The 57,471-nt window shown below is 67.2% G+C and carries 47 protein-coding genes (1 of these 47 only partly in view); 19 read left to right on the top strand and 28 right to left on the bottom strand.

What is annotated here, in order from left to right:
- Positions 1-108: 108 nt before the first annotated feature.
- From uidB to ACFVVK_RS17680, 13 genes are all read right to left on the bottom strand, one after another.
- Entirely contained in the window at positions 109-1,521 is a 1,413-nt protein-coding gene (gene uidB, locus ACFVVK_RS17620) for a glucuronide transporter (protein WP_390269807.1), read from the bottom strand.
- A 61-nt stretch (positions 1,522-1,582) separates the two neighbouring features.
- Positions 1,583-3,394: a beta-glucuronidase gene (gene uidA, locus ACFVVK_RS17625; RefSeq protein ID WP_390269810.1), complete on the bottom strand. Its 1,812-nt coding sequence runs from the start codon at positions 3,392-3,394 to the stop codon at positions 1,583-1,585.
- A gap of 233 nt (positions 3,395-3,627) precedes the next feature.
- Positions 3,628-5,058, bottom strand: a complete 1,431-nt coding sequence (locus ACFVVK_RS17630) for a mannitol dehydrogenase family protein (RefSeq protein WP_390269813.1) — start codon at positions 5,056-5,058, stop codon at positions 3,628-3,630.
- A complete protein-coding gene (gene uxaC / locus ACFVVK_RS17635; RefSeq protein ID WP_390269816.1) occupies positions 5,055-6,482 on the bottom strand; it encodes a glucuronate isomerase in 1,428 nt (475 codons plus the stop codon). The genes ACFVVK_RS17630 and uxaC overlap by 4 nt, the downstream gene beginning before the upstream one ends.
- A 60-nt stretch (positions 6,483-6,542) precedes the next feature.
- A complete protein-coding gene (locus ACFVVK_RS17640; RefSeq protein ID WP_390269819.1) occupies positions 6,543-7,607 on the bottom strand; it encodes a LacI family DNA-binding transcriptional regulator in 1,065 nt (354 codons plus the stop codon).
- Between the two features lie 129 nt (positions 7,608-7,736).
- Entirely contained in the window at positions 7,737-8,903 is a 1,167-nt protein-coding gene (locus ACFVVK_RS17645; protein ID WP_390269821.1) for a Gfo/Idh/MocA family protein, read from the bottom strand.
- Between the two features lie 17 nt (positions 8,904-8,920).
- Positions 8,921-9,790, bottom strand: a complete 870-nt coding sequence (locus tag ACFVVK_RS17650) for a sugar phosphate isomerase/epimerase family protein (RefSeq protein ID WP_390269824.1) — start codon at positions 9,788-9,790, stop codon at positions 8,921-8,923.
- 81 nt (positions 9,791-9,871) lie between these two features.
- On the bottom strand, positions 9,872-10,747 hold the full coding sequence (locus ACFVVK_RS17655; protein ID WP_390269827.1) for an ATP-binding cassette domain-containing protein: 876 nt from the start codon (positions 10,745-10,747) through the stop codon (positions 9,872-9,874).
- Positions 10,744-12,603, bottom strand: coding sequence for a dipeptide/oligopeptide/nickel ABC transporter permease/ATP-binding protein (locus ACFVVK_RS17660; protein ID WP_390269830.1), 1,860 nt, complete (start codon positions 12,601-12,603; stop codon positions 10,744-10,746). The genes ACFVVK_RS17655 and ACFVVK_RS17660 overlap by 4 nt, the downstream gene beginning before the upstream one ends.
- Positions 12,600-13,541 carry an ABC transporter permease gene (locus tag ACFVVK_RS17665; protein ID WP_390269833.1) on the bottom strand — a complete coding sequence of 314 codons (942 nt, stop codon included), beginning with the start codon at positions 13,539-13,541 and terminating at the stop codon, positions 12,600-12,602. Before ACFVVK_RS17665 ends, ACFVVK_RS17660 begins: the two co-directional genes overlap by 4 nt.
- Before the next feature lie 6 nt (positions 13,542-13,547).
- Complete coding sequence (locus tag ACFVVK_RS17670; RefSeq protein ID WP_390269836.1) at positions 13,548-15,077, bottom strand: ABC transporter substrate-binding protein; 1,530 nt, start codon at positions 15,075-15,077, stop codon at positions 13,548-13,550.
- 260 nt (positions 15,078-15,337) lie between these two features.
- Complete coding sequence (locus tag ACFVVK_RS17675) at positions 15,338-16,345, bottom strand: Gfo/Idh/MocA family protein (RefSeq protein WP_390269839.1); 1,008 nt, start codon at positions 16,343-16,345, stop codon at positions 15,338-15,340.
- 39 nt (positions 16,346-16,384) lie between these two features.
- Positions 16,385-17,236 carry a sugar phosphate isomerase/epimerase family protein gene (locus ACFVVK_RS17680; protein ID WP_390269842.1) on the bottom strand — a complete coding sequence of 284 codons (852 nt, stop codon included), beginning with the start codon at positions 17,234-17,236 and terminating at the stop codon, positions 16,385-16,387.
- Positions 17,237-17,511: 275 nt separating this feature from the next.
- Between ACFVVK_RS17680 and ACFVVK_RS17685 the strand changes: the two genes are divergently transcribed.
- On the top strand, positions 17,512-18,528 hold the full coding sequence (locus tag ACFVVK_RS17685; protein ID WP_390269845.1) for a LacI family DNA-binding transcriptional regulator: 1,017 nt from the start codon (positions 17,512-17,514) through the stop codon (positions 18,526-18,528).
- 129 nt (positions 18,529-18,657) lie between these two features.
- Positions 18,658-19,512: an ammonia-dependent NAD(+) synthetase gene (gene nadE / locus ACFVVK_RS17690; RefSeq protein ID WP_390269848.1), complete on the top strand. Its 855-nt coding sequence runs from the start codon at positions 18,658-18,660 to the stop codon at positions 19,510-19,512.
- 123 nt (positions 19,513-19,635) lie between these two features.
- Here nadE and ACFVVK_RS17695 read toward each other — a convergent pair whose 3' ends face one another.
- Positions 19,636-20,406, bottom strand: a complete 771-nt coding sequence (locus tag ACFVVK_RS17695) for an IclR family transcriptional regulator (protein WP_390269851.1) — start codon at positions 20,404-20,406, stop codon at positions 19,636-19,638.
- A gap of 236 nt (positions 20,407-20,642) precedes the next feature.
- On the opposite strand from ACFVVK_RS17695, the gene ACFVVK_RS17700 reads away from it, so the two are divergent.
- The 7 genes from ACFVVK_RS17700 (at position 20,643) to ACFVVK_RS17730 (ending at position 28,216) form a co-directional block, all read left to right on the top strand.
- Positions 20,643-21,368 (top strand): CoA transferase subunit A, encoded by a 726-nt coding sequence (locus ACFVVK_RS17700; RefSeq protein ID WP_390269854.1) that lies wholly within the window; start codon positions 20,643-20,645, stop codon positions 21,366-21,368.
- A 72-nt stretch (positions 21,369-21,440) separates the two neighbouring features.
- On the top strand, positions 21,441-22,139 hold the full coding sequence (locus ACFVVK_RS17705; RefSeq protein WP_390269857.1) for a CoA transferase subunit B: 699 nt from the start codon (positions 21,441-21,443) through the stop codon (positions 22,137-22,139).
- Positions 22,136-23,326, top strand: a complete 1,191-nt coding sequence (locus tag ACFVVK_RS17710; RefSeq protein ID WP_390269860.1) for an acetyl-CoA acetyltransferase — start codon at positions 22,136-22,138, stop codon at positions 23,324-23,326. Before ACFVVK_RS17705 ends, ACFVVK_RS17710 begins: the two co-directional genes overlap by 4 nt.
- Before the next feature lie 127 nt (positions 23,327-23,453).
- Positions 23,454-24,509 (top strand): zinc-dependent alcohol dehydrogenase family protein, encoded by a 1,056-nt coding sequence (locus ACFVVK_RS17715; protein WP_390269863.1) that lies wholly within the window; start codon positions 23,454-23,456, stop codon positions 24,507-24,509.
- 82 nt (positions 24,510-24,591) lie between these two features.
- Positions 24,592-24,948, top strand: a complete 357-nt coding sequence (locus tag ACFVVK_RS17720; protein WP_390269866.1) for a hypothetical protein — start codon at positions 24,592-24,594, stop codon at positions 24,946-24,948.
- A gap of 126 nt (positions 24,949-25,074) precedes the next feature.
- Positions 25,075-27,849, top strand: a complete 2,775-nt coding sequence (locus ACFVVK_RS17725; RefSeq protein WP_390269869.1) for a PEP/pyruvate-binding domain-containing protein — start codon at positions 25,075-25,077, stop codon at positions 27,847-27,849.
- A 163-nt stretch (positions 27,850-28,012) separates the two neighbouring features.
- On the top strand, positions 28,013-28,216 hold the full coding sequence (locus tag ACFVVK_RS17730; protein ID WP_013599688.1) for a cold-shock protein: 204 nt from the start codon (positions 28,013-28,015) through the stop codon (positions 28,214-28,216).
- A gap of 120 nt (positions 28,217-28,336) precedes the next feature.
- Here the strand turns inward: ACFVVK_RS17730 and ACFVVK_RS17735 are convergent, their stop codons facing one another.
- A complete protein-coding gene (locus ACFVVK_RS17735) occupies positions 28,337-30,313 on the bottom strand; it encodes an amino acid transporter (RefSeq protein WP_390269873.1) in 1,977 nt (658 codons plus the stop codon).
- Between the two features lie 187 nt (positions 30,314-30,500).
- Between ACFVVK_RS17735 and ACFVVK_RS17740 the strand changes: the two genes are divergently transcribed.
- Genes ACFVVK_RS17740 through ACFVVK_RS17750 form a run of 3 tightly spaced genes read left to right on the top strand, consistent with a single transcriptional unit; the run spans position 30,501 to position 35,740 of the window.
- Positions 30,501-33,206 carry a DUF4118 domain-containing protein gene (locus ACFVVK_RS17740; protein ID WP_390269876.1) on the top strand — a complete coding sequence of 902 codons (2,706 nt, stop codon included), beginning with the start codon at positions 30,501-30,503 and terminating at the stop codon, positions 33,204-33,206.
- On the top strand, positions 33,203-33,880 hold the full coding sequence (locus ACFVVK_RS17745) for a response regulator (protein ID WP_390269879.1): 678 nt from the start codon (positions 33,203-33,205) through the stop codon (positions 33,878-33,880). Before ACFVVK_RS17740 ends, ACFVVK_RS17745 begins: the two co-directional genes overlap by 4 nt.
- Positions 33,881-33,919: 39 nt before the next feature.
- Positions 33,920-35,740, top strand: coding sequence for a diguanylate cyclase (locus tag ACFVVK_RS17750; RefSeq protein WP_390269882.1), 1,821 nt, complete (start codon positions 33,920-33,922; stop codon positions 35,738-35,740).
- Here the strand turns inward: ACFVVK_RS17750 and ACFVVK_RS17755 are convergent.
- Complete coding sequence (locus ACFVVK_RS17755; RefSeq protein ID WP_390269885.1) at positions 35,737-36,945, bottom strand: acyl-CoA dehydrogenase family protein; 1,209 nt, start codon at positions 36,943-36,945, stop codon at positions 35,737-35,739. The two genes, ACFVVK_RS17750 and ACFVVK_RS17755, sit on opposite strands and share 4 nt — an antisense overlap.
- Before the next feature lie 278 nt (positions 36,946-37,223).
- On the opposite strand from ACFVVK_RS17755, the gene ACFVVK_RS17760 reads away from it, so the two are divergent.
- From ACFVVK_RS17760 to ACFVVK_RS17775, 4 genes are all read left to right on the top strand, one after another.
- A complete protein-coding gene (locus tag ACFVVK_RS17760; protein WP_390269888.1) occupies positions 37,224-38,960 on the top strand; it encodes an AMP-binding protein in 1,737 nt (578 codons plus the stop codon).
- A 2-nt stretch (positions 38,961-38,962) separates the two neighbouring features.
- Positions 38,963-39,469: a MarR family winged helix-turn-helix transcriptional regulator gene (locus tag ACFVVK_RS17765; protein WP_390269891.1), complete on the top strand. Its 507-nt coding sequence runs from the start codon at positions 38,963-38,965 to the stop codon at positions 39,467-39,469.
- 265 nt (positions 39,470-39,734) lie between these two features.
- Complete coding sequence (locus tag ACFVVK_RS17770; RefSeq protein WP_390269894.1) at positions 39,735-40,112, top strand: hypothetical protein; 378 nt, start codon at positions 39,735-39,737, stop codon at positions 40,110-40,112.
- 92 nt (positions 40,113-40,204) lie between these two features.
- Complete coding sequence (locus ACFVVK_RS17775; RefSeq protein WP_390269897.1) at positions 40,205-40,879, top strand: DUF6766 family protein; 675 nt, start codon at positions 40,205-40,207, stop codon at positions 40,877-40,879.
- Positions 40,880-40,919: 40 nt separating this feature from the next.
- Here ACFVVK_RS17775 and ACFVVK_RS17780 read toward each other — a convergent pair whose 3' ends face one another.
- Together ACFVVK_RS17780 and ACFVVK_RS17785 are read right to left on the bottom strand one after the other, a co-directional pair.
- Positions 40,920-41,144: a hypothetical protein gene (locus tag ACFVVK_RS17780; RefSeq protein ID WP_390269900.1), complete on the bottom strand. Its 225-nt coding sequence runs from the start codon at positions 41,142-41,144 to the stop codon at positions 40,920-40,922.
- Entirely contained in the window at positions 41,141-42,580 is a 1,440-nt protein-coding gene (locus ACFVVK_RS17785) for a glycosyltransferase (RefSeq protein ID WP_390269903.1), read from the bottom strand. Before ACFVVK_RS17785 ends, ACFVVK_RS17780 begins: the two co-directional genes overlap by 4 nt.
- A 177-nt stretch (positions 42,581-42,757) precedes the next feature.
- On the opposite strand from ACFVVK_RS17785, the gene ACFVVK_RS17790 reads away from it, so the two are divergent.
- A complete protein-coding gene (locus ACFVVK_RS17790) occupies positions 42,758-45,934 on the top strand; it encodes a bifunctional cytochrome P450/NADPH--P450 reductase (RefSeq protein ID WP_390269906.1) in 3,177 nt (1,058 codons plus the stop codon).
- A gap of 36 nt (positions 45,935-45,970) precedes the next feature.
- Here the strand turns inward: ACFVVK_RS17790 and ACFVVK_RS17795 are convergent, their stop codons facing one another.
- Genes ACFVVK_RS17795 through ACFVVK_RS17810 form a run of 4 tightly spaced genes read right to left on the bottom strand, consistent with a single transcriptional unit; the run spans position 45,971 to position 50,434 of the window.
- Positions 45,971-46,750: an enoyl-CoA hydratase gene (locus ACFVVK_RS17795; RefSeq protein ID WP_390269909.1), complete on the bottom strand. Its 780-nt coding sequence runs from the start codon at positions 46,748-46,750 to the stop codon at positions 45,971-45,973.
- Between the two features lie 51 nt (positions 46,751-46,801).
- Positions 46,802-47,803 carry a 3-hydroxyisobutyrate dehydrogenase gene (gene mmsB / locus ACFVVK_RS17800; RefSeq protein WP_390269912.1) on the bottom strand — a complete coding sequence of 334 codons (1,002 nt, stop codon included), beginning with the start codon at positions 47,801-47,803 and terminating at the stop codon, positions 46,802-46,804.
- Complete coding sequence (locus ACFVVK_RS17805) at positions 47,796-48,935, bottom strand: enoyl-CoA hydratase/isomerase family protein (protein WP_390269915.1); 1,140 nt, start codon at positions 48,933-48,935, stop codon at positions 47,796-47,798. The genes mmsB and ACFVVK_RS17805 overlap by 8 nt, the downstream gene beginning before the upstream one ends.
- Complete coding sequence (locus ACFVVK_RS17810; RefSeq protein WP_390269918.1) at positions 48,935-50,434, bottom strand: CoA-acylating methylmalonate-semialdehyde dehydrogenase; 1,500 nt, start codon at positions 50,432-50,434, stop codon at positions 48,935-48,937. The genes ACFVVK_RS17805 and ACFVVK_RS17810 overlap by 1 nt, the downstream gene beginning before the upstream one ends.
- A 131-nt stretch (positions 50,435-50,565) precedes the next feature.
- Between ACFVVK_RS17810 and ACFVVK_RS17815 the strand changes: the two genes are divergently transcribed.
- Together ACFVVK_RS17815 and ACFVVK_RS17820 are read left to right on the top strand one after the other, a co-directional pair.
- Complete coding sequence (locus ACFVVK_RS17815) at positions 50,566-51,372, top strand: exodeoxyribonuclease III (protein ID WP_390269921.1); 807 nt, start codon at positions 50,566-50,568, stop codon at positions 51,370-51,372.
- Positions 51,373-51,403: 31 nt separating this feature from the next.
- Positions 51,404-52,360, top strand: a complete 957-nt coding sequence (locus ACFVVK_RS17820; protein WP_390269924.1) for a hypothetical protein — start codon at positions 51,404-51,406, stop codon at positions 52,358-52,360.
- 56 nt (positions 52,361-52,416) lie between these two features.
- Here ACFVVK_RS17820 and ACFVVK_RS17825 read toward each other — a convergent pair whose 3' ends face one another.
- The 6 genes from ACFVVK_RS17825 to ACFVVK_RS17850 all read right to left on the bottom strand — a co-directional run.
- Complete coding sequence (locus ACFVVK_RS17825) at positions 52,417-53,484, bottom strand: LacI family DNA-binding transcriptional regulator (RefSeq protein WP_390269927.1); 1,068 nt, start codon at positions 53,482-53,484, stop codon at positions 52,417-52,419.
- 122 nt (positions 53,485-53,606) lie between these two features.
- Entirely contained in the window at positions 53,607-53,864 is a 258-nt protein-coding gene (locus ACFVVK_RS17830; protein ID WP_390269930.1) for a hypothetical protein, read from the bottom strand.
- Between the two features lie 10 nt (positions 53,865-53,874).
- Positions 53,875-54,774: a carbohydrate ABC transporter permease gene (locus ACFVVK_RS17835; protein WP_390269933.1), complete on the bottom strand. Its 900-nt coding sequence runs from the start codon at positions 54,772-54,774 to the stop codon at positions 53,875-53,877.
- A complete protein-coding gene (locus ACFVVK_RS17840; RefSeq protein ID WP_390269936.1) occupies positions 54,771-55,805 on the bottom strand; it encodes a carbohydrate ABC transporter permease in 1,035 nt (344 codons plus the stop codon). Before ACFVVK_RS17840 ends, ACFVVK_RS17835 begins: the two co-directional genes overlap by 4 nt.
- Positions 55,806-55,812: 7 nt before the next feature.
- Positions 55,813-57,096, bottom strand: coding sequence for an ABC transporter substrate-binding protein (locus ACFVVK_RS17845; protein WP_390269939.1), 1,284 nt, complete (start codon positions 57,094-57,096; stop codon positions 55,813-55,815).
- A gap of 143 nt (positions 57,097-57,239) precedes the next feature.
- Positions 57,240-57,471, bottom strand: partial view of a hypothetical protein gene (locus ACFVVK_RS17850; RefSeq protein WP_390269942.1) — the final stretch only. Its footprint extends 380 nt past the window's final position; the window shows 232 of its 612 coding nt (coding positions 381-612); the start codon falls outside the window, past its right edge; the stop codon is at positions 57,240-57,242.

Genomic DNA, 57,471 nt, shown 5'->3' on the forward strand with positions numbered 1-57,471 from the left:
GTGATCCGCAGGGTCACGAAGTTCCGCGAGGGGCTGGTCACGAAGACTTCAGCGGCAATGATTTTCACAACAGGTCCTTCTCTTAGGTTTCGGGGGTTAGTTGGGGGGTCAGTTTCGCTGCGCCAGCGGTGCGGGTACCTCGGAAACCGCGGCAGCTTCGCCGTCGGCGGTGTCTCTGGTACCTGCGGTTTCGCTGTGGCGGCGGGCGCGGATCTCAGTGAGGATCCGGGCGTGCATGGCGTCGGTGAGCGTGTACTTGGCCATCACGAGCACGGCGAGGATGGTCATGACGGCGGGCAGTGCGCCGGCGGCCACCTGGATGCCGAAGACAGCCTCCTGGGTCTGGACCGCGCCGGACTTGTAGCCGCCCAGGGCCAGGGCATAGGCGGCGAGCGCACCGCCCACTGCCTGCCCGGTCTTGCGGGTGAAGGAGAAGAGCGCGTAGGTGATGCCCTCGGTGCGGACGCCGGTCTTCCATTCGCCGTACTCCACGGTGTCGGCTTCCAGGGCCCACACCACGACGCTGACCGCGAGGACGCCCACCAGGCTGATGACCAGGCCGCTGAAACCGACCCAGACCTGGCTCGCCGGGGTGAAGAAGATAATGGCGCCGCCAACCACCGTGAGCAGCGATGAGACGATGTAGACGCGTTTCTTGCCGATGTTCCGGACCAGCTTCGGCATGAACCCGGCCAGCACGAAGGTGAGGACGAGCTGGGTGATGGACAGCACGGGGTACAGGTCCAGCCGGCCCAGGACGTCGCGGAGGTAGTACAGCTGGACCGAGCTCAGGGCCAGGGAACCGGTCAGGAAGAAGAAGGAGCTCAGGCACAGCATCAGCAGCGGCCGGTTGCCCTTGAGGGTGTCCATGCTCTGCTTGAACGTGACGTTGGGGACGGCGCGGTGGACGCGCTCCTTGGCGGTCAGGAAGGTGAAGAGGTACAGGGCCGCCCCGATGACGACAAAGACCAGGGTGATGGTGGTGAACGTCGCCTGCAGGTTGGCACCCGGCTTGATCAGCGGGGCCACGAAGATGCCCAGGGCGGAGCCGACCAGCAGCGCGCCGATCATCCGGGCGGAACCGAGTTTGGCGCGCTCGCCCGGGTCCTGGGTCATGGCGCCGGCCAGAGAGCCGTAGGGGATGTTGACCAGGCTGTAGGCCAGGCCCAGGGCTGCGTACGTGACGTAGGCATAGAGCAGGGTGCCGGATTCGCCGAGCTGCGGGACGGAGAAGGTAGCCACGCTCAGCAGCAGCAGCGGGATGGAGCCGAACATGATGAACGGGCGGAACTTGCCGAACCGCTTGCTGAAGGTCCGGTCCACCACGCGGCCGGCGAAGACGTCGGCGAAGGCGTCGAAGACCCGCACAACCAGCAGCAGGGTGCCGGCGGCCGCGGCCGAGATCCCGGCCACGTCCGTGTAGTAGACGAGCAGGAACATGGTGGCCGTGGTGAAAGCCAGGTTGTTTGCGGCATCGCCGGCGCCATAGCCGATGATGCTGAGCTTGTTCAGCTTTTTCATGTGATTGGGCTCCTTTACCCGTTGCCGGACCTGGGTCCGGCGAAAAAATCTGCGTTAAGGCCTACGCCCCGGAAGTGATGTTTTTGGTGCCGGCCAGTGCGGTCCACCGTTGGCGCAGGGCATAGGCGGCGGGTTTGGGCCGCCTGTCCCGGGTGAAGACGCCCTTCTTGTTGCCGTCCACGCGCATGATGCCGTTGGACGTCTGGAAGTCCGCAAAGTTCCAGACCTGTTCGCCCACCATCGCGTCCACGCGGTCGAAGACCCGGTGGTACATGGCCAGGAACGCGGCCTGGTATTCCTCGCTCCAGGGCTGTTCATAGATGGAGTGGAAGCCGGGCATGGTGTCCGGCCCGTACTCGGTCATGATCATGGGCTTGCCGTACTTGGCTTCCCACTCGCGCAGTTCCTTCTCGAGGGTCTGCTCGGCCGTTTCGAGGTCGCCGTTGTTGAGGTACCAGCCGTAGTAGCGGTTGAGCATGATCACGTCGAACAGGTCCCCGAGCAGTTCCTTGTCCGGGGTGTCGAACATGACGTTGACGTAGCCGACGGGCCGGGTGGGGTCCAGCTGGCGGGTCAGCTCCGCGAGGGGTGCGAAGTATTCGCGGGCGCCCTCTTCCGAGCCGTTGGGTTCGTTGGCGATCGACCAGATCACCACGGAGGGGTGGTTCTTGTCCCGGGCGACGAGTTCGGTGATCGCTTGCCGGTGGCTGGCCGCGGTGTTGGCGTCCACTCCCCCGTCCTCATACGTCTTCTTGGCGATGCCGCCGAACACGGCGCCGAAGCCCAGGTGCAGCCCGACGGCGGCGGTCTCGTCGATCACCACGATCCCGTGCCGGTCGGCGAACTCCATGACTTCCTCGGCGTAGGGGTAGTGCGAGGTCCGGAAGGAGTTGGCGCCCACCCAGTCCAGGAGCTGGAAGTCGTTGACCATCTGGGCGTCGCTGTGGCCCTTGCCGATGGCCACATGGTCCTCGTGCATGCCGAAGCCGGTGAAGTAGAAGGGCTCGCCGTTGATGAGGAATTCCTTGCCGCGGACTTCCACCGTGCGGACACCGACGGGCAGCGTGTAGCTGTCCAGCAGCCGGCCGCCGTCGCGGATTTCAGCGGTGAGGCTGTACAGGTAGGCGGCACCGGGCTGCCACAGCACGACGTCGGCGATCGCCAGGGTGCCGCTGGCACCGTCGGCGCGGGCAACCTCTACGCCGTCGGCATCCCGGAGGGAAACGGTGACCGTTTCGCTGCCGGTGCCGCCCGCCGTGGCGATCGTGTAATCGACACTGCCGGCGGTTCCTTCGAAGCCGGTGACGACGGTGATGTCATCGACCGTGACTGCCGGGGTGCTGAAGAGCCAGACGCTCCGGTGCAGGCCGGCGTAGTTGTAGAAGTCGTGGAGGTAGCTTTGCTGCCGCCGGCCGTCCCCGGTGACGGTGATGGTACCTGGCGGAATGGTGGCCTGGGTGAGCTCGTTGTTGACGGAGATCGTAAGGCGGAAGACCTGCCCGGGCGTCACGTGCTCGGTGATGTCCGCGCTGAACGGCATGTAGCCGCCCGCGTGCTGGGCCACCAGGGTGTCGTCGACCCACACCATGCCCTCGTGCGTTGCCGAGTCGAGGCGGACGTGGATGCGCTCGCCGGCCCAGCCGCGCGGGACACGGACCTCGCGCTGGTACCAGACGTAGCCCACGTGGTCCCTGATGGCCTTGTCCGGGAAGACGTCGTTGTAGCTGGCCGGAACACCCATTTCCAGGGACGAGTCCAACGGTGCCGTGAACCATTCCTCCCGGTGGCCGGAGCGGTCAAAGTCCACCTTAAAGCGGTACAGGCCGTCGAGGTTGACCAGTTCACGGGTTTCGCTGGCTTGCGGCTTGAGCATTGGAGTCCTATCGCGTCTTTGCGGGCGGTGCGGGTGGAGAAGTTCGGGCGGAAGCTTTCGAGTCCGGGATGCGGCCGGGTTTTGCTCCTGTTGTAATGCTAGTCACGTGGCAATCGATTGGCAAGCGGTTGCCAAATATTCCTTGAAAGTTTTACAAACAGCAATGCCTGACAAACAGCACTGCCCGGCCCCTATGGTCCGGGGCCCGGGCAGTGCCGCATGTGCCGAGGACGCTACGGGGAGACAGCCGGCTCCCCGAAGGTCCCGCACAGGCCTTCAATCAGCTGCACGACGCCGCCGTCCGCTGCGAGGTCCGGGGACACCAGCGTGAGCAGGCCACGCGTGCGCTCCGCGCCGTCAAGGGCATTGGCCGCGGCCACCTCCGCGGCAAGCGGGTCATGGAAGTTGGCCGCCGAAGCGCTGAAGTCCATCCAGGCGGCGATCATGAGGGCCGCCGCCGCGCCAGACCTGCCCTGGGCGCGCTCGGCCCGCAGCACGGGCACCGCGCGCATCCGCAGCTTGGTGCTGCCGTCCATGGCGATCTGGGCCAGGTGGTGCGCGATCCGGGCATTGCCAAAGCGCTCCAGCAGCGCGGCGCGGTAGGCCGGAATCTGCAGGTCCGCGCCGGGCAGGTTGGTTTCCGCCTCATCCCAGAAGCGTTCCACGGCCTGCCGGCAGGACTGGTCCTGCAGGGCTTCGGCCACGGTGGTGTGCCCGCGCAGCTGCCCGGCGTAGGCCAGCAGCGAGTGCGCGCCGTTCAGGAGCCAGAGCTTGCGGTTTTCATAGGGTTCAATGTCATCCACGAAGACGGCCCCGGCGTCCTGCCAGTGCGGGCGACCGGCGGGGAAATCGCCGCTGAGGACCCAGTTCTTGAAGGGTTCGGCCACTACGGGGGACGAATCGCGGTAGCCGCAGCCGGCCTCGACGGCGGCGACGTCGGCCTCCGTGGTCCGGGGTGTGATCCGGTCCACCGATGTGCTCACGAAACTGACGTTGGCCTCGATCCAGGCGGCGAGCCCGGCGTCCCAGGCCGCGGCCAGGCCGGTGACGGCCCGGCGGGCGACGGTGCCGTTGCTGGCGAGGTTGTCGCAGCAGACCACGGCCAGGGGCCCGGCCCCTGCGGTGCGGCGGCGGGCGAGGGCAAAGACCAGCCGGCCCAGCGGCGTCGCCGGGTTGCCGGCACCCCGCGCCAGCACCGCCAGGTCCGCCTCGACGTCGGGAGCCCGGAGGTCCAGCTGCCCGTCGGCGCCCAGGCCGTAGGCGGCCTCGGTGATGGTCAGCGTGATGATCGCGGTGGCGGGCGCGGACACCAGTTCGGCAAGCCGGGCGACGTCAGCCCCGTCCACGGCGGTGACGATGCTGCCGATGACCTCGAAGGAGTCCGCCGTGTCGCCGCGCTCTACGAGCGTGAACAGTCCGTCCTGCTCCGCCAGCGCCAGTGCCGCGTCCGGGCGCCGGCCGGTGAAGGAGGCAATGCCCCATTCCGCGGCGTCGCCGGCGCGGTGGGTGTACCAGGCCTGGTGCGACCGGTGGAAGGCGCCAAGGCCCAGGTGGACAATCCGCACCGGTGCCTTGGCCGAGGGGCGGAGGCTGCGGTTCAGACGCGGCAGGTCCGTCCCCGCGTCCGCCGGTCCGCTGGGACGTGCGTGCCTTGTGGTGGTCATAGCTTGAAAACCCTTCGGGGGGAGCCGTCGACGAGGTCGACGATGATGTCGTGGGCCCGGTCCTCGCTGATCCGGTGTTCCGCCACGAGGCGGGCCAGGAAAGAGGCCTCGATCCGGCGGGAGGCATCGTGCCGGGCGGGAATGGAGCAGAAGGCACGGGTATCGTCGATGAACCCCGAGGACCGGGAGAATCCTGCCGTTTCGGTCACGGCAGACCGGAACCGCAGCATGGCGTCCGGCGCGTCCAGGAACCACCACGGGGCGCCGAGGTAGACCGACGGGTAGAAGCCGGCCAGCGGGGCGAGTTCGCGCGAATAGACGGTCTCGTCCATGGTGAAGAGCACCAGGTGGAAGTCCTTGGCCGTGCCGAAGTCCTGCAGCAGCGGACGGATCGCCTCCGTGTAGTCGATTGCGAAGGGGATGTCGTGCCCGGTGTCCGCGCCGTACTGGTTGAAGGTCTCCGAGTGGTGGTTGCGGAAGGAACCTGGATGGATGGTCATGACCAGGCCGTCCTCCACGGACATCCGCGCCATCTGGTACATCATGTGGGCTTCGAAATCTTCGCGTTCGGCGGCGGTGGCTTTCCCGGAGCGGGCCCGGTCGAAGAGCCGCTCCGCGTCTGCAGCGTCCAGCTTCAGGGTCCGCGGGGTGCGGACGCCGTGGTCGGCCGAAACGGCGCCACGCTCCACAAAGTAACGACGCCGGTTCTCCAGTGCGGTGAGGTAGCCGGCAAAGCCGCTGCCGCCGTCGCCCGCTGCCGCGAGGAGGCGCTCAACGTTTCCGCCCCAGGCAGGGTTGGCCGGATTCAGGTAGGCATCCGGCCGGAAAGTCGGGAGGACGCGGCCGTGGAAAGTGGCGTCTCCGGCCAGGGCCTTGTGGCTGGCGAGATCGTCCAGGGGATCGTCCGTGGTGGCCAGGACCTCGATGTTGAAGTCCTTGAAAAGCTGGCGGGGGCGGAAATCCGGTTCCTGGAGCCGGGCGGAGATGGCGCCGTAGGAGGCATCGGCGGTGGCGCCGCTGATCTCCTCATCGAGGCCGAAGACGCTGCGGAACTGGTCGCGGAGCCAGTAGCCCGAGGCTGTGCCCTCGAACAGCGGCCACGCCTGGCAGAACTCGCGCCAGACAGTCCGGGAGTCCGGAGCAGCGGCAGTCGGGTCTGCCTGCGCGCCGGCCTGCGCGCGCAGCTGGTCCAGCGGAACGCCGCTGGCGTGGATCAGGCGCGTGACGTAATGGTCCGGGCTGACCAGCAACGCTGCCGGATCAGGGAAGGGAGTGTTGTGCTCGAGCACGGCGGCGTCGACGTGGCCGTGCGGGGAGATGATCGGAAGGTCCTGGACCCGGCCCAGGAGGTCCCGCGCGATCCTTCGCGTTCCGGGGTCCGCGGGCAGGAGCCGGTCTGGGTGGGCGGCAAGCGACTGTGACATAGCTCAATGGTCCTGCCGCGGCAACCGCTTTGTCAACCGGTTGCCAAAATTGCCACAACCTTACTTGGTGCCGATCAGCCGGCCGCTGGAGCCGCGCAGCACGAGTTCGGTTTCCACTCGCAGTGTCGCGGCGGTTTCGCCGCCTGCACCGGCCAGGTGGTCAAGGAGGAGCGCGGCCGCGCCCGAACCGCATTCGCCCAGCGGGGAACGCACGGTGGTCAGGGGCGGAGTGGTGAAATCCGCGCCGAAGATGTCGTCAAAGCCCACAATGCTGATCTGGTCCGGGACTTCCACGCCGGCGGCCTGGAGTTCCTGCATCAGGCCGATGGCCAGGAGGTCGTTGTACGTCAGGACCGCGGTTGCGCCGCTGGAGAGGACTTCGCGCGCCACCTGCCGGCCGCCGTCGACCGTTGGCTTGGCGGATTCGAGCCGGACGGCCTCCACTCGGGACCACTCGCAGGCGGAGCGGACGCCGTCCCAGCGCCGCGCGGACATCCAGGACTGCGACGGCCCGGCAACGTAGGCCACTTTCCGGTGCCCGTTCGCGGCCAGGCTGCGGACGGCTTCACCGATCCCCTTGTTGACGTCCGGGACGACGCACGGCACGCCGTCGACCTCGCGGTTGATGACCACCACGGGCTTGTCGCGGGCGAGCGTGCGGATGTCGTCGTCGTCCATGCGCGGGCTGGCGAGGATGAGCCCGTCCACGGTGGGCATCATCCGCCGGGCCGTCGTCAGCTCGGTGACGGCCGACTCGGCAGAGTCCGCGAGGACCAGGGTGTAGTCGCGGGCGCTGGCCGTGGCCCCGGCACCGCGGATGATGTCGAAGAACGTGGGGTTGGTGATGTCGGCGACGATCAGGCCGAACGTGCTGGTCCGGCCCGTGGGCAGTGCGCGCGCGAACGGGTTCACCTGGTAGTTGAGCTCGGCCGCGGCATCCTCGATGAGCTTCTGCGTCTTGGCGCTGACCCGGCCCGGCTTGCTGAGGGCCCGCGACACTGTAGACGGATTGACCCCGGCGGCCCTGGCGATGTCGTAGATCGTGGGGCTGGATTTCCCGTCCCGGGCGTGCTTCTTGGCCGGACCTGTTGGTGCGGCAGCTTCCGGGGTCTTGGGTTCAGTCACCGCCCCATCCTAACGAGGAAACACCCCAACCAGGTCGCAGCAGGGGCCGTTTTGGACGTCCAGAACGGCCCCTGCTGCTAGCCAGTTGGGTGGGGTTGCCGGGGTGGGGGTTGCCCGCCCCGGGCAGGGTCAGGCGCGCTCGGGAAATTTGCCTTCCGCGGCGATCCGCTTGTTCAGCTCGGTGAGGAACTCGTCCTCGTCGAAGTCCAGGCCCACTTCCCGGCCGGTCCAGCTGGACAGGTGGATCGCGTTGGCCAGCCGGACGCCGTTGATGCCGTCCGAACCCGGCGCCAGCAGCGGTGTGCCGTCCAGGATGTTGGCTGCAAAGTTCTCCAGGACGCCCGAGTGCTGCGCGCCCCAGGCGGACTCGAATTCGATGACTTCGGTGCTGTAGTAGTCCTCGGAGTTCAGCTGACCCATGAAGAGTTTCCGGACGTCCTCCATGCCCATGCCGTCGCTGAGTTCGCGTTCGGGCTTCTTCAGGCGGGTCACGGTGGCGGTCTTGCTGTTTTCCACCACGATCTTGCCCTGGTCGCCCAGGATCTCGAAGCGGTCTGTCCCTACGAGGTCGTGCGTCGCGGTGACGAAGACGCCCGTGGCGCCGTCGCCGTAGTCCACGACGGCAGTGACTTCGTCCTCCACCGCGATGTCGCGGCGGAAGCCGTAGGCAACCTTGGAGTAGACGGACTTCGGCACGCCGCAGATCCACTGCCACAGGTCCAGCTGGTGCGGGGCCTGGTTGACCAGCACGCCGCCGCCCTCGCCGCCCCAGGTGGCGCGCCATTCGCTGGAGTTGTAGTAACCCTGCGGACGCCACCAGTTGGTGATGATCCAGTTGGTGCGGCGGATGCTGCCGATCTCGCCATTGTCGACGATTTCTTTCAGCTTCTGGTACAGCGGATTGTTGCGCTGGTTGAACATGATGGCAAAGGACAGCTCGGGCTTGGCCGCGGCAAAGTCGTTGAGTTCCTTGACCTGCTTGGTATACACCCCGGCCGGCTTCTCCACGAGGGCGTGGATGTTGCGTTTGAGGGTCGCGATGCCCATCTCGGGGTGCAGGAAGTGCGGCACGCACGTCACGACGGCGTCGACGTCGCCGCTTTCGAGCATGGCGATGTAGTCGTCGTAGAACGGCGCGTCCGGGTACTGCGAAGCGGCAAGTTCCTTCTTGGCGGGGTCGGCGTCGCAGATGGCACCAATCACCATGTTGGGGACCGCGCCGTCGGCGATGAACTTCGCGTACATGCCGCCCTGCTGGCCCAGGCCGATGATGCCGAGGCGTACTTTCTTACTCATGTGGTGATTCTCCCTGTCTAGAAAAGGTTCGAGTGGCCCATGGCCACGAGGTTGTCGTAGGAGGTCTGCAGGGCGTCCCAGACAGTGCGCCCGTACAGTTCGTCCTGCTCAACCAGCAGGTAGCGCGCGCCGGCGGCCTGGGCGGCCGGGATGATGGACGGGAAGTCCAGGTTGCCTTCGCCCACCTCGGCGAACTGGACCACGTTCTTGAACTCGGCCATGAAGCCCTTGAAATCCCCGGTTTCCAGAAGGCCGAAGGACGATTCCGGCATCTGGCCGATCCGGTAGTCCTTCAGGTGCACCATGGCCGTGCGGCCGGCGTACTTCTGCAGCGTCCGGACCGGGTCCAGGCCACCGCGCTGCACCCAGTGGACATCGATTTCCAGGCCCATGGCCGGGGAGTTCTCGGCGATGATGTCCAGCATGTAGGTGCCGTCGAACTTCGCGAACTCGATGTGGTGGTTGTGGTAGTACAGGCCGATCCCATGCCCGCCGAGGCGCTCCGCGTAGTCGTTGGCCTGTTTGGCAAAGTCCACTACGGCGTCGATCGACTTCATGGCCGGGAACGGCAGCATGCCGATCCGCAGGAGCTTCGTGTCCAGGCGCTGGGCATCTTCGACGATCTTCTCGAGGTGGTCCTTCAGCGAATCGCCGGGCACGCCCTTGGGGGTTTCCATGGCGACGGAGAGGGCGGCCACGTCCATGCCGAATTCGGTCTGCGCCCGGTCCAGTTCCGCCACGTTCTCCGCTGTCATGGGGATTTGGGAAACTTCGACGGCGTTGTAGCCGATCGCGTTGACCTTCCGGAGCGTCTCGAACGCCCCGAGTTCGGCGAAGCTGTCCTTCAGCATCATCGCCTGCACGCCAATTTTTGCTGTTGTTGCCACGCTTTTCCTCCGTTGCCGCCGGACCCCCAGGGGAATCCGGCCGTTGTGTTCGGTTGCCGTTGTGTTCGGTTGCCGGCGTCCTCAGGCGAGGGCGCCCGCTTGTTCGTGCTGCATCCGTTGCGTTTCGAGCAGGCGGTGCCGGTCTGCGCGGCGCTGTTCCTGCCGGTCCGGGTCAGGGACCGGGGAGGCGAGCAGCAGCCGCTGGGTGTAGGGGTGGTCGGGGTCGGTGGTGACGGCGCCGGCCGGTCCTTGTTCGACGATCTCGCCGTGGTACATCACGGCGACGCGGTGGCTGATGTGCCGGACGACGTCGAGGTCGTGCGAGACGAAGAGGTAAGACACGCCGGTGTCCTTCTGGATCTGCAGGAACAGGTCCAGGACGCGGGCCTGGGTGGAGAGGTCCAGGGCGCTGACGGGCTCGTCGCAGACGATCAGCTTGGGCGAGAGGGCCAGGGCCCGGGCGATCGCCACGCGCTGGCGCTGCCCGCCGCTGAATTCGCGCGGCAGCCGGTTGATGGCGTCGGAAGGCAGCCCCACCTGGTCGAGCAGTTCCTTCACGCGTTTTTTGGCCGCAGCGGCATCCAGGCCCTGCACCCCCAGTGGCTCGGCGAGGATGTCGCCGATCTCCAGTGCGGGGTTCAGGGAGGTGTACGGATCCTGGAAGACCACCTGCAGGTCCCGGCTAAGGAGCCGCCGGTCCTTGCGGCTGGCGTGGCTGATGTCCTTGCCGTCGAAGCTGATCTTCCCGCCGGTCACCGGTGCCAGCCCCAGGATGGCGCGGCCCAGGGTGGTCTTGCCTGACCCGGACTCCCCCACCAGGCCGAGGGTTTCGCCCCGGCCGATGGTGATGTTGATGTCCGTCAGGGCGCGGAAGGCCTTGGCCCGGAACTTCTTGCTGGGGTACTCCACCACCAGCCGGTCCACAGTGAGCAGCGGCGCGCTTTCGGTGGTGCTCATGCGACTGGCTCCTTCGGCCGGGAAACGAGCATGGACATGGGTTCCTTGCCTTCGAGCATCGACGCCAAAAGTGTCTGTGTGTAGGGTTCCTGCGGATTGCGGAGGATGTCGCGGACGGGTCCTTCCTCCACGAGCCGGCCGTTCTGCATGACAGCCACACGGTCACAGAGGTCGGCCACCACCCCGAAGTTGTGGGTCACCAGGATGACGCCGATGTTCAGTCGCTGTTGGAGCTCGCGGAGCAGGTCCAGCACGTCGGCCTGCACCGTGACATCCAAGGCCGTGGTGGGCTCGTCGGCGATCACCAGGTCCGGCTCGCAGCTGATGGCTCCGGCGATCAGCACCCGCTGGGCCATGCCGCCAGAGACCTCATGCGGGTAGGCGTTGAAGGTGCGGTCCGGGCTGACGATTCCGACGTCCGTGAGCAGCTTCAGCGCCCGTTTCGTGGCCTCGGCCTTGGAAATTCCGAGGACGCGCATCATGGGGGTGACCAGCTGGTAGCCGATGGTGAAGGCGGGATCCAGGTTGCTCATGGGCTCCTGCGGAATGTAGGAAATCCGTCTGCCGCGCAGTTTGGACAGGCGCTCCTGGCTGACCCGATCCTCGCCCGGGGCCACGGTGTAGTTGCCGTCGAACTGGATGGAGCCGCCCACAACGCGCGCGTTCTCCGGCAGCAGCCCAAGGATGGAGAATGCGGTCTGGGACTTGCCCGAGCCGGATTCGCCCACGATGCCCAAGATCTCGCCGCGGTCCACGTGGAAGGAGACGTCGTCCACAACCTTCTTGATGGAACCGTCCGCCTGGGGATAGCCGACGCCGAGATTGGTCACCTTGACCAGGTGGTGCTCGGTTCCGGGGACAACGGCGGCCACGGCCTTCCGGGACGGGCGCGCGGCGCCGGGCGCCGCCGTCGTGCGTGCCGCCGGAGAACCTGTAAGCGGAGTCCGCTGCTTGCGGTGTTTGATCTTTTCGCCGTCCTCAAGCGCGTCGCGGATGGCGTTGCCCAGCAGGACAAGGCCACCGATGGTCAGGGCCATCGCAAGCGCCGGCCAGAAGAGCAGGGTGGGGTTCAGGTAGACGTTCTTGAAGCCCTCGGAAAGCATGACGCCCCAGGTTGCCTTGGTGGGGTCGCCCAGGCCGAGGAACTCCAGGCCGGACTGGATGGCGATGGCCACGCCGGCGATCGCCGCGGTCTGGATGATGATGGGTGCCCGGACCACGGAGAAAATGTGGCGGGCGATGATGCTCAGGTCCGACAGCCCGGAGACCCGGGCGGCGTCAACGTACAGTTCGTTGCGCACGGACTGGACGGCGGTTCGGGTGAGCCGGAAGTACGACGGGCTGATGAGGACGCCGAAGGCGATCATGGAAATCCACACCGAGGGGCCGAAGGCCGCCCGGATGGTCAGCAGCACAATCAGGCCGGGCAAACTCATGAGGATGCTGACCACCCAGTTGGAGGCTGCCTCGAACTTGCCGGCATAGTAGCCGGCGATCAGGCCGGCCGGCAGGCCGATAAGGATGGCCACGCCGGCGCAGAGCAACGCGGACAGGAGTGTCAGCTGTGCGCCGAACAGCAGCCGGCTCCAGACATCGCGACCGGCGCTGTCGGTCCCCAGGATGTTCACGGAGTCGGGCGCGGCCAAGGTCTTGGCGATGTTCGCGTAGTTCTGGTCAAAGGGCGCCAGCACCGGAGCCAACATGGCCAGCAGCGAGATGGTCAGGAGGATCGCCACGGCGGCGATGCCCAGGGGGTTCCGGAACAGGCGCCGGATGACGGTGGAGCGGACCACGGTGCCGCTTTGTCCCGTGTGGAGTGGGGCGGCTACGGCCGCGGTTTCTACGGAATCGCTCATGACACACGTACCTTCGGGTTGAGCCAGCCATTGAGAATGTCCACCAGCAGGTTCACCACAATGACGACGACGACCGTGTACATCACGACGCCCATCACCACCGGGAGGTCCGACTGGCCGGTGGCGGCGACCGCCAGCGGGCCCATGCCGGGGAGGGCGAAGATCTGCTCGATGATCACCACGCCGCCCAGCATGCCGATCAGCTGCAGGCTCAGCACCGTCAGGCCGGCCGGGGCAGCGCTGCGCAGCACGTGCTTGAAGAGGATCTCGCGCTCACCGATGCCGCGACTGCGCAGGGTGCGGACGTAGTCCCGCTCGAGCTGTTTGATGACGGCGCTGCGGATCTGCTGCGCGCCGCCGGTGACGCCGTTGACCAGTAGTGCGATCACCGGAAGCGACATGGAATACACCCAGGCTTCCGGTCCGGCTTCCGGGGAGATGGTGCTGGTGGCCGGGAAGAGACCCAGCTGGATGGCCAGGAGGGTGACCAGGACGACGCCAATCACGAACCCCGGAATGGAGTCGCCGATGATGGCGCCGACCTGGACCATCCTGTCCACCCAGCCGCGCTTGACCGCGGCGAGGACCCCGATCAGTGCGGCGCAGACGGCGATCAGGAACATTGCGGCGAAAACCATGGTCATGGTCACCGGGATCCGCGTGGCCAGGGAATTGGCCACGGGCTCGGAGGTGAACCAGGAGGCCCCGAGGTTTCCGGACAGGGCATCAGCCAGCCAGGTGAGGTACCGCACTAGCAGCGGCTGGTCCAGCCCCAGTTCGTGCTCCTTCAGGGCAACCTGCTCGGCTGTGGCCTGGTCGCCCAGGATGTTCCGGGCGATGCTTCCGCTGGAGACATACAGCAGGAAGAAGGTCAGCGCCGAGACTACAAACAGCACCACCAGCCCGCTGCCCAGCCGTTTCGCAATGAACCTGATCACGGCGTCCTACTTGGCGGGTGAGTAGTTGTAGATGGACGGAACGGCCTGCTGGATCTGCGGCGTGACGTTCACCTTGGCGTTGTGGTAATACATCTGGTTGACGCGGAACAGCGGGGCGAACCACGCCTGCTCCACCACGTACTTGTTCACTTCCTGGGCCAGCTTGCCGGCGTCGGCGCCACCCTTCTGCACGGCGTCGATCTTGGTCTGCAGTTCCGGAGTCGCGTTCTTGAACGGGTTGTACAGCGCCTTGGTGGAGATGATCTGGTTGATGGCAACCGTCGGTTCGCCCTGGAAGAGGGAGAAGTACATGGTGGTGTACTTCTGGGCCGCGACATCGGACGTGAAGGTGTTGGTCAGCGCGGCACCCACCTTCAGGGTGATGCCCACGTCTGCCAGCTGCTGCTGGACGACCGAAATCTGGGTTTCGAAACCGGGGACGCTCGGGATTTCCAGGGTGACGCCGCTTTCAAAGCCGGCTTCCTTGAGGAGCTGCTTCGCCTTGGCCGGATCGTAGCTGTAGTAGTTCTCCAGCCCTTCCGTCCAGGCCCCGCTGGCCTTGCCGAACGGCTGCGACGTCGGGGTGCCCTGGCCCAGCATGACCTGGTCCAGGATGGTCTTGCGGTCAAAGGCGTAGTTGATCGCCTGGCGGACCTTGACGTTTTGCAGCGCCGGGTTCTTGGCACCGTCGCGGTCCAGGAGCAGCAGCCCCTGCCAGTCGACCTCGTTGGCGGCCAGCTTCATCTTGGCGCCCTCGGCCTGCTTCCCGTTCTTGGGATCCAGGATGGTCGCATCCACCTGGCCGGAGACCAGGGCGTTGGTGCGGGCGGTGAGATCGGTCAGGATCTTGAAGGTGAGCTTGGAGTACTTCTGCAGATCCTTGTTCCAGTAGTCCTTGCGGGCCGTGAACACGGTCTGGGAATCCTTGACCGACGCTGCCTTGTCCATGACGTACGGGCCGGAGCCCACCGGTTCGGTCTTGATGGCGTCAGTTCCGAGCGCCTTGGGGCTGCCCATCAGGCCGGCCGCCTGGCTGAGGAAGTATTCCAGGGCCGGGTCCGGAGCAGTGAGGTTGATGTCGATGGTGTCGGCGTCCACCACGCTCACGTCCTTCACAGAGGCAAGCTGGGCCATCTGGGGGCCGTTGGCCTTCTTGAAGTGGTCCAGGTTGGCTTTGGCGGCCTCGGCGTCGAACTTGGCGCCGTCGCTGAAGGTGACGTCTGTGCGTAGGTCCACGGTCAGCTTGGTGCTGGCTGCGTTGTACTTCCAGGCCGTCGCCAGCATGGGGCTGAGCTTCCCATCCGGCTGGCGCAGGATCAGGGTGTCATAGACCGCCTGGTACGGCTGGAGGATGTGGCCCACATGGGCCTGGGCGGGGTCCCAGGACCGGACGTCCTGGATGGTGCCCAGCGTCAGGGACGTCGCCGCCGCGCCGGCGGCCGAGCCGCCGGCTGTTGCGCCGCCGCCACAGGCTGTGAGTGCGAGCGACGCGCTGAGGATGAGGGCAGCAGCTGCTGCCTTGGGACCTAACTTCATTGTTGGCTCCTTTGGATCGTTTGACAGGTCCGTTGCTTCGGACGTGGCGGCGGCAATGTGGCGTGGGCCACATTGCCGCTTGTGAGATCAGCGTACGTTGGGTTGCCATATCTGGCAACCGGTTGTCATAAACTTTCTGGATCGTTGCAGGATCGAGTTGTGAGAGCGCCGCACGGCCGCAGGGGCGGCGGCAGGTCGGCGGCTCAGGGGCAGCGTGCGGCGCAGGACGTGCAGCCCGTGGCCGGCCGGGCCCCGGCTGGTCAGGACACTTTTTCCTCGGAGCCGGGGTAGGACTGGCGGTAGAGTTCCTTGACGATCCGCAGCGACTTCGCCCCTTCGGCGGCGTCGATCCAGAACGGGCCCGGCTGTGCCAGACCGGCATAGAAATCGGCGATCAGCAGGGCATGCGAAACACCCCAATAGGAGCGCCCGCCCGAGGCGGCGGAGCGCTCCCGCACCACGTGGCTGCGTCCGTCGTCGTAAGTGACCGTGAGGTCGCCGCGCAGGCTTAGCATCGCCTTCTCGGTTTCGATATCCAGTGTGACCGGCGCGTTGACTGTGTTGGCGAGCGTGGCGTAGAAGACGCTGCGCGCGCCGTTGCTGTGCAGCGCGGCAAACTCGGCCGTATCCTCCACCTCGATCACATCGCCCAGCGCATGGGCCGAGGCGCTGCCGGAGAGCGAAACCACGTCGCCCACCAGCCATTGCAGCAGGTCGACGGTGTGGATGGCTTGGTTCATCATCAGCCCGCCGCCGCCCCCGCCCCAGCTTCCGCGCCAGGGCCGGCTGAGGTAATAATCGGCGTGCCGGTGCCACATGACCGTAGCCGAGGCCCCCAGCACTTTGCCGAGCTCGCCGGAGTCCAGCAGGCGGCGCATTTCCTGCACGGGGGCGTTGTAGCGGTTTTGGAAGCACAGGCCTATCCGGGCGGTACTGTCGGCAGCGGCGGCCAGCAGCCGTTCCCCCTCGGCCAGGGTGTGCGCCAGCGGCTTTTCCAGCACCACATTGACGCCGCGGCGCAGGCAGTCGATGGCGATCGCCGCGTGCTCGTGGTGCGGAGTGGTGATGTGCACGACGTCGGGCGCCGCGACGTCCAGCATCTCGCGGTAGTCCTCGAAGGCCGCGACGCCGTGGGCCCGCTGCGCCGAGGAGCGCCGCTCCGGATCCGTGTCGCAGACGGCCACCAGTTCGGCGTCGTCCATCCCTGCAAGTGCTTCAAAGTGAACGATCGACACGTCGCCGCAGCCGATAATTGCCGCCTTTGGCATCCGGAGCCCCCTGGTTTCGTTGGTGATGGTGCGTTTGCGCTAGATGAGTTCGATCTGGTTCTTCGCGGCCAGCCCGGCGAAGGCGCGGGCCGCGGCGCCAAAGGCAACGGGGCCGGAGAACCCTCCCAGCTCATGGGCGCTGGCCAGGTGCGGCTCCAGGGAGGCGAAGCCGCTGTAGCCATCGGCTTTCAGCGCGGCGATGGTCTCATTCAATTCACCATCGCCCTGACCTGCGGGGACCACCTCACCGTTGGCTGCCAGCGCGTCCTTGACCTGGAAGTACTCGAGGTACGGGCGCAACATTGCGTAGCCGTCGGTGTACGGCCTGACGCCGACCTGGACGAAGTTCGCGTTGTCCCAGGCGATGCGGAGCGACGGCGAATCGACGGCTTTCATAATGTCCAGCACACGCTCTGGCGTATCGCCGTAGATGCCCTTTTCGTTTTCATGCAGAAGCACGACGCCGGCCTCCGCGGCGAGCGCTGCCAGCGCCGTCATGCGGGTCAGAACGTCCTCGAGGATCTCGTCCTGGCCCTGGGTTTCGGTCCGGTAGAACGAGAAGATCCGGATGTACTTGGTGTCCAGCGTCCTGGCGGCGTCGATGATCTGCCGCAGCCGCTGCACTTCATGCTCCACCGGGAGGGACACAGCCACCTTGCCGATGGGGCTGGCGATGGCGGAGACCTTCAAACCCTGTGCGTCCAGAATCGACTTTAGCTCGGTGAGCTGCTCCGCGGAGAGCTCGGAAACGTTGGTCCCCCACGCGCTGCGCACTTCAATGTGACTGGCTCCGAGCGACAGAAGCACGGCCGCCTGGACTTCAGGATTGGGATCAACCTCATCGCCGAAACCGGAAAGGGTGAAAGTGGTTGATGCTGACGATGCTGTCATATGCGGCTCCCGCTTCAAGTGTCCCGCTGCTCAGGCAGGGTGAGTCAGTTCACAATGATGTTCTGGATGCGAGTCTAGTCCGGGGTGCCAACTTTTGACAACCGATTGCCAAAGCTGAGCAAGTGTGCCACTCTTTGTTCACGGCGCCACTGTGGCGCGACTCACGCGGCACCTTCGCAGGAGAGCGGCCACGGTCTTCCAGGCCTCGGAGGTGTCCGGCGGATTTCCACTTGCCCAGAGACATGCCCAGTGACACTTGCTCAGAGAGGAGCCCCGTGTCGACGCCACCGGACCAGGCCGAGCGGCCCGCCACCATCCACGACATTGCAGCGCTCTGCGGCGTGGCAGCATCCACTGTTTCCCGGGCGCTCTCGACGCCGGACCGGGTGAACATCCGGACCCGCGAGCGCATTCGCGCCGCCGCCGCGGAGCTCAACTACACGCCCAACAGCCAGGCCAAGGCGCTCAGTTCCGGGCGCACAGGTGCTGTGGGTGTGTTGGTACCGGACATCACCAACCCCTTTTACTTCGATCTGATCCGGGGAACACAGCTTCAACTCAAGGCTGCGGGCTATACGCAGCTCCTGGTGGACACCGAAGAGTCCGATGAGGTGGAAGCCAGCGCCATGGAGCAACTCCGCAAGGGGGCCGACGGGATCATCGTGACGGCGTCGCGGCTCGGCGACGACGCCCTTTTGGCGGCCGCGGCGAACATCCCCCTCGTGGTAGTCAACCGCGACATTCCCGGGGTGCCCGCGGTCATAATCGACACGCCGTCCGCCACCAGCCAGGCACTGGACCATTTGATCTCGCTGGGACACACCCGGGTCGCCTACGTGGCGGGTCCGCAGACGTCGCAGTCCAGCGAGCGGCGCTGGACTGCCCTGTCCGCGGCGGCCGATGCACGCGGCGTGGAGGTCCACCGGCTCGGGCCTTTCGCCCCGACCACCGAGTCCGGCGCTGCGGCCGCGGATGCTGCCGTGCACAGCGGGGTCAGCGCCTGCATCGCCTTCAATGACCTCATCGCCATCGGCATGCTCCAGCGGCTGCGGGCACGGGGGATCCGCGTCCCTGACGACATGAGCATTGTGGGCTGCGATGACATCTTCGGTGCGGACTTCTGCAATCCCCCGTTGACCACCATGGCTTCCCCGATCGAGCAGGCCGGCCGCGTGGCGGTGTCCATGCTGCTAGCCCGGCTAAATCCCCTGGCCGGCGGGGGACGACGCAGCCGCTCGGTCATGCCCACGCATTTGACCGTGCGCGGCTCCACGGGCCCTGTCGCCCGGTGACGAGCCGACATTTTTGCGGTATTCCCTTTGCTGCTGGGAACCCCGCTGCCAGCCCCTTGCGCGGGACACAGGATACCCCGGGCAATACACAGTTGAGCCTTTAGAAGGATGCTGGCTAGGCTGGGGCACATGCGTGAACTCCAGGCGAAGATCATCGAAGAAATGGGCGTGCAGCCCCGGATCGACCCTGCCGGGGAGGTGCGCAAGCGCGTGACATTCCTCAAGGAATACCTGAAAGCCACTCACACGAAGGGCTTCGTGCTGGGCATCTCGGGCGGGCTCGACTCCTCCCTCGCCGGCCGGCTGGCCCAGCTTGCTGTTGAGGAGCTCGAGGCCGAGGGCGTCGAGGCGAACTTCGTCGCAGTCCGGCTCCCCTACGGCGTTCAGCATGACGAGGATGACGCCCAGGCGGCCCTCGACTTCGTGCGCGCCAAGACCGAGTGGACGTTCAATATCTCGGCAGCCGTGGACGGCTTCGAGGACGAGTTTGAGAAGACGGTCGGCAACGGGATCTCCGACTTCCACAAGGGCAACACCAAGGCCCGGACCCGGATGATCGCGCAGTACGCCCTGGCCGGCGAGCACAACTACCTCGTCATCGGCACGGACCATGGCGCCGAATCCGTCACCGGGTTCTTCACGAAGTACGGCGACGGCGGCGCAGACATCCTGCCGTTGTTCGGCCTGAACAAGCGCCAGAACCGGGCGCTCCTTGCCGAGCTCGGCGCTCCGGCCCGGATCTGGGAAAAGGTCCCGACGGCGGACCTCTTGGACGGCAAGCCCGGCCGCACCGACGAAGATGAGCTCGGCCTGGGCTACGACATGATCGATGACTACCTCGAAGGCCGCGAGGTCCCGGAGGCCGTTGCCGAGCGGATCGAGGGCATGTACCTGCGTACCCGCCACAAGCGCACCGTCCCTGTCACGATTTTCGACACTTGGTGGAAGGGACAGGGCCCGGAGGAGGCCCGGGCCGGCCTCTAAGCCGGTCCGGCACTCCGTCCGGGGGCACATTGAGCCCCGGAATGGGCTATCCAGGCGCCCGTGCCGGCGTGTCCGCGTCAAAGTGCCCCCGGACGGCGGACGGCCAGCCGCTGAGCCGGTCCCCTACGCCTGGAGCTGCAGCGAGATCCGGTGCGCCTCGTCCATGAGCAGCCGGCCAAGCTGTGGGCGCCGGTCTTCCCGGAAGCGCGGCTCGATGCCGGTCAGGGAGAGCGCCCAGGCGGGGCGCCCGCGCCGGTCGAAAACAGCCGCACCCATCCCCCAGCTGCCCTCGAGGACCAGCCCGGGGTTGACTGAATAGCCCGCCTGCCGCGTCGCTGCGAGGTTCTCCCGCACGAGCGCTTCGGTGTGAGCGGCCGCGAAGCTGCCAGCGTGGGTTTTCCAGTTCGCCAGGAGCTCGTCCTGTTCCTCTGGCGGCAGGAATGCCATGATCGCGGTGCCGGCGGAGGCGACGCCGAGGGGAAAGCGCACGCCCTCGTGCAGCACGAAGGAGCGGACCGGAAAGCTACCTTCCTCCCGGAGCAGGCACACCGTTTCGTTGCCCCGGCGGATCGAGAAGAACGCGCTCTCGCCCGTCTCTTCGGAGAGGCGGCGGAGGCTCGGCCTGGCGATGTCCTCCAGCGGAAACCGCGCCGACGCGACGGACCCCAGCAGCAGGATCTCCGGACCGAGCACCCAGTTGCCGCTGCCCGGGTCCTGGTCCAGCAACCCTTCGGACGCCAGCGACGTAAGCAGCCGGTGCACCGTGGGCCGCGTCAGCCCCGATTCACGCACCAGCTCCCCCAGCGGAAAGCCCTCCGGTTTCCGGCCAACCATGCGCAGCAGGCCGGCCACCCGGCTGACCACTTGGGCGCCCTGGATCGGTGTCGAATTCATCTGTTGCTCCCCGCCCCTTGCCACACGCCCATTGCCTCCGGTCCGGCTCCCTTTGCTAAGAAACCGTCCCGACCATCCATATTATGGACAGTACACGGCTTACCGTCCACACTGTAAACCCGCGGCCACGTCGGGAGTTTTCCGCGTTGACAGTGGGCTGAGACACACCCTAGGCTCATGCCTCAGACGCGGAGTCCACAAAGTGGAATCCAAAATAAGCTCAATGAGGAGAAGCAATGTCAAAGGTGAAATGCGGGGCAGCCGCCGCGCTGCAGGACGTTCTGCGGGACGGCATGACCCTCGCCGTCGGCGGTTTTGGCCTCAGTGGGATCCCCGCTGACCTGATCGAGGCCGTGCGGGACTCCGGGGTCAGGGAGCTGACGGTCGTCTCCAACAACATGGGCGTGGACGGCAAAGGCCTCGGCGTGCTGATCGAAGGCGGCCAGGTCCGTAAGGTCATCGCGTCCTACGTCGGCGAAAACAAGCTCTTCGCCGAGCAGTACCTCGCCGGCCAACTGGAAGTGGAGTTCACCCCGCAGGGCACCCTTGCCGAGCGCCTGCGCGCCGGGGGCGCCGGCATTCCGGCCTTCTACACGAAGACCGGCGTGGGCACGCTCGTGGCCGAAGGCAAGCCGCTGGCGGAGTTCGACGGCGAAACTTTCGTCCAGGAGCGCGCCATCAAGGCCGACGTCGCGCTGGTCCACGCGCACACCGCCGACACCGACGGCAACCTGATCTACCGCTACACCGCGCAGAACTTCAATCCCGTGGTGGCCACAGCCGGCGCCGTGACGGTGGCCGAAGCCGAAGTCATTGTGGAGCCCGGGCAGCTGGACCCGAACCACATCGTCACCCCCGGCGTCTTCGTCCAGCGACTGGTCCAGGCCAGCGGCCGGATCAAGGACATCGAACAGCGCACCGTCCGCGCGCGTCCCGAAGCCGCGGCCTCCGTCCCGGCCTAAGCGCCCCATCCTGTGGGCGCCCAGACCCTGGCGCCCCACCTTTTTGCCCCAACGTTTCCGAGGAGAACCACCATGGCCTGGACAAGAGATGAAATGGCTGCGATCGCGGCCGAAGAACTGAACGACGGCGACTACGTCAACCTTGGCATCGGCATCCCCACGCTGGTGGCCAACAACCTGCCCGAGGGCGTCCGCGTCGTCCTGCAGAGCGAGAACGGGCTGCTCGGCATGGGCCCCTTCCCCTACGAGGGCGAGGAAGACGCCGACCTCATTAACGCCGGCAAGCAAACCGTCACCGTCCTGCCCGGTGGCAGCATTTTCGACTCCGCCACGTCCTTCGGCATGATCCGCGGCGGCCACGTGAAGGTCGCGATCCTCGGCGCCATGCAGGTCTCCGGCGACGGCGACCTCGCCAACTGGACCATCCCGGGCAAGATGGTCAAGGGCATGGGCGGTGCCATGGACCTCGTGGCCGGCACCCCGCGCGTCGTGGTCCTCACCGAGCACAACGCAAAGGACGGCACCGCCAAGATCGTCAAGGAATGCTCCCTGCCGCTCACCGGGCTCAGCTGTGTGGACCGCATCATCAGCGACCTCGCGGTGTTCGACCTTGTGAAGAATGAACAGGAAACAGGCGGCGGGAGCCGGCAGCTGACGCTCACCCGTCTGGCCCCCGGCGTCACCGTGGACGAGATCCTCGAGATGACCGAGGCGGAATTCGTCGTAGCGCTCGAAAACGAAGGCAACGTCCTGGAGGTCGCGGGAGCATGAGCCTCAAAGACCAGTTCGGCAAGGACATCCTGCTCACCGGCTGGGGCCACAGCCGCTTCGGCAAGCTGGGCGAGGAAACTCTCGAGTCCCTGATCGTGCAGGTCGCCACGGAGGCGATCGGCAACGCAGGAATCGAGCCGGGCCAGATTGACGAGATCTACCTCGGGCAGTTCAACTCCGGCATGATGCCGCTGGCGTTCCCGTCCTCGCTGGCGCTGCAGGTCTCAGACCAGCTGGCCAACGTTCCCGCCACCAGGGTTGAGAACGCGTGCGCCTCCGGTTCGGCCGCGTTCCAGCAGGGCACCAAGTCGCTGCTGGCAGGCACGGCGAAGACGGTGCTGGTGATCGGCGCCGAAAAGATGACCCACGCCGGGGCCGACGTCGTGGGCGCAGCCCTGCTCGGCGCCGACTACGACATGGCCGGCAAGGCCTCCACCACGGGCTTCACCGGGCTTTTCGCCGAGGTTGCGAAGCAGTACGGCAAGCGCTACGGCGCCGGCAGCCTCGGTGACGTCCTGGGCACCATCGCGGCCAAGAACCACCGCAACGGCGTGGACAACCCCTACGCCCAGCTCCGCAAGGACCTCGGTGAGGACTTCTGCCGCACCGTCTCGGACAAGAACCCGATGGTGGCCGACCCGCTGCGCCGCACCGACTGCTCCCCCGTATCCGACGGCGCCGCCGCCGTCGTCCTGAGCGTCGCCCCCACCGGCGGCGCCACCGCGCCGGTGCGGCTCGCCGGCTTCGGCCAGGCGAACGACTTCTTCCCGGCCGACCGCCGGGACCCCACCGAATTCGCCGCCACCCGGACCTCCTGGCAGCGCGCGCTCGGAATGGCCGGCGTCGGGCTGGAGGACCTCGACTTCGCGGAAGTCCACGACTGCTTCACCATCGCCGAGCTGCTGATGTACGAGGCGATGGGCCTGACCGAACGCGGCCAGGGTGCCCGGGCGCTCGAGGAGGGCTGGGTGTTCAAGGACGGCAAGCTTCCGGTCAACGTCTCGGGCGGGCTCAAGGCCAAGGGCCACCCGGTCGGCGCAACCGGGGTCTCGCAGCACGTCATCGCCGCGATGCAGCTGACCGGCACCGCCGGGGACATGCAGCTCGGTTCTGCCCGCCGCGCCGCGGTGCAGAACATGGGCGGCGTCGGGATCGCGAACTACGTCAGCGTCCTCGAAGCCGTCTAGCCCAAGCAACGCGGAGTCACTTCGCGCCCGTCCGGGCCCCGGATGGGCGCGAAGTGGCTCCGCGTTGCTTTTGTGTGGGCAGCTAAACTCGGTTCCAGCCCATCCACCACCCTGCGAGGAGCCCCCCATGCGCGCCACCATCATCCACGGTCCCGGCGACATCCGCGTTGAAGACCGCGAGTACCCCACCATCCAGCTGCCCACCGACGTCGTCGTGAAGGTCACCGCCTCCTGCGTCTGCGGCTCGGACCTCTGGCCCTACCGCGGGGTCAAGCCCACCCGCAAGCCCTCCGCCATCGGACACGAGTTCATCGGCACGGTCGAAAGCATCGGCGAGGACATCACGGAGCTCGCTGTGGGCGACCTCGTGATCGCCCCGTTCGTGATCAGCTGCGGCGAGTGCCCCCAGTGCCTCAACGGCGTCACGGTCGCCTGCGACCATCTGGCCAGTTGGGGCGGCAAGGATGACGCCGGTCTGGGGGTCGATGCCGGCCAGGGCCAGGCGGTCCGGGTTCCGCTCGCCGAGTCGACGCTGGTCAAGGTCCCGGGAGTCACCGACCCGGACGACGCCCTCCGCGCGAGCCTCCTGACCCTCTCCGATGTCATGGCCACGGGCCACCACGCCGCTCTCGCTGCGAAGGCCGGGCCCGGCAGGACCGTCGTCGTGGTCGGCGACGGCGCCGTCGGGCTCTGCGGTGTGCTTGCCGCAAAGCGCCTCGGCGCGGAGCGGATCATCGCCATGTCACGGCACGCCGACCGCCAGTCGATCGCCCGCGAGTTCGGCGCCACGGACATCGTCGCCGAACGCGGCGACGACGGCGTCGCCAAGGTCCGCGAACTGCTCGGCGGTGTCCTGGCCGACTCCGTGCTGGAATGCGTGGGCACCAAGGAATCCATGGATCAGGCGCTCCACAGCGTCCGCCCCGGCGGCGCCCTCGGTTTTGTCGGCGTCCCGACCGGCGGCGCGGAGGCCCCGCTGCGCTTCCTGTTCGACACCAACATCTCGATCGCCGGCGGCATGGCACCGGCCAGGACCTACATCCCGGAACTGCTGGCCGATGTGCTTGACGGCAAGATCAATCCGGGCCGCGTGTTCGACGCCGTGATGCCGCTCGAAGAGGCCCCCGAGGCCTACCGTGCCATGGACGAGCGCCGTGCCATCAAGGTCCTCCTGACCCCGTAACGGGACGTTCGACGGCGGCGGCGCGGGCCCCCTGCGCCGCCGCCGCCACCTGCTCTTGCACCCGCAGGGACGAGGGTCTACCGTGAACCGCATCAGCATCCGCCGCCGTCAAGGAGCCGTCATGGCCAGGTTTGTGCAGATCATTGAATTCCAGACGTCGCGCATCGAGGAGGTCGAGGAACTGGGCCGCCCGTCCAGGACCGAGGGGGCCACAACCCCGACCTTCCGCGGCATCAAGGCCACGGCGGACCGTGACCGCCCCGGCACCTACCTCACGATCGTAGAGTTCGATTCCTACGAGTCGGCCATGGAGAACTCCAACCGGCCTGAGACCTCCGAATTCGCCGCGAAAATGGCCGCCCTCTGCGACGGGCCGCCGGTCTTCCGCAACCTTGATGTGATGTGGGAGGACACCGGAGAGGCCGACGCCGGCCAGTAGTTCAGCCCCGCACTCCTCGGAGTGGCCGCAACGCCGTGCGCAGACCGCCGGGCACGGAACCGCCGGCGGCCGTGGCTTGAATATGCCCGCAGCTTGAATGCGCGGATAAGACCTGGGAGCAGGGAAATGGGTTCTGCAGAGGGCAGGGCGCCGGACAGTCTCGTCGTAAGCCTCAGTGAACTGCGGTCGGCTGCCCTGCTGCTCGTGGGCGGCAAGGCCCTGAACCTCGGCAAGCTCACGGCGGCCGGTTTCCCCGTGCCGAGCGGCTTCTGTCTGACCACGGCCGCGTACCGGAAGGCCGCTCCGGCTGACCTGGACGTCCTGGCGGCCCGCCTGGACTCCGCCCAGGAGTCCGGATTGACCCCGCGCGACGAGGCGGGCAGTCCCCAACCGGACAGTCACCAACTGGATTTGGGCGAACTGGCGAGGCAGGCGCGGGAAATGATCGTCACCGCGCCGATTCCCGGGGATGTCGATGCCGCAGTCCGCGCGGCGTATGCCGCGTTGGGCCCCGGAGCCGCCGTGGCGGTCAGGTCCTCCGCCACGGCCGAAGACCTGCCGTTTGCCAGCTTCGCCGGCCAGCAGGATTCCTTTCTCAACATCTCGGGAGCCGATGCCGTCGTCGAGTCGGTCCGGCGGTGCTGGGCGTCCCTCTGGACCGAACGTGCCGTGGCTTACCGGTCCGCGAACGGGATCAGCCACCGCGACGTCGGGCTCGCCGTCGTCGTCCAAAACCTCGTCCCCGCCGCGGCCGCCGGCGTGCTGTTCACCGCAAATCCGGTCACCGGCACCCGGACCGAAACGGTCATCGATGCAAGTGCCGGGCCCGGGCAGGCCGTGGTCTCCGGGAGTGTAAACCCGGACCATTTCGTCACGGAAACAGCCACGGGCCGCGTCCTGCTCCATACCCCGGACGGGGCGAGGGCCGGCCGGCCGCGGAGCCTGGACGACGCCCAGGTCCGGGAACTCACGGCGCTGGGCGACACAGTCCAGGCACTGTTCGGCGCACCCCAGGATGTGGAATGGGTGATCGACGCGGCGGGCAAGATCTGGCTGACCCAGTCCCGGCCAATCACCACCTTGTACCCCCTGCCCGACCCTGCCGCGGCCGAACCCCTTGGTGCGGAGGCGGGCGCCGCCGCTGAAACCCGCGTGTATCTGTGCGGCACCCTGTTCCAGGGCCTGACCCGGCCGGTCACCCCGATGGGGCTCTTCGCGCTCGGTTCCATGCGGAACCGCAACGGCCCGTGGCAGTACGTCAACCCGGGCCTGCGCATGTTTGTGGACATGACGCCCATGGTCCGGAGCAAGTCCGGCCGCCGTTTCCTGCTGCGGGTCCTGCCGCTGGCCGATGGGAGGTCGGCGGCGGTTATCCCGGCGCTGCTGGCTGATCCGCGGTTCGGCGTGCGCGAACGCCCGCCCCGGAAACCAGGCACTAAGAAACCGGGCCTTAAGAAGCCAGGGGCGGGCGGCGGCGGCCCCGGCAAAGGCACTCCGGACAACATGGCGAACCTGGCGCTGGTGCTCCGGACCGTTCCATCCATGCTGCGGGCGGCGGTGCGGCCGGCTGCGGAACTGCGCCACGCCTTTAATTACGGAACCCGCCTCCAGGCGGACCTTGTCCTGCGGGGCCCTGCCACCGCGTTCGGCCGGCTCGATCACGCGCAGCGCATCCTGGAGCGCACTGTTAACGGACTGATTCTGGCCACGCTGCCGGGGCCGTCCGTTGGTTACCTCATGCTGGCCGTGGCCCGCAGGCTGCTGCGCGGCATCGCCGAACCGCGCGAACTGGAGGCCGTGTTGCGGGGGCTGCCCAACAACGTCACCACCGAGATGGACCTGGAACTCTGGCAACTGGCGGTGACGATCCGCGCCAGTGATGAGTCCCGCGAGGTGTTCCTGGCGAACGGTGCGGGTGAACTGGCGGCCCGGTATGCGCACGGCACGCTGCCCCCTGTTGCCCAGAGCGGCCTGCGCGGATTCCTGGACCGCTACGGGCACCGCGCCGTGGCGGAGATTGACCTGGGCATGCCGCGGTGGTCGGAGAAACCCGACCATATCCTCGGCGTCATCTCCAACTACCTCCGGGTGGAGGACCCCGAGACGGCGCCCGACCGTCAGTTCATCCGGGCGGAGGAACATGCCGAGGCACGGATCCGCAGCCTTGTGGAACGGACCGGGTTCCGGAGCCGGACGCGGGCCCGCGCGGTGGAGCTCTGCCTGCGCCGGACCCGGCAGCTGTCGGGCCTGCGCGAACTGCCGAAGTTTTACATCATCCTCGCCCTCGCGGAAATGCGCCGCCAGCTCAACGAGATCGGCGCCGAACTGGCCCGGACCGGCTCCATCACCGCCGCGGACGATGTCTACTTCCTGGAATTGGATGAGGTCCGCGTGGGTCTGCGCGGTGCCGACCTCAGGGGCATCGTCGCGGACCGGCGCCTGCTCTACGACGTCGAACTGCGCCGGCGCCGGATTCCACGGCTCCTGCTCTCCGATGGCACGGACGTGGAGGCCGCGATGATGGCCCAGTCCCCCGCGTCCGACGCCCTGGCCGGCACACCGGCGTCGGCGGGCAGCGCCACCGGAACGGTCCGGGTCATTCTGGACCCGGTGGGGGCCCACCTTGAGCCCGGGGAGATCCTGGTGGCGCCCTCCACCGACCCGGGCTGGACGCCGCTGTTCATGACCGCCGGCGCCCTGGTGATGGAGATGGGCGGGGTGATCTCACACGGCGCCGTGGTGGCCCGCGAATACGGCATCCCGGCCGTGGTGGGCGTCCCGGACGCCACCACCTTGTTGCGGACCGGCCAAACGGTGACCGTGGACGGATCGGCCGGAACGGTGCGGCAGGTGGACGCGCCGCTATCGCCGTCAGAGGCCGCCGGCACCTTGGCCGGCTAGGCCCAGAAACGCTAGGCCCAATGCACCGGCCGGGACGAAGACCCCGTCAGGCCCTTGCACCGCGGCCCGTGGACCCGTACGTTGGGGAACAGCGGACGAATGTCTCCGCAGCCGTTGGCCTTATGGCCGCCGGAGATCAGCAGCATTTCAGAAGGATAATGGCATGGCTACAGGCACAGTTAAATGGTTCAACGCCGAAAAGGGCTTTGGCTTCATCGCCCCGGATGACGGGTCGGCCGACGTTTTCGCCCACTACTCGGCAATCGCCAGCAGCGGCTACCGCTCGCTGGACGAGAACCAGAAGGTTGAATTCGACGTCACGCAGGGCCCGAAGGGCCCGCAGGCTGAGAACATCCGCCCGCTCTAAATACGCTGGAATTGTCCCGGCCAGCCGGCCGGGACCGTCCCCGAAGACCACAACGCCCCTCCGGAGGATCCTCCGGAGGGGCGTTTGTGTTCCCCGCGTCAGCCGACCCGTGTCCGCGGTTCAGCCGACGTGCACCCAGGGCCGCCGTGTGACGTCTGGTTCGGCCTCACGCAGCACCTCCCGGGTGACCGGCGCGATTTCGCCCTCGCCGAAGGCCAGGAACCGCAGCAGGTTTCGGACCGGGTTGCCCTCCGTCCAGCGGAAATAGATGTGCGGCATCAGTCCGGTGACGTCGCGGATGTGCAGGAGCACGGAGGCGATCGTGTTGGGCACCACGGGCCCGTGGACCTCAAGGATCTGGTACCCGTGCCGGACCACGCCGCGGACCTCCAGCGCGGTCTCAAAGTCCGAGGAGTCGTCAACCACGACTTCCAGGAACAGTGCCTGGTAGTCCACCGGCAGGTGGCTGACCTCGATCGCCGAGGTCAGCTTGTCCCGGTACGCCTCAGCGCTCAGCCGCAGCGGCTCGTGCGCGATGAGGGCGATTGGACCGGTTTCGTTGGCGGCCAGGAATTCCAAGGCCGGGGTGTCCATCCTGACGTGCGTCGCGTGGAGCTCGAAGGAACGACCGATGCGCGAGAGCAGGGAGATCGCGATGATCCCGAGGATAAAAAACGCCGCAATCCGGATGCCTTCGGGCCGCTCAAAGATGTTGGCCACTGTGGTGTAGATGAAGACGACAGCGATGATGCCGAACCCGAAGCCGCGCTTGTGCTGCCGCCGGCTGCGGGCCGAAAACGTCACGGCGACCGCCGCCGATGTCATCAGGACCAGGACGCCGGTGGCATAAGCGCCGCCCTGGGCGTCGACGTCGGCGTCGAAGAGCCAGGTGATGGCAAACCCGACGAGCGTGAACACGAGCACCAGCGGCCGGACGGCGCGGGCCCATGCCGGGGCCATGCCGTACCGCGGCAGGTAGCGGGGCACGAGGTTCAACAGCCCGGCCATGGCGGAGGCGCCGGCAAACCACAGGATGCCGATGGTGCTGATGTCGTAGACCGTGCCGAAGGCTGCGCCCAGGTATTCGTGGGCGAGATAGGCCAGGGCGCGCCCGTTCGCCTGGCCGCCCGGCTGGAATTCCTGCTCCGGAATGAGCACCACGGTGGTGAAGCTCGTGGTGACCAGGAAGGCGCTCATGATGACGGCGGCCGTGGTCAGCAGGCGGCGTGCACCCCGGATCCGGCCTTCCGGGTTGTCCTCGGTGTCCGTGGCTTGGCCGCGGATCTGCGGCATGACCGCGACGCCGGTTTCGAAGCCCGAGAGGCCCAGGGCAAGCTTCGGGAAAACGAGCAGCGCGATGCCCACCACCATCAGGGGGCTGCCGTGGGCGGTGGTCAGGGCCAGCCACCAGTTCGCGACGTCGACAGGGTGGCGGATGACCTCGAAGATGGTTGTGACAACCACGATCACATTCAGCCCGAGGTAGAGCCCCACCAGGACGACGGCGACGCCGATAGCCTCCTTGAAGCCGCGCAGGAACACCGCCGCGAGCAGGGCCAGCAGGAACAGCGTGACTGCGACGTTCTGGCCCTGCATCCAGGCCGGGGCGAAGGGGTTCTCGATGGCGTGCGCGGTGGCGTCGGCGGCGGAGAGCGTCATGGTGATCATGAAGTCGGTTGCCGCGAAGCCCAGCAGCACGAGGACCAGGAGCTTTCCACCCCAGCGTGGCAACAGCCGTTCCAGCATGGCGATGGACCCCTCGCCGCGAGGGCTTTCGCCGGCAACCCGGCGGTACACGGGCAGCGCACCCAGCAGGGTCACCGCAACCAGGACCAGGGTAGCCAGCGGCGAAATCACGCCGGCGGCGAGCGCGGCAATGGCGGGCTGGTAGCCCAGGGTGGAGAAGTAGTCCACGCCGGTCAGGCACATGACCTGCCACCACGTGTGCCTTTTCAGGTGGCCGTCACTGGCCGCGCCCGGCCCCTGGTGGGTTCCTTTGGCGTCCTGCAGGCCGAACAACAGCCAGTTCCTGAAATGCGCTCCTGCGCCCGGCTGCTGCGCCGAAGGGTCTGCCGGGGGCCGGCTGAGCGTGGTCATGATGTCCTTTCCACGCGACGCATGGCGCCGCTTCCATCGGGGACAGTACCAGCCCCCGCGGCCCGCGCACCCGTCCGGCGAACAATCCTGATGGTTCCTTAACGCGGCTCCCGGGGGCACCGGCCGGTCACCGCCCCTGTCCCCGGTGACGTCTCCATGTGACAGCTCCAAGTGACAGAATGACGGCATGGCACGTGGAACGCTGCGGATCTTCCTGGGGGCCGCGCCCGGAGTGGGCAAGACCTACGAGATGCTGCAGGAAGCACACCGTCTCGGCGAGCGCGGCGAGGATGTTGCCGTGGCGTTCGCTGTGGACCACGGCCGCTCCGATACGCGGGCTCTCCTGGCCGGTCTCGAGGTCATCCCGCCCCGCCGCCTGCGCAACACGGGCGCCGAGTTTGACGAGTTTGAAGAGATGGATCTGGACGCCGTCCTGGCCCGGGCACCCGGAACCGCGGTGGTGGACGAATACGCCCATTCCAACCTCCCGGGCAGCCGTAACCCGAAGCGCTGGCAGGACGTGGACGAGCTCCTGAATGCCGGAATCAGCGTCCTGTCCACTGTCAACATCCAGCATCTGGCCTCCCTCGGCGATGTGGTCAGCGCGATCACCGACGCCGGCCGGGCGGAGACCGTGCCAGGTGAGAGCGCGCTGGGCGAGTCCTTGCCGGGTGAGACAGTGCCCGACGACGTCGTCCGCCGCGCCCATCAGATCGACCTGGTCGACATCCCGCCTGAACTGCTCCGCCAGCGGCTCAGCGACGGCAAGATCTACGGCGCCGACAAGACCGATGCCGCCCTCTCCAACTATTTCCGGGTGGGCAACCTCAGTGCACTCCGCGAGCTCTCCCTGCTGTGGCTGGCCGACCGGGTGGACGAAGGGCTCGCGAAGTACCGGACCGAGCACGGGATCCAAGGCAGCTGGCCAGCCCGCGAGCGCATCGTGGTGGGTCTGACTGGCGGCCCCGAGGGCGAGGCGCTCATCCGGCGGGCGGCGCGCATTCTGACCCGTGTCAGCGGTGGGGACCTCCTGGCCGTCCACGTGCGAGCGGCCGACGGAGTCTCCTCGGAGTCGCCGCAGGCACTCGAACGGCAGCGGCGGTTGATTTTGGACCTGGGCGGCAGCTACCACGTTGTGGCAGGAGAAGACCCTGCCCCTGCACTGCTGGACTTCGCCCGCAGCGTCAACGCCACCCAGATTGTGGTCGGACTCTCGCGCCGGAAGAACCTCGCGGCGCTGCTGGGCGGGCTTCTGGGCGGCGGCGTCGGCACCCGGGTGGTGCGCGATTCCGGCGACATCGACGTCCACATGGTCCCGCATGCCCTCGGCGGCCAGGGCACGGGCGTGCCGCGGCCCCGCGACCTCGGGCTTGCCCGTGTTGCGGTGGGATTCGTGCTCGCGGTCCTGGTGCCCGTGCTCCTGCAACTCCTCCTTGTGCTCCTGAACCCGGAACAGAACATTGCAACCGCCATGCTCGTCCAGCTCAGCGGCTCCGTGGCGGTCGCCCTCGTCGGCGGCCTGTGGCCGGCGGTCCTGGCCGCCCTGTGGAGCAGCCTGCTGGTCAACTACTTCTCCACACCCCCGACCGGCCACCTGGTCATCAGTGACCCGCAGAACTTCCTGGCGCTGTTCGTCTTCCTGGGGGTGTCGGCCGCCGTGGCCCTGGTGGTGGACCTGGCTGCCCGCCGCTCCAAGGAGGCGGCACGGGCGAGGGCAGAGGCCGCCACACTCAGTGATCTCACCCGCGGGGCAGCCGGCTCGGAGGACACCGTCGAGGCGCTGCTCGACCAGGCCCGGACCGTCTTTCAAGTCCGCGGGACGGCCCTCTTCAGCCGGAGCGGGGGCGGCCACGAGACCTGGCAGCGCCTGGCGTCCGCCGGTGAAGTCCCGCAAGGCACCCTTCCGCGCGGGACAGGGCGGCTGGGCCCGATGACCGACGGAGCCCCCGATGGCGAGAATGTTGAGGAAATCGACGCCGACACCCGGCTGGTCCTCTACGGACGGATCCTGCCGGCCAGCGACCGGCGGCTCCTCGCTGCCTTCGGCGTGCACCTGGCCGCCCAGCGGGAGCGCCAGCAGTTGGTGGCCAGCCGGCGCGAGATGATGCGGCTGGCGGAGAGCAACACCATGCGCACGTCCATCCTCCGCGCGGTCTCCCACGACCTCCGGACGCCACTGGCGGGGATCAAACTCGCTGTCGGGGCCCTCCGAGGGACCGGTGTCCGGTACACCCCGCAGGAAGAGCAGGAACTGCTCGCCACGATCGAGGAATGCTCCGACCGGCTCGACGTGCTGGTCGGGAACCTGCTGGACATGTCCCGGATCACGTCCGAGTCCGTCAGCCCCCAGCTCCGTCCGCTCCGCTGGTACGAAGTTCTGCCCGGCGCCCTGCACGGCGTCCCGCCGGGCCGGGTGCGGGCGGAGCTTCCGGCCAACATGCCTGAGGTGGATGCGGACCAGGGAATGCTGGAGCGCGTCGTCGCGAACATTGTCGAAAACGCGGTCAAGTATGCTCCGGACTCGGACATCGTGGTGGCGGGAACCGCAGGGGGCCTCAGTGCGGCGACGCTGGGCGGGCGTCCTGCCGGCGAGCTGCGCATCATCGACCACGGCCAGGGCGTCCCGGCGGAACGGGTGCTGGACATGTTCCGCCCGTTCCAGCGACTCGACGACGCCACCCGGGCAACCGGCGTCGGGCTCGGCCTGGCAGTAGCGAAAGGTTTCATCGAGGCGATGGGCGGACGGCTGGAAGCGGAGCCGACGCCAGGCGGGGGCCTGACCATGGTCATCGCCCTCCCGCTCTCTACCGGCGCGCCCGTCGACGCCGGTCCGGGCCGGGCGCCGCTGGCGCCGTCGCCCTCCGGGACGCCGTCGGGACAGGACTCGCCATGACCGCCGTTCTGGTCGTCGACGACGACCCCTACCTGTTGCGGGCCCTGCGTATCACCCTGCAGGCACACGGCTACGACGTCTCCACGGCGGCGGACGGCAGGACCGCGCTGCTCAAGGCCAGGCAGGAGCCGCCGCCGTCGGTGGTGATCTTGGATCTTGGCCTGCCGGACCTGGACGGCACGGCGGTGATCCGGGGGCTACGCCCGTTCAGCGGCGTCCCGGTCCTGGTCCTTTCCGCCCGCCACGGCTCCGAGGACAAGGTCCGGGCGCTCGACGCCGGAGCGGACGACTACATCACCAAACCGTTCGGCCTGGACGAGTTGCTGGCCCGGCTCCGCGCCCTCCTGCGCCGCAGCGCGGGACCGGAGCCCGAGGCGGTGGTCAATGCCGAAAACTTCACCGTGGACCTGGGCAAGCGCAGGGTGGTCCGCGGCGGGCAGGACGTCCGGCTGACCCCCACGGAATGGAAGATACTGGAGGTGCTGGTCCGGAACCCGGAGAGCCTCATCACGCAGCAGCAGCTGCTTTCCAGGGTCTGGGGTCCGGCGTACGCCAGGGAGACTAACTACCTGCGGGTCTACATGGCCCAGCTGCGCCGCAAGCTGGAGCCGGACACGGCCAACCCGCGCCATCTGCTCACCGAGGCCGGCATCGGTTACCGCTTCATGCCCTGACAGTTTCTCTCGCCGCGGCCGGGGATGGATACTGGGGCCATGACGAATCGCAGCCCTCTGGACAGGGACGATACGGGGCCGTCCCGGCTCCCAGAGATCCCGGCGCAGCTGCGGGCCGTCCTCAACGGGATCCCGGCACTCGTGGGCTATTGGGACACGGGACTGCGGAACCGCCTGGCCAACGATGCCTACTGCGAATGGTTCGGGTTCGGGCCCCGCCAGCTTCACGGCATGCATGTCCGGGACGTGCTCGGCGAAGCCGTCTTCGAGGCCAACCGACCGCACATCGAGGGGGCGCTCGCCGGAGAGCTGCAGCAGTTTGACCGGACGCTGGTGAGCGCGGCGGGCGAGTCCCGCTTCACCGCGGTGACCTACACCCCCGATAGCCGCGACGGCGGGGTGCAGGGCTTCTTTGTCGTGGTCACGGACATCACCGAGCGGGTGTTGGCCGACCGGCGCCGGCAACGGGACATGGACCGGTACCGTGCCCTGGCGCGAAGCGTCCCCGGCGTCTTTGTGCTCCTCTTCGACGCCGAGCTGCGCTACCTGATCGCCGAAGGCCAGGAGCTGGAGACCTTCGGCTACCGCAGGGAGGAGCTCGAAGGGCACCGCATCCAGGACGTGCTCAAGGGCGATCTCGCCACTGAGCTTGAGCCGCGCTACCGTGGGGCCCTCGCTGGCCGCGAGGTCTCCTGGAGCCGGCAGATCGGCCACCGCACCTACAGGCTGAGTGCCGGGCCGGTCTACTCCGACGATGAGGCGGCGGCCGGCATGGTGGTGGCGGTTGACATCACCGAGCGTCTGCAGCAACAGCAGGTTTGGCAGGCCCTGCACGAAATAGCGACCGAAGTCGCGCGTAACGCCGCCCCCGCAGACATTTCAGAGCGGGTCGCCGCGATTGTCCGCGACCTGTTCAACGTGGATTCCGCCGCCGTCGTCCGGTTCACCGGCGAAACCTCGGCGGAAATTGTCGCCATGGCTCCCGCGCTTCCGGCGACACTGAGCCGGCGGCACATTTTTGCACCGACAGACGTTTCGGCCAGTGTCCGGGTGGCCGTGACCGGCAGACCCGCCCTCGTCGTCTACCGGGAGCACGGAGGGCAGCTCTCAGAGCAGATGCTCGCCGGCGGTTTCCAGTCCACGGCGGCAGCGCCGGTCCGGGTCCGGGGAAGCCTGTGGGGCGCGGTGACCCTGTCCTCGAAATCCCGCACCGGCGTCACGGAGGCGATGATGGAGCGGCTGGCCCAGTTCGCCGAGCTCGTGGGCATCGCCATCGGCAACACCGAGGCACGGACGGACCTGGAGCAGCAAGCCACCACCGATGCCCTGAGCGGCCTGCCCAACCGGCGCGCCCTGGAACGGCACCTCGCCGAACAAGTTGCGCAGGCCGTGAGCCGAGGGACGAGACTGAGTGCCGTCGTCCTGGATATAGACCACTTCAAGAGGGTCAACGACACCCATGGTCACTTGATGGGCGACGTCGTCCTGGCGGAGGTCGCGGCGAGGCTCCGGACGGTCGCCCGCGCAAAGGAGATCGTGGCCCGATTCGGCGGCGAGGAGTTCGTGTGGCTGCTCCCCGAGACCGACGGGGCCGAGGCCCTGCGCGCGGCCGAACGGGCCCGCGAGGCCATCGCGTCAGAACCGTTCGGGGAAGTCGGCTTCCTGACGATCTCCGCCGGAGTCTGCGAGCAGAGCGACGCCACGGCCGGTTCCCTCCTGGACTGCGCGGACCGGGCGCTCTATGAGGCCAAGAATGCCGGGCGCAACCGCACGTCGCGCTACGGCCACCCCACACAGGAGGTCCCGTCCGGCCGGGAGCAGACTTTGGGCGCCACGCGCGACAGCGACCGGAAAGCCTAAACGAAAGCCGACTTCCCGGTCACGGCCCGCGCCACGATCAGCGAATTGATTTCGTAGCTGCCCTCGTAGGTGTAGAGGATCTCGGCGTCGCCGAAGAGCTTGCCCATCTCGTAGTCGCTGCTGATCCCGTTGCCGCCCAGAAGGGACCGGCCCATCGCCACCGAGGCCCGGGCCAGCCGGGTGGTGGTGGACTTGGCCATCGCGGCCTGGGCCATCTCGAGCTTGCCGTCCTCCTGGATCCTGGCCAGCTGGGCCATCAGGGCCAGGGAGGCGGTCGCGTTGCCCAGAATCTCGGCGAGCTGCTGCTGGACGAGCTGGAAGCGGGCCAGCTCCTTGCCGAACTGCCTCCGCTCCAGTGCATAGGAGCGGGCGACGTCGAACGCGGCCAGCTGGATGCCGGCGCCCTGCCAGCCCACCCAGGCCCGGGAATCGCGCAGGAGCTCGTTGGCCTTGGAGAAGTCGGTGGCCCCGGGCAGCAGGTTGGCTTCCGGGATGCGGACCTCGTCTAAGACGATGTCCGCGTTCTGCATGATGCGCAGGCCGATCTTGTTCGCGATCTTCGTGGCGGTGTAGCCGGGCCGGTCGGTCTCGACGATGAAGCCCTTGATGTGCTGGTCCGCGACGTCCCGGGCCCAGACGAGGGCAAAGTCGGCGATGGTTCCGGCACCGATCCAGCGCTTGGCTCCGTTGATCACCCACTCGCCGCCCTCCCGCCGCGCGGTGGTTTCCAGGCCGCCGGCAATGTCCGAGCCGTGCTCCGGCTCGGTCAGGGCGAAGGCTCCGAGCTGGGTGAAAGCGGTGAGGCCCGGGAGCCAGCGGGCCTTCTGCTCCTCGGAGCCCAGCTCATCAATCATGCCGACGATCAGTTCGTTGTGGATGCCCACGAGCGCCGAGAGCGAGACGTCGGCACGGGCCACCTCCACATACATGAGCCCCTTGAAAAGCTTGGAGGTGCCATCCGTCTGCAGGCCGCCCAGACCATATTTCCCCAGTTCCGCGAGCAGCGCGAAGGGAAACTCCTCGCGGTTCCAGTAGTCGATCGAGGCCCGCCGGATCCGGGACTGCAGGAACTCCCGGACCTCCTGGTACCGGAGCTGTTCCTCCGCCGGCAGCAGTTCCACGACGTACATGAGGTCGGCGTCGGGAAACGGCGGCTGCCCCGTGTCCGCCGGGGCGGCGGCCGCAGCACCCGCAGCCGCTGTCATGTCTGCTTCCGCTGTGTTTGACTCCGCTGGCGCTGCCTGTCCGCTGGCACGTCCTTGTCGCTGCACGGGCGCATTTCCCTTCGTTACGCGCCGTCTGCAGAGCGGCGCCGCTCTTCCAAACCCTTGGATGTCCTAGTATATTGCACAGTGACGGGGATCACTAGGCAGGCACCGCGCCGGGCCGGCGGACCCCGGGCAACGGCGCCGGACTGCGGATGTTCCGAAATTTCGGACCCTCCGGAATGGTTGCGCCGCCAGGAGACTTCGAAAGGTGCACCATGACCGTGACTGAGGAATTCAGGGCCGCAAGGGACCGGCTGCTGGCCCTCCGCGGGGACTACGACGCCGCCCGCAGCCAATTCCAGTGGCCGCGCTTCGAGGAATTCAACTTCGCGCTGGACTGGTTCGACCAGCTCGCCGCAGATCCGGCCAAGGCGGCCAACCCGGCACTGGTGATCGTCGAACAGGACGGGTCGGCCACGCGGCGCAGCTTCGCGGACCTCTCCCGGCGCTCGTCCCAGGTGGCCAACTGGCTGCGCGACCAGGGCGTTCAGCGCGGGGACCGGATGATCATCATGCTCGGCAACCAGGTGGAACTCTGGGAACTCATGCTGGCCGGCATCAAGCTGGGCATCGTGCTGATTCCCACCACCACCCTGATGGGCCCTGCCGATCTCCGGGACCGGGTGGAGCGCGGCGGCGCGGCGTGGGCCGCCGTCGGAAGTGCCAACATCGCCAAGTTCGCCGAGGTCCCGGGGAACTACACGCTGATCGAAATCGGCGACGCCGCCAGTCCCGCCGCTGGGACGGAAACAGCCCGCCAGTACGCCGGTGCCGCCGCGGCGGACACGGACTTCATCCCCGACGGCCCCACCCGCGCCGACGAGACCCTGCTCCTCTACTTCACCTCCGGCACCACGTCCAAGGCCAAACTCGTCGAGCACACGCACACCTCGTACCCGGTGGGACACCTCTCCACGATGTTCTGGATCGGGATGGAACCAGGCGACGTGCACCTCAACGTGGCCTCCCCCGGCTGGGCCAAACACGCCTGGTCCAACGTTTTCACGCCCTGGATCGCCGAGGCCTGCGTGTTCATCTACAACTACGACCGCTTCGACGCCAGGGCGCTCATGGAACAGATGGACCGCGAGTCCGTGACCAGTTTCTGCGCGCCGCCCACGGTCTGGCGCATGCTCATCCAGGCCGATCTCACACTGTTGAAGAATCCGCCCACCAAAGTGGTGTCCGCCGGCGAGCCGCTCAACGCCGAGGTGATTGACCAGGTTTACCGGGCCTGGGGGCAGCGCATCCGGGACGGCTTCGGGCAGACCGAAACGACAGTGCAGATCGCCAACACCCCGGGCCAGCCGATCAAGATCGGCGCCATGGGAAAACCGCTGCCGGGCTATGACGTGGTGCTCGTGGACCCCGCTACGGGTCAGGAAAGCGACGACGGCGAGCTCTGCCTGCGCCTTGACCCCCGCCCCGTCGGGCTGATGAAGGCCTACCACGGCGACCCGGAGAAGACCGCGGAGGCGTTCCGCGACGGCTACTACCACACCGGTGACATGGCGAGCCGGGACGAGCGCGGCATCATCACCTATGTGGGCCGCGGCGACGACGTCTTCAAATCCTCCGATTACCGGCTGTCCCCGTTCGAACTGGAAAGCGTGCTGATCGAGCACCCGGCGGTGGCGGAGGCCGCCGTCGTCCCCTCCCCCGACCCGCTCAAGCTGTCGGTGCCGAAGGCGTTTGTGGTCCTGGCGGCCGGGCACCAGCCCGGTCCGGAGCTGGCCGAGGACATCCTGCGGTACTGCCGCGACCACCTGGCCCCGTTCAAACGGATCCGCCGGCTGGAGTTTGCCGAGCTACCCAAGACGATCTCCGGCAAGATCCGGCGCGTGGAGCTGCGCCACAGCGAGGAACTGCGCCATGGCAGCGGTCCGGTGCCGGCCGGCTTGGGCATCGAATACTCGGACTCTGATTTCCCCGGGCTCAAGGGGCAGGGCTGAGCGTGGGAACGCCGCTGCCGCGGGATCCGATTGCCGACGCGCGGCTGAACTGGGAGCGCCACGGCTGGTCCGACGTCGCCGCACCGATGGCCGCCATCACCGCCATTATGCGGACCCAGCAGATCCTGCTGGGCCGGATCGAAGCCGTGCTCAAGCCGCTCGGGCTCACCTTTGCCCGGTACGAACTGCTGGCTTTGCTCAGTTTCGCCCGCAGCGGCGCGCTCCCCATGAACAAGGCGAGCGCGCTGCTGCAGGTCCACCCCACCTCGGTCACCAACGCCGTGGACCGGCTCCAGGACGCCGGGCTGGTCCTGCGTTCACCGCACCCCACGGACGGCCGCACCACGCTGATCGAACTCACCACGGAGGGCCGGGCCCTGGCCAAGCGGGCGACGGCGGTGCTGAACTCGGAGGTCTTCGGCCAGTCGGGCTTCGGGGACCAGGATGTGGAGCAGCTGATCCGGATCCTGGGCACGTTCCGCCGGAATGCCGGGGACTTCAGCGGCTGACGCGCGGGCGGTCTTGAGCGAGGGATCGGTGCTGCCGGGGCGGAGGGGCCATTGCGGGGCACCCGACGGCAGGGCACTTGACCGGGCTCCCGGCACGGACTAAAAAACAAGTAGCCTTAGCATCCTGTCTGGCCGTGCACGAGGAGGGATTTTCATCTACCAGGAACAGCGCACTGATGGAGCACAGTCCAACTTCCTCCGGCTCGAAACCCGGAACGTAAAGACGCCCAGGCGCGGTAGGGGCCCGCGGTACGGGCTCCTCGCCGTGCTCATGCTCTCCGGAGGCGCACTTTCGGGGTGCGCCGCTGACGGAACGGAAGCCGCAGAAACGGCTGAAGCGTTCCACCGGGACGTTGCCAGCTCCGACCTGGCTGCCGCGTGCCTGCTGCTGCAGCCCAAGACAAGGGAAGATACCGCCCGGTCCAGCGATGCCGGCACTTGCGAGAGCCAACTGGAAAAGGCCAAGATTCCGGCCGCCGGAAAACTGCTGGACACCGAGCGGTTCGGCGGGAACGCATTCGTCGAATTCGAGAATGACACCGTCTTCCTGGCCGCCTCCGACGCGGGCTGGAAAATAACGGGCGTCGGCTGCACTGCCAACGGTGAAGAAGTGCCGTACACCTGCGAAGTAGGAGGAAAATAGCATGCGCTGGAGCTTTGCGCTGTATCTCACCCTGATCTTTGGCGGACTTGCCTACATGGCTGCCGTCGGGCTTGCTCGAGGATAGGCAGACCGTGAGAACAGCGATCAGAAACAACGGCCTCAGCCTCTTTTTCGGCCTGATCTTCCTCCTGGCGCTGCTGGGCCAGGCGCTCACCGGCCATGCCCTCTTCAATCAGGAACAGGTGGCCGCCGGACTGCAGGAAATCAGCTTCGCGCAGTACCTGATCTCCTCGAATTTCGCCGTGGACGTCGCCGAAAACTGGCAGTCCGAGTACCTGCAGTTCCTGCTGTACATCTTCGCGACCATCTGGCTCGTCCAAAAAGGATCGCCGGAGTCCAAGGAGCTGAATGAACCCGGCCCTGAGTCGGACAAGGAACAACTCGTGGGCGAGTTCAGCAACGCCAAGTCCCCGAAGTGGGCCCGCGTCTCCGGCTGGCGGCGGACCCTGTACTCGAACTCGCTCGGCATGACGATGGGGCTGATCTTCTTCCTGTCCTGGCTGGTCCAGTCCATCGCGGGGAACAGCAACTACAACCAGGAACAGATCCAGAACTTCCAGCAACCGATCAGCTGGCCCGAGTACATTGCATCGCCGGAGTTCTGGAACCGCACGCTGCAGAACTGGCAGTCCGAGTTCCTCGCCGTGGGGTCCATGGTGGTCCTGTCGATCTACCTCCGCCAGCGCGGCTCACCGGAGTCCAAGCCGGTGGGTTCGGCGCACGACGACACGGGCACCACAGGCTAGGCAAACTGCCCAGCTTACGGCCCCTGCCCGAGGTGCCAGCCTAGCGGGGCGCGTCGGGGTGGATGCTGCGGGTTTCGCCGCGCTCGCCTCTGACGCGCAGCCAACCGGGCCGGTGAAGCTTGGGCAGCACTTTGGCGGCCGCGAGCGCCGCGTACATGACGGTATTGATCGCGACAAACGTCGCCAGGATCGCGAACCAGTCCGAGTTCAGGAGCGACTCCGGAAAGAGGATCCCAGTCGGGACGGGCACTTCGGCGCGGCTCATGGTGACTCCCTGACGACGTCGGGGGCGCCCGTGTGGGTGACGTGCTTCCACTTGGCGGTCCGGCCCAGCGATATGTCGATGATGCCCTTGACGTAGACGATGTTCAGGAACATATCGAAAAAGAGTTCGGGGAAGAGCGTGGCGGCCAGGAGCCGGGCCCGCCAGCCGCCCTTCCAGACCGTAACGACGCGTTCGATCATGAATACCCCGCCAAGTCCCAGCCAGAAGGGGAACCAGATCCAGGCGTCCAGGGAGAACACCATGAGGAAGATCAGCAGCAGGTAGGCGCTGAGGGCGATCACGCCATAGCCGATTCCAAGCTGCTGCACCCAGTAGCGCAGGGTCTGGGAAGTGACCCCGTAGGCGCCAATGTTTTCCAGCGCTCCCCGCTGCCACCGCAGCCGCTGGGCCCATAGTGTGGACCACGTAGGCATGAGTTCGGTAACCACTGTGCACGGTGGCGGGGAGATCATGAGGGCGCCAAGTGATTTCAGTGCGATCGTCAGTTCATTGTCCTCAGTCAGCGCAGCCGTGTCATAGACGTCGCCCCGCGTCCCGGGAATCGATTCTCCCCGCTGCTCGGCGATCGTCCGCAATGCGACCGGGCGGAAGAGTGAAGCGGTGCCTGTCAGCACGAAAACCCTCCCCCGCCGTCGTTTGATCTCCCTTCCGTAGCGGAGGTATTCATTCCGCTGGAACTGGCCAAGCACGCCGTGGCCCTCTTCCCCGTAGAACAACCCGCCCACTGCCATGAGCGCCCGGTCGTTCACGAAACGCTGCACGGCTGCTTCGAGGAATCCGTCATCGATCGCGGTGTCCGCGTCCATCACCATCACGACATCATTTGCGCCGAGCGCCGAGAGGATCTCCTTAAGCACCTGGTTGAGAGCGCCGGCCTTCTTTTTCGTATTTCCGACCGACTCATAGAGCTCGACGCCGGCGCCGCGGGCGATGTCCGCGGTGCTGTCCGTGCAATTGTCCGCCACCACGATGATTCGTTCTGGGCTGTGGGACTGCGCGCGCAGCGAAGCGATCGTAGAGGGCAGCGAGGCTTCTTCGTTGTGGGCCGGGATGAGCACGGTGACTGTTAGAGGTCCGGCATAGACTCCGCGGCTGGCTGCCATCACGATCCTTGGCGCCAGCGGAGCGACGCTCAGGTTCGCCGATCTCCGCGACCGGGCGGTGATGCGGCGCTCCAGCAGCGCGACGCCGGCCGCCAAGAGGACGGCGAGCGCCACCGCCGCGCCCAGGATCCTGCCACCGGGGGCGTTGGTGCTGTAGAGCACGTTCCACACCCCCAGGATGAAGGCGTGCGGTGGCCCGTCCAGTTGCGCGTGGCCGCCCGCGGCTATGGCGGTCCATAAAAGCGCCGCGGCCGTGCCGGCAATTACGGCAATGACCAGACCTACTGTCCGGTGAAGCTGTCCCCTGCCCATCCCGCGGATGCTAGCAGAGAATCACTGGCACCACCTGTCACACCGAAACCATCCGTTCCTGGACCTGTTTTTCCGGCATCCGTCCGGCGTATCGTGGTTCGCAGCCGGACGGCGCCGTCCGCCCAGGTTCCGATTAGTGCTCACAGAGCGTCGATTGGCGATCGCCTAGGAGGGGTCATGACTTCGCCCACCGTCCCCATACCGCAGCCTCCCCCGAAGCCGGTGGTGGGAAACCTGCCCGATATCGATTCCGCCAAGGGAGTCCTGGGGCTGGTCGAGATAGCCGAGCAGTACGGCCCGATCGTTCGGATTCAATTCTTCAACCGCAGCGTAGTCGCCGTCTCGTCCCAGAAGTTCGTCAACGAAGTCTGCGACGAATCCCGCTTTGGCAAGGTCCTCGGTATTGCCCTTCGGGAGGTGCGGCAATTCGCCGGCGACGGGCTGTTCACCGCGGAAACACTGGCACCGAACTGGCAAAAGGCACACCGGATCCTGATGCCGGCCTTCGGGCCCGCGGCGCTCAAGCGCATGTTCGCCGGCATGGACGACATCGTCGAGCAGCTGCTGCTCAAGTGGGAGCGCCTGGGTCCGGCGGCCCGGATCGACGTGCCGGACAACACCACCCGGCTGACGCTGGACACCATCGCCCTGTGCTCGTTCAGCTACCGCTTCAACAGCCTCTACCGGGAAGAGATGCATCCCTTCGTCGGGGCCATGGTCCGGGCCCTGGTCGAATCCAGGGACCGGGCGCGCAGGCTCCCGGTGCAGAACAAGATCATGCTGCGCAGGCGGCACCAGCTCGAGGAAGACAATGCCCTGATGTTCGAGGTCGCTGAGCAGATCATCAGCGACCGGCGCCGCAATCCCAGCCCGGCAGGCAGCGAGGACATCCTCGACACCATGCTCAACGCGGCCGACCCGGTGACCGGCGAGCGGCTGTCCGATGAAAACATCCGCTATCAGATGGTCACGTTCCTGATCGCCGGGCATGAGACCACCAGCGGCCTGCTGTCCTTCACGCTCTATGAACTGCTCCGCCACCCTGCCGTTCTGGCCAAGGCGCAGGCCGTGGTGGACGAGGTCCTCGGCGCCGAAAGCGCCACGTTTGAGCACCTGCCCCAGCTGGGGTACCTCGACCAGATTCTCAAGGAAACGCTCCGGCTGTGGCCGACGGCGCCGGCGTTCAACGTGGCCCCGTTCGAGGACACAACGCTCGGGGGCCGCTACGACATCCCCGCGGGCCAGCCCATCCTGGTCCTGATCCCGCAGCTGCACCGGGACAAGGTGGCATGGGGAGAGGACGCTGAAATCTTTGACCCCGAGCGGTTCTCGCCGGAGAGGGCCGCGACAATTCCCGCCAATGCCTGGAAGCCTTTCGGCAACGGCCAGCGCTCCTGTATCGGCCGGGGTTTTGCCCTGCAGGAGGCCATGCTCTTCCTGGCCAAGCTCCTGCAGCGCTTCGACATCACGGCGGCGGATCCGGGGTACGAACTGCAGATCAAACACACCCTGACCATGAAGCCGGAGGGGCTGTTCATCCATGTGCGCCGCCGGGACGTCCGGATCGCGACGGCGGCACCCCGTGCCGCCGTCGAGCACGCCCGGAAGACGGAGATGCCGGCCGCCGCCCCCAACGGCGTCCCCATCCGGGTGCTTTACGGTTCCAACGCGGGCACGTCCAAGGACTTTGCCCAGCGGATTGCCAACGACGCCGGACGTCGCGGCTACAGCCCGACCATCGGCACGCTCGACGAGGCAGCGGGCGGGCTGCCGACGGAGGGGCTCGTCGCAGTCGTCTCCTCGTCCTATGAGGGACAGCCGCCGGACAACGCCCGGAAGTTCCTGGCCTGGACCGCAGGGCTGCAGCCGGGCAGCCTCGCCGGTGTGCGGTACACGGTCTTCGGCAACGGCAACAAGGACTGGGCGCAAACGTACCAGGAAGTGCCCAAGGCCATCGACGCCCGGCTCGAGTCCGCCGGCGCCGCACGGGTCTACGCCCGCGGCGAGGCCAACGCCCGCGGCGACTTCTTCGGCGATTTCGATGAGTGGTATGCCGGGTTCTGGCCGGCGGTGGACGCCGCCCTCGGGCAGCGGACCAATTCCCCGGCCGGGCAGCCCCTGCTTGAACTTCAGTTCGTCGGCAACGTCCGGGAACCGATGCTGCGCCAGAACGGGCTGGCCCTCGGCACTGTCGTCGCGAACCGGGAGCTGGTGGACACCACCCAACCCGGCGCCCGGTCCAAGCGTCATGTCGAGATCGCGCTGCCCGAGGGGATGAGCTACCGGACCGGCGACTATCTGGCCGTGCTGCCGCTGAATCCCAGCAACCTCGTGCAGCGGGCCCTGGCCCGGTTCAACCTCGACTATGACTCGCACGTCCTGTTAAGCATGGAGCGCGGGGACACGTTCCTGCCCACCGGCACGCCCGTGGCCGTGGGCGAACTGCTGAGCAGTTACGTCGAGCTTGCTGTCCCCGCCACGCGGACCCAGCTTGAGGACCTGGCCGACGTTGCGGCGGATCCGGTGCACCGCGGGGAACTCAAAGCCCTGGCGCAGGACCGGGAGCGCCATGCCGCCGAAATCCTCGACCAGCGTGTCTCCCTGCTGGATCTGCTGGAAACCTACCCGTCCTGCCAGCTGTCGTTCACATCGTTCCTGCAACTGCTGACCCAGCTGACACCCCGGCGCTACTCCATCTCGTCGTCCCCGCTCTGGAGCCCTGACCATGCGACCCTGACCTTCGCCGTCATCGAGGCGCCGGCGTGGTCCGGCCGCGGGATCTTCGAAGGCGCCTCTTCCACGTTCCTCGCCCAGGCCAGGCCCGGGTCGCGAGTCGCGGTAACCGTTCGTCCCTCGAATACGGCGTTCCACCCGCCCGCGTCCCTTGAGGTACCGCTCATCATGGTCTGTGCCGGGACCGGGCTGGCGCCCTTCCGCGGATTCGTCCAGGACCGGGCGCTCCGGGCCCAGTCCGAGGGGCAGACGCCGGCACCTGCCCTGCTGTTCTTCGGCTGCCGCGCCCCGGACACGGACTTCCTGTACCGCGACGAATTGGATGCCTGGGCCGAGGAAGCCAACCTCGATCTGCGGCCCGTGTTTTCCGCCGCTCCGGAAGACGGGATGAAGTACGTTCAGGACCGGCTCTGGGCGGACCGGGCCGACGTCGTCGAGCTCGTTAAGCAGGGCGCCACGGTTTACGTCTGCGGCGACGGGAAGTACATGGCACCGCAGGTCCGCGACACGTGCGCGATGATCTACCGGGAGGCGACCGGCGCCTCGGAGGCGGCCGCCGCGGCGTGGATGGACGACGTCGAACGCGCCCACGGCAGGTACGTGGCCGACATCTTCACCTGAGCGGGCCAGCCTCCGGTGAACTGGCGGCGGCCTTGCCTAGCGGTGGTTGAACTCGGGCTGCCGCTTCTCGGTGAAGGCAGCCATTCCTTCCTTCTGGTCCTCGGTGGCGAACAGCGAGTGGAAGACCCGCCGTTCAAAGAGCACGCCCTGCGCCAGCCCGGTCTCAAACGCCGCGTTCACGGCTTCCTTGGCCACCATCGCCACCGGCTTGGATTTGGAGGCGATCACCTCGGCAGCCTTCAGTGCCTCCTCGACGACGTCGGCGGCCGGGACCACCCGGGACACCAGGCCCGCGCGTTCGGCTTCCTCGGCGTCCATGAACCGGCCGGTCAGGATCATGTCCATCGCCTTGGACTTGCCCACCGCGCGGGTGAGGCGCTGCGAGCCGCCCATCCCCGGGAGCACGCCGAGGTTGATTTCGGGCTGGCCGAACTTGGCGTTGTCTGCGGCGATGATGAAGTCGCACATCATCGCCAGCTCGCAGCCGCCGCCCAGCGCGAAGCCGGACACGGCCGCGACGACGGGGATGCGGAGCCGGGTGAAGTCCTCCCAGCCACGGAACCAGTCCGCCGCGTACATGTCCATGTAGCCCTTGGACTGCATTTCCTTGATGTCCGCGCCGGCGGCGAACGCCTTCGGCGAACCGGTCACCACCACCGCACCCACTCCGGGGTCCGCATCCATCGCGGTGGCGGCCTGCACGAGTTCGTCCATCGTGGCCTTGTTGAGGGCGTTCAGGGCCTCCGGCCTGTTTAGCGTCACCAGGCCCACGCGGCCGCGGCGCTCCACCAGGATGTTCGCGTACTCTTCCGTCATGCGTGTTCCCCTTAGCTGGTTCTGGTTCTGGTTCTGGTCCCGGGCCCGGGACTAGCGGCCGGCAGCGCCCGGTCCGGTTTGGCCCGGTCCAGATTGGCCGGGTCCGGATTTTTCCCGGATGTCGGTGATGATGCCGGAGAAGTCCCGGCCCGCGCCCCCTTCCGCGGCAAAGGTATCGTAAATTTCGGAGGCGAGCGGCCCCAGCCGGGCCGCGACGCCGGTGCCCTGGACCGCGTTGAGGGCCAGCCGTAGGTCCTTGGCCATCAGCGCGCCGGCGAAACCGGGCTGGTAATCCCGGTTGGCGGGGCTCGTCGGGACCGGCCCCGGGACGGGGCAGTTGGTGGTCAGTGCCCAGCACTGCCCCGAGGCTGCGGAAGCGACATCGAACAGCGCCTGGTGGGTCAGTCCGAGTTTCTCGCCCAGCACGAAGGCTTCGCTGACGGCGATCATCGAGACGCCCAGGATCAGGTTGTTGCAGATCTTTGCCGCCTGCCCGGCACTGGGCCCGCCGCAGTGCACCACCCGCTTGCCCATGACCTCCAGCAGCGGTTTGACCGCTTCAAAATCCTCGGGGAGGCCGCCGACCATGAACGTCAGCGTGCCCGCCTCGGCCCCCACGACGCCGCCGGACACGGGAGCGTCGACGGCGCGGTGGCCGGCCGCGACCGCGAGTGCCTCGGCCTCGCGGGCCTCGTCCACATTGATCGTGGAACAGTCCAGGAACATGGTGCCCGGCGCCACGGTGTCCAGCAGGCCGGGCGCACCGCCCGTGCCGCGGTAAGCGTCCAGGACATGTTGGCCGCTGGGCAGCATGGTCAGCACGACGGCGGCGCCGGCCGCCGCTTCGACGGCCGTCCGGACCGTCGGGATGCCGTGTTCCCGGGCGGCGTCCAGGGCCGCCGGCACGACGTCGAAAGCGGTCACCGCGTAGCCGGCCTTGACCAGGTTAATGGCCATCGGTCCGCCCATGTGCCCCAGGCCCAGGAAGGCGATGGTGCCCATTTCGGACGGTGCTGTTCCGGACGGTGCTGTTTCTGATGCTGCTTCAGACATTGTGCTTCTCCTTGTTCTTCTCCTTCGGAGCGAGCTTCAGTTCGCGTTCGCCCAGCGGGGCGAAGTAAGCCTCGACGTCCTCCCGGGTGACCTCCGCCAGGGTGGCGGGCTTCCAGCGGGGATTGCGGTCTTTGTCCACCACCTGGGCGCGGATGCCTTCGCGGAAGTCCGGACCGGCGAGAAAGTGCAGGCCGACGCGGTACTCCTGTTCCAGGGCCCGCTTCAGGGCCTGGTCGGTGCCCAGCGCGCGGACCCGGCGCAGGGATTCCAGCGCCACCTTCACCGCGGTCGGCGATTTGGCCTCGATGGTGTCGGCGGCGCCGGCCGCTTCGCCGGCTGCCTTGCCGTCCGAAGTGCGCAGCCGGCCGAGGATCTCCTCGGCGTCGTCGCCGTAGTAGCAGGCGTCAATCCATTCCTGCTGCGCGGCGAGAACCGACGGCGGAGCCGGTTCGGCGACACGTGCGACGGCGGCCTCCACGGGTTCGGCTTCGAGGGCTGCGGCCAGTTCCGGCAACCGTTCGGAGGGCACGAAGTGGTCCGCCAGGCCCAGGAACAGCGCATCCGCCCCGTTCAGGTGGGCGCCGGTCAGGGCCGCGTGTGTGCCGGTCTCCCCCGGCGAGCGGGACAGCAGGAGGGTGCCGCCGACGTCGGGCGCGAACCCGATCGTCGTTTCGGGCATGCCTGTACGGGTTCGTTCGGTGACGATCCGCACCGAGCCGTGCGCGGAGATCCCCACGCCGCCGCCCAGAACCAGCCCGTCCATGAAGGCCACGTACGGTTTGGGGTATTCCGAGATGAGCAGGTTCAGCCGGTACTCGACGGCCCAGAAGTCGGCGGTGTCGTCCCCGCCGTCGAGCATGTCCCGGTAGATGGCCACGATGTCGCCGCCGGCGCAGAGGCCGCGGTCGCCGGCGCCGCGGACCAGCACCGCGGCGACGCCGTCGTCCTCGGCCCAGAGCGTGAGCTGCCTGAGCATCGCCGCGGCCATCCCGGCGGTGAGGGCGTTGACGGCCTTGGGCCGGTTGAGGGTTGCGACGCCGAGGCGGCCGCGCCGTTCAAACAGGACTTCATCGCCCGGGACTTCGTCGCCCACGGCTCCGCCAGCCGCTTCCCGCGCAACCTCCGCCCCCATCAACTGCCTTCCGGCATCACGAAGCTGGCGCCTTGGCGGACTCCGGAGGGCCATCGTGTGGTCACGGTTTTGGTTTTGGTGTAGAAGCGGAAGGCGTCGGCGCCGTGCTGGTTGAGGTCCCCGAAGCCGGAAGCCTTCCAGCCGCCGAAGGTGTAGTACGCGATCGGCACGGGAATGGGGACATTGATGCCCACCATGCCCACCTGGACCCGGCTGGCGAAGTCGCGGGCAGCATCGCCGTCGCGGGTGAAGATGGCCACGCCGTTGCCGAATTCGTTCTCGCTGCAGAGCCGAAGCGCCTGCTCGTAGTCCTCCGCGCGGAGCACGCTGAGTACCGGGCCGAAGATTTCTTCCTTGTAGATCTTCATGTCCTTCGTGACGTTGTCGAACAAGGTGGGGCCCACCCAGAAGCCGCCGTCGTAGCCTTCCACCTTCAGGCCGCGGCCGTCGGTGAGCAGGCTGGCGCCTTCTTCGACGCCGGAGGCGATGTAGCCTTCGATCCTTTCCTTGGCCGCTGCCGCCACGACCGGGCCGAAGTCGGAATCCTTGGCGAGGCTGGGCCCGACCTTGAGCCCGGCGATCCGGTCCTGCAGTTTCTCGACCAGGGCGTCCGCGGTCTTCCGGCCCACGGGGACCGCCACCGAGATCGCCATGCAGCGCTCGCCCGCGGAGCCGAAGCCTGCCCCGATGAGCGCATCCGCGGCCATGTCCAGGTCCGCGTCGGGCATGATCACCATGTGGTTCTTGGCGCCGCCGAAGCACTGGGCCCGCTTGCCGTTCGCTGCGGCGGTGGCGTAGATGTACTGGGCAATGGGCGTGGAACCGACAAAGCCGATGGCCTGGACCCGAGGATCCTCAAGCAGTGCATCCACGGCGGCTTTATCCCCGTTGACCACGTTGAAGACGCCGTTGGGCAGGCCCGCCTCGGTGAAGAGCTCCGCGAGGCGGAGCGGCACGGAGGGGTCCCGTTCTGACGGTTTGAGGATGAAGGCGTTGCCGGCGGCGAGGGCAGGCCCGGACTTCCACAGCGGGATCATGGCCGGGAAGTTGAACGGCGTGATGCCGGCGACGACGCCGAGGGGCTGGCGCATCGAGTGCACGTCGATTCCGGCCCCGGCGCTGTCCGAGAACTCGCCCTTGAGCAGGTGTGGGGCGCCGGCGGCGAATTCGACGACCTCGATGCCGCGCTGGATGTCACCCTTGGCGTCGGGGAAGGTCTTGCCGTGCTCCGAGGAGAGCAGGGTGGCGAGTTCGTCCATGTTCTCGTTGACCAGGTCCACGAACTTGAGCAGGATCCGCCCACGCCGCTGCGGGTTCATGGCGGCCCATTCCAGCTGCCCCTTTTCCGCGCTGGCGATCACGTTGTGCACTTCCTCTGCGCTGGCCAGCGGCAACCGGGCCTGGACCGCGCCCGTGCAGGGATCGTAGACGTCGCTGAACCGGCCGGAGGTGCCGTCCACCCGCTGCCCGTCAATGTAATGGGATAGCTCTCGAACCATGACCGAATGCTCCTTTGCATGTGACCCAGATCATCTCTGGTGCCGAATATACTCGGACTTCCTACTAATTTCCAGAGGGCGGGGGCGGCCGTCCGCTTCGTCAGCGGGCCAAGTTCGGTAAGTTAGGGACTGTGAAGATTGCTACCTGGAATGTGAACTCGCTCCGTGCCCGTGCCGACCGTGTGGAGGCGTGGCTTCAGCGCACGGACTGTGACGTCCTGGCCATCCAGGAAACGAAATGCAAGGACGAGAACTTCCCGTGGGAGTTGTTTGAAAACATGGGCTACGAGGTGGCGCATTTCGGCCTCAGCCAGTGGAACGGCGTCGCGATTGCCTCGCGGGTGGGCCTCGCCGACGTCGAACGCACCTTCCTGGACCAGCCTGTGTTCGGCAAGAGCGGCAAGGATGCCGTGCAGGAAGCCCGCGCGATCGGCGCCACCTGCGGCGGCGTCCGGGTCTGGAGCCTCTATGTCCCCAACGGCCGCGCCCTCGACGATGAACACATGCCCTACAAACTCAACTGGCTGGACATCCTGAAGACGCACGCCGGCACGTGGATCACGGATGACCCGACGGCGCAGATCGCGCTGATGGGAGATTTCAACATCGCACCCCTGGATGAAGACGTCTGGGACATCGACTTTTTCCGCGCCAATGCCATGACCCACGTCAGCGAGCCCGAACGCGCCGCCTTCCACGCCTTTGAGGCGGCCGGCTTCCAGGACGTGGTCCGCCCGCACACCCCGGGCCCCGGCGTCTACACCTACTGGGACTACACGCAGCTCCGCTTCCCGAAGAAGGAAGGGATGCGGATCGACTTCATCCTGGGCTCCCCGGCCCTCGCCGCGCGGGTGACCGGTGGGATGATCGATCGCGAGGAGCGCAAGGGCAAAGGCGCGTCGGACCACGCCCCGGTGTTGGCGGAACTGGCGGACTAGTGACGGCCGCCCAGGGAAGCGTCGTGATCCTATGACCGGAAACATCTACCGCGGCCAGGCCGGGCTGCCGTTCTCTTCCGCGCTCCGGATCTACGAGCCCCTCGAGGCGTTTCCCGAGATGCAGCAGGAATCCCTGCGGGCCGCCGGCGCCAGGCAGGCGTCCCGCGCGGCCGTGGAGAACGCCGAGCTGATGGCGTCATTGGGTCGCATCACGCGTCCGGACGGGGACCCTTTCCCCACCGGCCGGACCGACCTCGTGCGCATTGTTCCCGCGCCGGCAAAGCAGGGGCCCGCAGTCGCGGGACATGACAGTGCCGGACGCGACAGCGCGGGGCGCGACAGTCCAGGACACGACGCCTCCGATTCCGGCGCCGCTTCGGCCGGACAGGCCGAACGGCTGCTGTACTGCCCCAGCCAACTGGTGCTCCGTGCCGGGCTGGCCGCGAACGCCCTGATCGAAGGCATCCACGGGCCCCTCGCCGAGCTCCTGATTCCGGAGGAACAGCGGGACAAGCACCAGGAGCGCATTGACGAGGTGCGGGCGCATGACGGCGTGAGCCGGGTCCATACCCGGGCTTCCACGTGGGGCATCCCTTTCAGTTGGTTCTGCCTCTTCCAGGAAGCGGACCACACCGACGTCGTGGAGTCCGAGGGCCACATTGCCACGGTCCGCATCCGTGCGGGCATTGGCAGGGCGCTGGAGCGCGTGGGCTATGCCGTGGCACACCTCGCCATCGCCGCGCCCGATCTCGATATGCTCGAGGACCTGACCCAGCTCACGGAGTGGCTTGAACTGTTTCACCCCGGTTCCGTCGTGGAACTCGACTATGGCGCGGTGGCAGACAAGGTCTATCCCGATGATTCGCCGCTGGACGTGCGCCTCGGCATCGAGTGCCTGGCCGAAGGCGACATGACCGGGGCCGCCGCGGCGTACCGCCGGCTGGCCTCACGCTGGGTCCCGATCCGGCAGCTGGCCCGCGCCTCCTAAGCGGGCGCCGGCCAGGCTGTCCTCGGGCGGCGCAGGACACCAGCCCCTGGAAAGCCTTAGGCGTGCGGTCCGGACCTGCCTGGCGGCGCCGTCGTCCTCCGCACGATCAGCCGGTGCGGCGCCACAACGGAGTGCACGGACCCGGCCATTCCGTTGAGTTCGTCCAGCAGCATTTTGGTGCCGAGTTCCGCCTGCTGGTCCGGATGCTGCCCGACCGTGGTGAGCCCCATGGCATCGGCGAAGTCGTGGTCGTCGATGCCGATGACCGACAGGTCCTCGGGCACCCGCACCCCGGCCTTGCCGGCCTCGAAGATGACGCCCATCGCCATCTCGTCGGAAGCGCAGAACACCGCGGTGGGTCTGGGCCCGTCCGCGGCCCACAGGCGCCGGAAGGCTTCCTGGCCGCTGTGAACGGTGAAGTCACCCCACACGTCCCATTCCGGCCGGATCGGCAGGCCGGCGCCCCGCATGACGTCCTGGAAAGCCTGGATCCGGACCCTGGGGACGTCGAAGTTGAGGTCCGTCTCGTCGTCGCCGTGCAGGAGCGCGATATCGGTGTGCCCCAGATCGATGAGGTGGCGGACCGCGGTGGAGGCTGCGGCGTAGTCGTCGATGCCGATGTAGGGGCACTCCTCGACGTGGCCGCCGACGATCACCAGCGGGATATCGATCTTCTGGAGGTGCTCGATTTCATCGTGACTGAGCGCCATACAGAGGACCAGCAAGGCATCGATCTGCTTGTAGACCATGGTCTTGCTGAAAAGCCGCTCCCGGTTGCTGCCGTGACCCCCGAGATTGAAGAGCGAGAGGTTGTACTGGCGGGCGTGCAGTTCGCGGTCTGCGCCCTCGATGGCCTTGGAGAAGAACCAGCGGCTGACGAACGGTGCCAGCACCCCGATGGTCTTGGTCCTGCCCGTCGCCAGGCCGGACGCCGAGGAGGACGCCACGTAGCCCAGGGATTCGGCGACGGCGAGGATTTTCTCCCGCGTTGCCGGCGAAACGCGCGGCAGTCCGCGGACGGCCCGGGAAACGGTGGCAGTGGATACCCCCGCGGCGGCGGCCACATCCTCAATGCTGACCCCGGTGTGGCCGCCGCGCTGCGCCCGTTCTGTTGTCCGTGCCACCTTTGTCCCCTTGTTGACTGTCCGGGGAGGCCTGGCGGCCGTCCGCAGACGTGCTCTGCCCCGCCTCCCCCGCGGCAGTTGAATATAGTGCCTGCTCGTGGCTGGCCAGCCGCGCCGGCTGCCTACCCTCGCCGGCTGGCTGTGCGGCGCGGCAAGCGCCGACGCAGCCGGATCATTCCGTAGAGTGCCAGCAGTGCGGCCAGCAGGCCCAGCGCCCAGCCGAGGGCCGGCTGGGCGGTCACCTCCATCCAGACGGTGATGACCAGCAGCACCACGGTCCAGAAGCCGAGGAACCCGATGATGATGTCGAAGTCCTCGCCGGACCGGACACGGCGCCGGTCGGCGCCGGCAGCCGTGCCCTGGTGGGGTTTGTTGCTCATTGCTTTCCCGTCACTTGACCGCGCCGGCGGTCAGGCCCGCGACGATCTTGCGCTGGAACACCAGGACCAGGATGACCAACGGGATGGTCACAATCGTGCCCGCGGCCATGATGGCGGTGTACGGAATCTGGTTGGGCTGCGCGCCGGCGAAGCTGGCAATGGCCACGGTGACCGGTTGCGTCGCGTCGCTCGAGAGCTGGCTGGCGATCAGGAATTCATTCCACGAGGAGATGAACGCCAGGATGGCAGTGGTGAAGATGGCCGGGGCGGCCAGCGGCATAATGACCTTCCGGAAGGCCTGTCCCTGTGTGCAGCCGTCAACGCGCGCCGATTCTTCCAGCTCCCATGGCATCTCCCGGAAGAAGGACGTCATGGTGTAGACGGTCAGCGGGAGCACGAACGAGATGTTCGGGATGATCAGGGCCTGGTAGGTGCCCATCCAGCCGATGTTCGTGAAGAGCTGGAACAGCGGCGTGATGAGGGCGACACCGGGGAACATGGAGGCCCCCAGGATGAAGCCGAGGACGAGGTACTTGCCCCGGAAGTTCAAACGCGCCAGGGCATAGGCGGCAAACACACCGATCAACAACGAAACCACGGTGACGACACTGCCGATGAACAAGCTGTTGAGCAGGGCCTGGCCGAAGTGGTTGCCGAAGGAGGTGTCGAACGCGGTCTTGAAGTTGTCCAGCGTCACGTGGGTGGGCAGGATCGACGTGTCGTACGTGTACCCGACGTCGCGGAACGCCGTCACAACCATCCAATAAGCCGGCGCCAGGCACCAGAAGAGGATCACGGCCGCGCTGATGTACGTGCGTCCGTTGGCCCACTTCTCGCGGTTCTGGGCCGCCTTGCGCCCCTGGTCCTGCTTTGCGCGCAGTTCGGTGGCAGCGCTCGTTGCGGCGGTCATTTCTTCCCCTTACCTGCGCCGGTCTGCTCCACCACGTTCGCTCCGAGGAAGCGTACGAAGATGAAGGCCACTATGAAGATGATGAAGAACGTGATGGTGGACAAGGCGGCCGCCGAGTTGAAGCCCTGCCTGATCTGGTTGATCACCAGGATGGACAACGTGGTGGTGTTGTTGGCCCCGCCCGTCAGGATGTAGGGGAGGTCGAACATGCGCAGGGCGTCGAGGGTGCGGAACAGGATGGCCACCATGAGGGCCGGCTTCACCAGCGGCAGGGTGATCATGCGGAACCGCTGCCAGGCGCTGGCACCGTCGACCTTGGCCGCCTCGTATACCTCGGCGGGAATCATCTGCAGGCCGGCGAGGATCAGCAGCGCCATAAACGGAGTGGTCTTCCAGACGTCGGCGATGATCACCGCCCACCTGGCCGGCCATTCGCTGCCGGTCCACAGGATAGCGGTGTTGAAGAGCTTGTTGCCGATGCCTTCGAAGGCGAAGATGAACAGCCACAGCTTGGCCGTAACGGCGGTGGGAATGGCCCACGGCACCAGGACAGCTGCGCGGACCAGGCTGCGGCCCCGGAAGGCCCGGGCCATGATGACGGCCATCCAGAAACCGAGCACCGTCTCCAGTCCCACCGTGACGATGGCGAAGAAGAACGTGGTGCCGGTGGCGGACCAGAACTGCGACCCAAGTGTTCCCGGCGGGCAGTCGACGGTTCCGCCGCCGGGAGCCGGGCACTGCTGGAAGATCCAGTTGTAGTAGTTCGAGAAGCCGGCCGGGCCACCTTCGGTGAAGAGGCCGGTGGCGGGGTCCAGGCCGGCATCCTTCTGGAACGACATCACAATGGCGGTGATGATCGGGTAAACGATCACTACCGACAAGGCGATGATGGTCGGCGCCAGCAGCCAGGCTGCCCAGCGCCCCTGTGTCGCGATGCGGTTGTCCTCCCCAACGCCCTTGGGAGCGTGGTGGACCGGTGCCCCGCCCGACGCCGGTGCCTTGACCGACGTCGGGCCTACTTCAGTTGCCATGATGGACCTACTGTCCCGCGCTAGCGGACTCGATGGACTTCTGCATGTCGGAAAGGGCCGCGTCTACGGTCTTTTCGCCCTTGATGGCCGAGTATGCGTTTTCCTGGATGGCCTTCGTGACGGCCGGGTAGAACGGCGTAACCGGGCGCGGCACGGCGTTCTCGATCGAGGTCTTCAGGACCGGCAGGTACGGCAGCTTTGCGACGAGCTCCTTGTCGTCGTACAGCTTTCCGAGCACCGGTGCGAGGGAACCCTGCGTGGCGAAGAACTTCTGGTTCTCTTCGGAGGTGAGGAACTTCAGGAAGTCCAGGGACGTGGCCTTGTTCTTCGAATAGACGCTGATGCCCGCGCTGTGGCCGCCGAGGGAGGAGGCGCCGGGGCCTGCCTTGCCCGGGAGGGCCGTCATGCCCAGGACGTCCTTGACCTTCGAGGAACCTTCAGTCGTGGCCAGGTTGTAGACGTAAGGCCAGTTGCGCAGGAACAGCAGCTTGCCGTCCTGGAACGCCTGGCGGCTCTCCTCCTCCTGGAACGTGATGGCTTCCTTCGGAATGCTGCCATCCGCGTAGGCCTTCGTCAGGTTGGCCATGCCGGCCTTGGCCTCAGCGGTCAGCAGGTTGGGCTTGCCGTCCGCGTCCAGCACGGCTCCGCCGGCGGAGTTGATCGCCTCGGAGGCGTTGACGGTGAGGCCCTCGTACTTCTTGAACTGGCCGGAGTAGCAGCCGATGTTCTTGGACTTCGCGATGGAGCACATGCTCATCATCTCGTCCCAGGTCTTCGGGGGCGTCGGGACCAGATCCTTGCGGTAGTACAGGATGCCGCCGTCGGATGATTCCGGTGCCGCGTACAGCGTGCCCTTGTAGGAGGCAGCCGTGACGGTCGGCTTCAGCATGGCCGAGGTATCCAGTGCCATCTTGTCCTTGAGCGGCTGCAGCCAGCCCTTGGCAGCGAATTCGGCGGTCCAGACGACGTCGACACTTGCAACGTCGTAGCCGGCGTCCTTGGCCTGGAAGTGCTGGACGAGGTCGTCGTGCTGCTGGTCGGCCTGGTCTGTCTGCTCCTTGAAGGTGACCTTCTCGTTCGGGTGGGCGGCGTTCCACTTTTCGATCAGCGGGCGGACAACGTTGCTGTTGTCCTTGCCCTGAACGTAGGTGATGGGTCCGCGGCCGTCCAGGCCCTGCGAGGCGGCATCGCCGCCACCGCCGCTCGTACTACCGCCGCCGCCACAGGCCGAAAGGGTGAGGGCCAAAATGCCCGCTGTGGCAGCGGGAAGAAGGATATTGCGGGTTTTCATACTGGAGTGCTCCTCGCTGAGTACCGGTGAAAAACGGCCGTGCAGTTAATGTGCCGACCATCACAGTAGTAACGAGCAACGAGTAATGCAAGCGTTTACATGAAACCTTTACGCAAAGGAGACTCTGCGCGCGCTCCGCCGGCTCAGCGGACCCGCTCGGCCCGGCCGAACCGCGAGCGCGCACCGGTTCCGATGCGGATCAGGACGGGGGTGCGCTTGCCGATCACGGCGTCGAGGGCCTCCACGAGTCCGGAGATTTCGGCGGCGAGCGTGTGCGGGGCGACCCCTTGGCGCGGCTCCACCCGGATCTTCAGGGCAGGTTCGCCCCGGATCGCGTAGGCGGCAACGGTGACCCCGGTCAGGTCTGGCCGGTCC

Origin of the sequence: Arthrobacter sp. NPDC058192, assembly GCF_042883665.1 — a bacterium.
GTDB lineage: Bacteria > Actinomycetota > Actinomycetes > Actinomycetales > Micrococcaceae > Arthrobacter.

What these genes read in the sequence shown, in the direction of transcription:
- ACFVVK_RS17745 (WP_390269879.1), top strand. Translation starts at nt 33,203, where the DNA reads ATGACCGCCGTTCTGGTCGTCGACGACGACCCCTACCTGTTGCGGGCC.
- mmsB (WP_390269912.1), bottom strand. Translation starts at nt 47,803, where the DNA reads ATGTCTGAAGCAGCATCAGAAACAGCACCGTCCGGAACAGCACCGTCC.
- ACFVVK_RS17695 (WP_390269851.1), bottom strand. Translation starts at nt 20,406, where the DNA reads ATGAATTCGACACCGATCCAGGGCGCCCAAGTGGTCAGCCGGGTGGCC.
- ACFVVK_RS17750 (WP_390269882.1), top strand. Translation starts at nt 33,920, where the DNA reads ATGACGAATCGCAGCCCTCTGGACAGGGACGATACGGGGCCGTCCCGG.
- ACFVVK_RS17790 (WP_390269906.1), top strand. Translation starts at nt 42,758, where the DNA reads ATGACTTCGCCCACCGTCCCCATACCGCAGCCTCCCCCGAAGCCGGTG.
- ACFVVK_RS17710 (WP_390269860.1), top strand. Translation starts at nt 22,136, where the DNA reads ATGAGCCTCAAAGACCAGTTCGGCAAGGACATCCTGCTCACCGGCTGG.
- ACFVVK_RS17740 (WP_390269876.1), top strand. Translation starts at nt 30,501, where the DNA reads ATGGCACGTGGAACGCTGCGGATCTTCCTGGGGGCCGCGCCCGGAGTG.
- ACFVVK_RS17845 (WP_390269939.1), bottom strand. Translation starts at nt 57,096, where the DNA reads ATGAAAACCCGCAATATCCTTCTTCCCGCTGCCACAGCGGGCATTTTG.
- ACFVVK_RS17820 (WP_390269924.1), top strand. Translation starts at nt 51,404, where the DNA reads ATGACCGGAAACATCTACCGCGGCCAGGCCGGGCTGCCGTTCTCTTCC.
- ACFVVK_RS17835 (WP_390269933.1), bottom strand. Translation starts at nt 54,774, where the DNA reads ATGACCGCCGCAACGAGCGCTGCCACCGAACTGCGCGCAAAGCAGGAC.
- ACFVVK_RS17655 (WP_390269827.1), bottom strand. Translation starts at nt 10,747, where the DNA reads ATGAGCACCACCGAAAGCGCGCCGCTGCTCACTGTGGACCGGCTGGTG.
- ACFVVK_RS17730 (WP_013599688.1), top strand. Translation starts at nt 28,013, where the DNA reads ATGGCTACAGGCACAGTTAAATGGTTCAACGCCGAAAAGGGCTTTGGC.
- ACFVVK_RS17735 (WP_390269873.1), bottom strand. Translation starts at nt 30,313, where the DNA reads ATGACCACGCTCAGCCGGCCCCCGGCAGACCCTTCGGCGCAGCAGCCG.
- ACFVVK_RS17725 (WP_390269869.1), top strand. Translation starts at nt 25,075, where the DNA reads ATGGGTTCTGCAGAGGGCAGGGCGCCGGACAGTCTCGTCGTAAGCCTC.
- ACFVVK_RS17795 (WP_390269909.1), bottom strand. Translation starts at nt 46,750, where the DNA reads ATGACGGAAGAGTACGCGAACATCCTGGTGGAGCGCCGCGGCCGCGTG.
- uidA (WP_390269810.1), bottom strand. Translation starts at nt 3,394, where the DNA reads ATGCTCAAGCCGCAAGCCAGCGAAACCCGTGAACTGGTCAACCTCGAC.
- ACFVVK_RS17755 (WP_390269885.1), bottom strand. Translation starts at nt 36,945, where the DNA reads ATGACAGCGGCTGCGGGTGCTGCGGCCGCCGCCCCGGCGGACACGGGG.
- ACFVVK_RS17840 (WP_390269936.1), bottom strand. Translation starts at nt 55,805, where the DNA reads ATGGCAACTGAAGTAGGCCCGACGTCGGTCAAGGCACCGGCGTCGGGC.
- ACFVVK_RS17645 (WP_390269821.1), bottom strand. Translation starts at nt 8,903, where the DNA reads ATGAGTAAGAAAGTACGCCTCGGCATCATCGGCCTGGGCCAGCAGGGC.
- nadE (WP_390269848.1), top strand. Translation starts at nt 18,658, where the DNA reads ATGCGTGAACTCCAGGCGAAGATCATCGAAGAAATGGGCGTGCAGCCC.
- ACFVVK_RS17785 (WP_390269903.1), bottom strand. Translation starts at nt 42,580, where the DNA reads ATGGGCAGGGGACAGCTTCACCGGACAGTAGGTCTGGTCATTGCCGTA.
- ACFVVK_RS17760 (WP_390269888.1), top strand. Translation starts at nt 37,224, where the DNA reads ATGACCGTGACTGAGGAATTCAGGGCCGCAAGGGACCGGCTGCTGGCC.
- ACFVVK_RS17700 (WP_390269854.1), top strand. Translation starts at nt 20,643, where the DNA reads ATGTCAAAGGTGAAATGCGGGGCAGCCGCCGCGCTGCAGGACGTTCTG.
- uidB (WP_390269807.1), bottom strand. Translation starts at nt 1,521, where the DNA reads ATGAAAAAGCTGAACAAGCTCAGCATCATCGGCTATGGCGCCGGCGAT.
- ACFVVK_RS17630 (WP_390269813.1), bottom strand. Translation starts at nt 5,058, where the DNA reads ATGACCACCACAAGGCACGCACGTCCCAGCGGACCGGCGGACGCGGGG.
- uxaC (WP_390269816.1), bottom strand. Translation starts at nt 6,482, where the DNA reads ATGTCACAGTCGCTTGCCGCCCACCCAGACCGGCTCCTGCCCGCGGAC.
- ACFVVK_RS17705 (WP_390269857.1), top strand. Translation starts at nt 21,441, where the DNA reads ATGGCCTGGACAAGAGATGAAATGGCTGCGATCGCGGCCGAAGAACTG.
- ACFVVK_RS17805 (WP_390269915.1), bottom strand. Translation starts at nt 48,935, where the DNA reads ATGGGGGCGGAGGTTGCGCGGGAAGCGGCTGGCGGAGCCGTGGGCGAC.
- ACFVVK_RS17660 (WP_390269830.1), bottom strand. Translation starts at nt 12,603, where the DNA reads ATGAGCGATTCCGTAGAAACCGCGGCCGTAGCCGCCCCACTCCACACG.
- ACFVVK_RS17670 (WP_390269836.1), bottom strand. Translation starts at nt 15,077, where the DNA reads ATGAAGTTAGGTCCCAAGGCAGCAGCTGCTGCCCTCATCCTCAGCGCG.
- ACFVVK_RS17830 (WP_390269930.1), bottom strand. Translation starts at nt 53,864, where the DNA reads ATGAGCAACAAACCCCACCAGGGCACGGCTGCCGGCGCCGACCGGCGC.
- ACFVVK_RS17680 (WP_390269842.1), bottom strand. Translation starts at nt 17,236, where the DNA reads ATGACAGCATCGTCAGCATCAACCACTTTCACCCTTTCCGGTTTCGGC.
- ACFVVK_RS17780 (WP_390269900.1), bottom strand. Translation starts at nt 41,144, where the DNA reads ATGAGCCGCGCCGAAGTGCCCGTCCCGACTGGGATCCTCTTTCCGGAG.
- ACFVVK_RS17675 (WP_390269839.1), bottom strand. Translation starts at nt 16,345, where the DNA reads ATGCCAAAGGCGGCAATTATCGGCTGCGGCGACGTGTCGATCGTTCAC.
- ACFVVK_RS17715 (WP_390269863.1), top strand. Translation starts at nt 23,454, where the DNA reads ATGCGCGCCACCATCATCCACGGTCCCGGCGACATCCGCGTTGAAGAC.
- ACFVVK_RS17810 (WP_390269918.1), bottom strand. Translation starts at nt 50,434, where the DNA reads ATGGTTCGAGAGCTATCCCATTACATTGACGGGCAGCGGGTGGACGGC.